We start from the raw sequence: 57671 nt of genomic DNA, 5'->3' as shown, positions 1-57671 counted from the left end.
ACTGCTTCGCCCTCATCGGTTCTGGTGATTGTGACCTGGGCCATTCCTCCAACCATTCTCTTGGTGATGCCGGGACCTTCCGAGGAAGTCCAGCTTACGAAGTTACCGAGAGAGTAGTATACCAGCATATCGCCGTCGCCGTGATTATTGCTGTAGCCGGGGACATCGTCCTCGATAAATTCCACCGGTTCGATGACGTGGGGGTGAGCTCCCAGTATAAGATCTGCGCCTCCTTCTCTGAAAACTAACGTCCATTTCTGCTGGCTCTTATCGGTCTCAAGATTGTATTCCGTTCCCCAATGGGGGCAAACGATGGTAAAATCAGCATTCTCTTCAGCATAGGCAAGGTCCTGCCTTACCTTTTCCTCTTCCAGGAGATCTACGGCAAAGGGCATGCTCTGAGGCATCGGAAGTCCGTTGGTTCCGTAGGTATAATTAAGGATCGCGATCCTGATACCGTTTTTCTCAACAATATCAACTCGTTCTTTATCTTCTTCGGTCTCATTTATTCCCAGAACCAGTATTTCGGGGTGATTGTTCTTCCAGTATTCGATAGTGTTCATAAGGCCCTGCTTGCCCTTGTCGAGAGCATGATTGGTGCCGTGAAGAACTACGTCAAAGCCTGCGTTTACCAGCGCATCTCCTATATCAACAGGAGCATTGAAACAGGGATAACCGGATATGCCAAGTTCAACTCCGCCAAGGATAACCTCCTGATTGACTATCGCCAGATCGGCTGCGCTTATTTCATCCTTAACGTTTGCAAAGATAGGGTTAAAATCGTAATTGCCGTTTTCGTCTCTGCAGGCTTTCTCGATGGGCATATGAAGTAGTACATCGCCCACCATTACAACAGAAACACTATCCGGCTCCTCGGGTATCTCCTCAGAGGAAGCCTCTGCAGCTGATGCAGTGTCTTCTATAGAAGCAATATCTTCTTTACTTTGATTCTCCTCAGAAATGGTTTCGAAGACCAAACCCGAATCCGTGGCTTCATCTGCTGCGTCATCGGCGCCAAGGGTAAGGATATCTTCATCTGAAGTGGTTTTTATGGAAAACACCATCAGAGCTGCGTACAGAACAAGTGTAATTAGCGCCAGGATGGCTATTGTATAGCTTACATGTCTTTTCATGATTTATTCCATTCATTTAACTTGATGTATTTTAATCTGCTAAAGTTTTATTTTTCACGAATAAGTATAACACAAGTACATTACTATATTTTTCTATATCCTACAAACAGTAAATTTACTCCTTGTCACTTTGCCGCGGTATAAATATAATGTATTAGAATATGAAAAAAGAAATAGGGAGGAATATCATGGCAGCAAGAACTGATATACACAAAGTATTGATCATTGGCTCGGGACCCATTGTCATCGGCCAGGCCTGCGAGTTCGACTACTCCGGAACACAGGCATGCAAGGCTCTCAGAAGTCTCGGATATGAAATCGTTTTGGTTAACTCCAATCCGGCCACCATCATGACCGATCCGGAGATGGCCGATAAGACCTATATTGAGCCACTTAACGTGGAATGTGTCACCTCTGTTATTGAAAAAGAAAGACCGGATGCTCTTCTTCCAAATCTTGGCGGACAGTCCGGACTTAATCTCTGTTCTGAGCTATATAAAGCAGGTATCCTCGATAAATATAACGTAAAAGTAATCGGTGTTCAGGTTGACGCCATTGAGCGCGGCGAAGACAGAACCGAATTTAAGAAGACAATGGACATGCTGGGTATTGAGATGGCTCGTTCCAAGGCTTGCTACAGCATTGAAGAAGCTCTTGCAGAAGCGGATGAGCTGGGTTATCCCGTTGTACTTCGTCCTGCCTACACCATGGGCGGCGCCGGCGGCGGACTTGTTTACAACAAGGAAGAACTTCAGACAGTATGCGCCCGCGGTCTCCAGGCTTCCATTATTCATCAGGTTCTTGTTGAGGAGTCTATCCTTGGCTGGGAAGAGCTTGAGCTGGAGGTTGTTCGTGACAAGGACAACAACATGATAACCGTATGCTTTATCGAAAACGTTGATCCTGTAGGTGTTCATACAGGTGATTCCTTCTGTACAGCGCCTATGCTCACCATCGAAGAGGAACTTCAGAAAGAACTCCAGCGTCAGGCCTACAAGATTGTTGAGCACATCGGCGTAATCGGCGGCACCAATGTTCAGTTTGCTCATGATCCTAAGAGTGGTCGAATTATCGTTATTGAGATCAATCCACGTACCTCCCGTTCATCTGCCCTTGCAAGTAAGGCAACAGGCTTCCCCATCGCCCTTGTTTCCGCCAAACTTGCCACAGGACTTACTTTGGCTGAACTTCCGGATTCCAAGTTCGGAACTCTTGATAAATACGTACCTAACGGCGACTATGTAGTAGTTAAGTTTGCACGCTGGGCTTTCGAGAAATTCAGAGGCGTAGAGGACAAGCTTGGAACTCAGATGCGTGCCGTCGGCGAAGTTATGAGTATCGGCAAGAACTTCAGAGAGGCTTTCCAGAAGGCCATCAGATCCCTTGAGAAGGACCGCTACGGCCTTGGCTGTATCGAGAAATTCGAGAAGATGCCCAAGGAAGAACTTCTTCGTATGCTCAAAAATGCTTCTTCCGAGCGCTACTTCCTTATGTATGAAGCTATGAAAAAAGGCGTCACCGTCGAGGAATTATACGATATCACCAAGGTTAAGCACTACTTCTTAAATGAGATGAAGGCTCTTGTGGAGGAGGAGATGGATCTGGCAAGACAGAGCATGGGCCATGTTCCCTCCGGGGATGCCCTGATTGCAGCTAAGAAAGACGGCTTTTCCGATAAATATCTTGCTAAGCTTCTGGATGTATCAGAGGATGACATAAGACAGGCACGAGAGGCTGCAGGCCTTATAGAGAATTGGGATGGCGTTCACGTATACGGCACCGACGGAAGTGCTTACTACTATTCAACTTATCAGGAAAAAGAGAGATTGGAGAATCCTCTTACTCTTTCAGAGGGTAGTGATAACAAGAAGATAATGATCCTTGGCGGCGGTCCCAACCGTATCGGACAGGGTATTGAGTTCGATTACTGCTGTGTACATGCAGCCCTTGCTCTTAAGAAGCTGGGCTTTGAGACAATTATTGTTAACTGTAACCCCGAGACTGTATCTACAGACTACGACACCTCAGACAAGCTCTATTTCGAGCCCCTTACTCTTGAGGATGTTCTTCAGATCTACAGAAAAGAGAAGCCCCTTGGCGTTATCGCCCAGTTCGGCGGACAGACTCCTCTTAATCTGGCAGCCAAGCTCAAGGAAGAGGGCGTCAACATTCTCGGTACAACTCCTGAAGTTATCGATCTTGCTGAGGACAGAGATCAGTTCCGCCTCATGATGGAGAAACTGGGAATCCCTATGGCAGAGGCCGGAATGGCTTCTGATGTAGAGGGAGCCAAGGAGATTGCTGCTAGGATTGGCTATCCTGTTATGGTTCGTCCTTCCTTCGTTCTTGGCGGAAGAGGAATGGAGATAGTAAGGGATGAGGAGAGCATGGAGGGTTATATGAAGGCCGCAGTAGGTGTTACTCCCGACAGACCTATCCTTATCGACAGATTCCTTCACAACGCACTTGAGTGTGAGGCAGATGCCATCAGCGACGGTAAAGAGGCTTTTGTTCCCGCTGTTATGGAGCACATTGAGCTTGCGGGAATTCACTCCGGAGACTCAGCCTGCATCATTCCTTCCAAGCACATCTCTGAGAAGCACTTAAGGATCATCGAGGATTATACCAAGAAGATCGCCGTTGAGATGAACGTTGTGGGACTTATGAATATGCAGTATGCCATTGAGGATGATACAGTATATGTGCTTGAGGCCAACCCTCGCGCATCCCGTACCGTGCCCCTTGTTTCCAAGGTCTGCGGCATCAAGATGGTTCCTCTCGCAACCGATATAATTACTGCTTCCCTCACAGGAAGACCATCACCTGTACCTGCTCTTTTAACAGAGAAAAAAGATGCTGAGCCAGCGTACTACGGTGTAAAAGAGGCGGTGTTCCCCTTCAATATGTTCCCTGAGGTTGATCCTGTTCTGGGACCTGAGATGCGTTCCACAGGTGAGGTTCTGGGACTTGCCAAGACTCCCGGTGAAGCCTTCTTCAAGGCTGAGGAAGCTACAGGTACAGCTCTTCCTACTAAGGGGGCAGTACTTATTTCCTTAAACAGCGAGGACAAGCCAGAGGCAGCAGAACTGGCAAGAAGCTTTGCTGATGAGGATTTCAAGATCTATGCCACCGGCAAGACCTTTGAAAATATTGTTGAGGCAGGAATACCTGCTGTAAGGATAATGAAGAACTACGAGGGCGGAAGACCTGACGTAGAGGATGTAATTAAGAACGGTGAGGTTGATCTTATCATCAACACTCCTATTGGACGCGGCGCTGAGCATGATGACGGATACCTGCGAAGAGCAGCCATCAAGGCACGCATACCTTACATCACCACAGTTGCGGCAGCCAAGGCAGCAGCTGAAGGTATTCACGAAGTAAGGGAAAAAGGCTGCGGAAATATCCGCTCACTTCAGGAATACCACGGATAATTTTTTAGAAATAAGAGGCGTTATATTTTGAAATACAGTACGATTATTTTCGATATGGACGGAACACTTTTGGATACCATAGAGGATATTACAGATTCCCTGAATTATGTAATGGAAAGGAATGGCCTTAATTCTTTTTCCATAGACCGGGTCAAGCATATGGTTGGAAGCGGTTCTGCGGTCCTTATCGAGAGAGCTCTTGAGGGCGGAAGGGAGAATCCTGATTTTGACAGGATTCTCTCTGAATACTCAGAGTATTACGAGGCCCACTGCAATATTAAGACAGGGCCATATCATCATATCCCCGAACTTTTGCAGGCACTTAAGAACAAGGGCTATAAGCTTGCCATAGTATCCAACAAACCAATGGCTGCTGTGGAGGAGCTGAGGAAGGCTTATTTTGACGACTTCGTTGAAGTTGCCATCGGCGTAACGGATAAGCTCAGAAGAAAGCCCTATCCCGATGAGTGTCTTTTTGCCATGGAGGAGCTTCATAGCAGCAAGGAGGAATGTATCTATGTTGGAGATTCCGAAATAGATCATCAGACAGCGGTGAACACAGGGCTTAAGTGCATCTCCTGTCTCTGGGGCTTTAGAACAAAGCAGGAGCTTCTGGATGCAGGCGCGGGAGATAATTATTTTGTAAATGATCCCTTGGAGATACTTGATATTATCTGCTAAAATGTTAGAAATATGTATGTCGGGTAAGGGTCAGGGGATAGCAAAATGCAGTCTAAAAAAATAAGTAATATTCTATACAGATGGCTCAATGACCTTAGCATAAGGAACAAGCTGATCCTGGTATACGCGATATGTATGTTCATACCGCTTATTCTCACGGACAGTGTTGTATTCGGACTTCTGGAATACTATGAACAAAGAGAAGAGGAATACCGCATGAGAAGTGCGGCGGATTCCGTGCGATACCTGGTAAACAGCTCCTTTGACGAAGCGGTCACAGCCATCAACAAGATATATCTGGATGAGGATGTTTATAAGTTTCTGGATCAGACCTTTGAATCGGACTACGATTTTTATGAAAAAAGATTCAGATTCAACGAGAAGAAAATCAAGCCCCTTGACGGCGGCAGAGAATCGGTTCTTAGCAGTATCATTCTCTGCAGTGATAATGCAGGGATAGTCAACGGCGGTAACTTCTACAACCTCAAGGATATCAAATACATCAGCTGGGAAGATCTTCAGGCGTCGAAGAGCTCTATAGTAGTCTTTTTTTACTATCCTAAGGATGAGATCAACAACAGTTCCCAAAAAAAGAAAGTTGCCGTAATCAGAATGCTGGATAACTACTCATGGTATCACAGAAACATGATGGTTTATGTGGACCTGGATTTCAGCGTGCTTCAGCGCAAGATGAAGGCTATGACCTTCGAATATTCCATATATCTGTGCGAGGGGGACAGGATTCTTTTGTCCAGCCCTTTGCAGAAGAGTATCAACATGGACTATGAAACTCTGGGGGATGATGTTAACATAGGCCTTGAAGTTCCCTGGAACGTATACGGAAGGAATCTTCGCATCATCGTTTCTGGCAATGAGAGTAACTTTAAGAAGATTTTCAAGGATCATGCAGTTATTATCATATTGCTGATCATGCTGAATCTCCTGGCGCCTATTGTTGTGATAAGATTCATGAACAAATCCTTTGCCATGAGGCTCTACAGGATTTCCAGAGCCTTTGATGAAGCGGATATAGATAACAATCAGGGAATCAATGAGGAAAATGCGGGCAACGATGAGATCGGCCTACTCATAAGAGGGTACAATCGCATGGTTGAAAGGCAGAGTACTCTTATCAGAACCAACTATACCGCCAGACTTGAACGACAGGAGATGGAGCTTGCCAGGCAGACGGCGGAATTGTCGGCCCTTCACTCCCAGATCAATCCTCACTTTTTGTTTAACATGCTGGAGAACATCAGGATGAGGAGTGTCATCAAGAGTGAAAAAGAGACAGCTTCAATGATAGAGAAGTTGGCAACTCTGATAAGACAGAATGTCAGCTGGTCCACCGATGACTCCACCATAGAAGATGAGATCAGCTTCATTAAGTCGTATCTGGAGCTTCAAAAGTACCGTTTTGGAGAAAAACTCAAGTTTGAGATAAGTGTCAGAGATGATTGCAAAGACTTCCTTGTGCCCAAACTTACACTGGTAACCTTTGTTGAGAATGCCTGCATACACGGCATGGAAGGCAAAACCGCCGCCTGCTATATTTATGTAAGAGTATACAGGAACGAAGAATCCCTTGTCATGGAGATTGAGGACACCGGCAGCGGAATGCTGGATGAAGAAGTCATGTATCTGAATGACAAGATGAATAATTGCACTTTGGAAGACGTCAAGAAGGGCTCCCATGTGGGTATGCTCAATGCGTGTCTTAGACTTCGCATGAGCACCGACCTTACGGCGCGCTTTGGCCTTGAAAGTGAGAAAGGCGTTGGAACCTACATAACCATTACGGTTCCTGCGGACAGGCTTAAGAAGTACGATGATAAAAGTGATGTTGGTAGATGATGAGCCTTTTATTCTTGAAGGCATGTCGGTTCTCATTGACTGGGAACAATATGGGTGTTTGATAGCAGCAAAGGCTTCAAACGGAGAGGAAGCGCTGGAGTATCTTAAGCAGGGAGACATAGACCTTGTGATAACGGACATCAAAATGCCGGTAATGACAGGGCTTGAACTCTTGCAGACCGCCCGGGAGGAGGGACTTTCCTCAGCCTATTTTGTGATCCTTAGCGGCTATAATGATTTTCAATATGCTCAGACGGCTCTCAGGTACGAGGCCCTTGATTATCTGCTTAAGCCCGTCAGTGCCAACAGTCTTACAGAAGTCATAGATAAGGTTAAGAGTAAAAAGAGTGTTACCCAGGGGAGTGAACTTGCGGGATATGAGAATACCGCTGATGCAGAATCCTCCACGGTTTTGTTTAAGGATGAGCTTGACGGTATTGTTTCAGGTATCGAACATAACGACAAGGATGTGATAAATAGGAACATCGATGTGCTTTTTTCCAAGATTGGAGGCGAAGGCGCTGTTTTATCAGAACAGGCCATAAGCGTCAACAAGAATTATCTTGTATTCAGACTTCTTCATCTTGCGGTGGAGTTGGATGAGAGTATCAATCAGGAGGTTGTAATGATGTACATCTCGGACAATATCCTGACAAATGGTACCCACACAGGAACCATGCTTCACGTCAAGCAGTTTGCTCTTGAATATGCCGGTTATCTTATGAGCCTTCGCAGCAATGTATCCAAGGGAGTTCTTAAGGATATAGAAAAGGAGCTTAGTAAAAGCTTCGCACAGAATATTACTCTCAAGGATTTTGCCGCCAAATATTATGTGAACAGCTCCTACCTGGGGCAGCTCTTCCGCAAGCAGTACGGTATGTCCTTCAGGGAATATCTTAATGCTGTGAGGATCAATCATGCGGCATCAATGCTGCTTAAGTCCGATGAGAAGATAGGCCGTATTGCAGAGGAAGTGGGCTATCATGACACAGACTATTTTATCAATAAATTTATTGCGATTAAGGGCTGCACACCCTCAAAATACAGGAAGAATGGAAATAGTCATACAGATTAATAAAATGGCAGGACAAATCACTAGAATTTGTCCTGTTTTTCTTTAGAATTTGTAGGGTGAAAAGAATATATCACTGTATTAGACTAATTATCAGATTATAAACCCTTTCAAAGGGCAAATTAAAAGGGAGGATTACAATGAAGAAAAAAGTAGCATCATTATTACTGAGCGCTGCAATGATGGCATCAATTCTTGCCGGATGTGGCGACACAGAATCAGCACCTGCTGGCGGCGACACAACACCCGCTGCAACTCAGACTGACAACGGTTCAGCTGATACCGGAAGTGCTTCAGCTGACACAGCAACTCCGGGTGAGGTAACAGATTTCACAATGTTCATCACTATGCCCGGTTCCGAGATCAATGATGACAACGAGATTGCCCAGATGATCGCTGACAAGTATGGGGTAAGAGTAAAAGAGACATGGCTTACAGGTCAGACAGCATCTGAGGCAACAGGTACACTTATCGCCGGCGGCGAGTATCCTGACTTCATCGATTCCGATGAAATGAATCTGCTTATCGACGCAGACGCACTTATTCCACTTGATGATTACATCGACCAGTATCCTGAGTTCAAGGAGAAATGGTTCACTCCCGAAGAGTGGGAGAAATTCCGTCAGCCCGACGGACACATCTACTGGATCAATCCTTTCGGAAACACAAAGGGTGAGTCCAAGCAGACAACACACAACGACGAAGCTTTCTGGATCCAGGTAAGAGTTCTTGAGTGGGCTAATTATCCTAAGATCGAGACACTTGATCAGTACTTCCAGCTCCTTGAGGATTACATCGCTGCTAATCCTACAATGGACGACGGCACAGAGAACATTGCTTACACAATCCTCTGCGAAGACTGGAGATATTTCTGCCTTGAGAACGCAGGTCAGTTCCTTGCAGGATATCCTAACGACGGTTCTGTAATAGTTGACAAGTCCACAATGACAATCAAGGACTACAACACATCAGACGACACAATCGCTTACTTCAAGAAGCTCAACGAAGAGTACAACAAGGGCTTCGTTGATCCTGAGTCCTTCACACAGACCTACGACGAGTATATCGCTAAGCTTTCAACAGGCCGCGTACTTGGTATGGTTGACCAGTGGTGGGATTTCGCTAACAACGTAAATGACTCCTTCAAGCAGACAGGTCTTGATGCTAAGGGCTGTAACTATGTACCTCTTGGACTTACAACAACAGCCGGCATGGACAACAGATGGCATACATATGATGACACAGTTAACCAGGCTTCAGGTATCGCTATCACAACAGATTGTAAGGATCCTGACAAGGCATTCAAGTTCATCGTTGACTGCGCTATGGATCAGGAACTTCATGATCTCAGATTCTGGGGCGTTAAGGGCGTTGACTACGATGTAGATGAGAACGGATTATACTATCGTACTGATGAGCAGAGAATGAACTGGGCAGATACTTCTTACCAGGCTTCTCACAGATGTGTATATTCATACTTCCCTCAGTGGAACGGAACATCTGATGACGGAATCAACGCTAACAAACCTGAAGAGCAGCCTTCAGAGTTCATGGTCGATATGGCAGCTCCTCTTAAGGCATGCTTCGATGCTTACGGAGTAACAACATATCCTCAGATGATCAATTCAGTAGTTGAGACTAACGGACCTTGGTTCCCTATGTACTCATACTCCAACAACTTCACAACTGAGACACCCGGTGGTGTAGCTTGGGCTAAGATGGGTGAGTGCAAGCACGAGTGGCTTCCTAAGGTTGTTATGGCTAAGGACTTCGAGCAGGGCTGGGCTGAGTACATGGATGCATACAATGCATGCAAGCCTGAGGACTTCATCGGCGAGATGCAGGAGATTCTTGATACATTTAAGTAATCACTTAGCTAGGTTCTGTCGAGCTTAGTGTACCAGATAGGAATAAAGAACAAGAAAAGGCAGCAACTGCGCCAACAGACAATGTTGCTGCCCTTTTTTTGAAAAAATCGAATTGGTTCTTCTAGAAAAGAGTAATAGGAGTGGAGTTTATGGCCCGGAATAAAACACGCAAAAAAATGGATATGAAGGCCACACTTAAGGAGATGAAGCGCCAGAGCTTTCTCATGGTTGTGACCCTTGCCGTAGTTGTGTACGGTATCATATTCTATTACTGGCCTTTGACAGGCTGGATCATGGCTTTTCAGAATTTTAAACCCAAGAAGGGAATCCTTGGTTCCGCCTTTGTTGGATTGGACAAGTTTAAGTTCCTGTTTGGAGATCAGACCTTCATTAAGGTCATCAGAAACACCTTCGCAATGGGTGTTATCAACCTTGTTACCACCACGATAATGGCAGTTCTTTTTGCGATTATCTTAAATGAGGTCAGAAGGGCATGGATCAAGAAGCCCATTCAGACCATTTCATACCTTCCGCATTTCCTTTCATGGATCGTTGTTACCAGTATTTTGCACGTTTCATTATCCGCAACCGGTATTGTCAACGACCTGCTTCTGAGATTCGGATTCATTAATCAGGCAATCAACTTTTTTGCACATCCCGGATACTTCTGGCCTATAGTTGCATTTGCCAACTGCTGGAAGGAGACAGGATGGAATGCAATAATCTATCTGGCAGCCATCACTGCTATCGATCCTGCTCTGTATGAAGCAGCTTCCATCGATGGCGCCGACAGATTACAGAAGATCAGATATATTACTTTCCCGGGTATCAAACCTACCTTCATGATCCTTCTTCTTATGAATGTTGGTAACGTATTAAATGCCGGATTCGAAGTGCAGTATCTGTTAGGTAACGGACTTGTACAGTCTGTATCCCAGACTATCGATATCTACGTACTGAAATGGGGTATTTCACAGAATGACTACTCCCTCGGTACTGCCGCCGGTTTGTTTAAGAGTGCTGTAAGTATTGCGATCATCGTTATTGCTAACTCTATTGCCAAGAGATACAGCGAGCAGAGATTATTCTAAGGAGGGCGTAAGACGATGAATGAGAAAGAGTACACAGTAAGAAGACCGGTCAGCGATGTCATATTTGAGATATTCGTTGTACTGTTCCTGACAATATTCGTAATAGTTACACTTTACCCTGTTATCAATACCGTAGCCCTGTCATTTAATGATGGTATCGATGCGGTAAGAGGCGGAATTTATTTATGGCCCCGTAAGTTCTCCATGAAGAACTATCAGACAGTATTTGCGATGCAGAATATCTGGGTAGGTGCCAGAGTCACAGTTTTAAGAACAATCGTGGCTACCTTCACTTCACTTTTTGCAAATGCGCTGCTTGCATTTGTTGTAAGCCGTAAGAGATTCCTGTTTAAATCCCAGCTGTCACTTTTCTGGGTTATTACAATGTATGTTAACGGCGGAATGATTCCTATTTTCCTTCTCTACAAGAACTTAGGACTTACAGGAACATTCCACGTATACTGGGTTCCCGGTATGATCAGTGCATTTAACATGCTGGTTATGAGAACCTATATGGAAGGCATTCCCGAGAGTTTGGAAGAATCAGCTCAGCTCGACGGCGCCGGATACTGGACAATCTTCAAAGATATTATTTCTCCTTTGAGTAAGCCTGTTTACGCAACAGTTGCATTGTTCATCGCCGTTTGGCAGTGGAACTCATGGTTTGATGCAATGCTGTACAACCGTATGAAGACTGAGTACACAACACTTCAGTACGAGCTCATGAAGCTGCTTTCATCTGTAATGCAGCAGAGCGGTAGTGCAGACAGCGCCAAGAACAGCGCCAACACCATCACGCCTATCACAATTCGTGCCGCTGTAACGGTTGCTACAATGCTTCCTATCATTTTGCTGTATCCCTTCCTCCAGAGATACTTCGTTACAGGCCTTACCATCGGTGGTGTCAAGGAATAATAGCCTATGAGATGGCAAACGAAAAAAAGTTTATAAATTTTTGTTGACGTTTGCCGGATACTTTGATATTATAATCAAGTCGCCACGAGAGATCGAGGCGACGGTTCGCGGAAGTGTCGGAATTGGCAGACGAGCAAGACTAAGGATCTTGTGATGCTTACATCGTGTGGGTTCAAGTCCCATCTTCCGCACGCAGAAAAAGAAAAAGCCTAAGGCATAAAGCCTTGGGCTTTTTTCTTTTTCCACATGGGGAGAGTCCTCTCACCCATGTGGGTACTGGGATTCTCACTAGGCTCGAAAAAACCTCACCAAGTGTTCACCCATGGCTCGCACTAAGCTCGAAAAGACCTCGCTAAGTGCTCTGCTCAAAGTCCCATCTAGGCTAAAGATTTCCATGACATGTTCTTTCAAAAAAATGTTTCGTGCAGAAGATGGGATGACACGGGGCGGTTCTTTTGTATCTCAAATGGGGTATAATATGTATGTTGAATCAGCGAAAAGGAAGAGCTTAAGATATTAACATATGAATAGGAGGGTTAACATGGGATCGGTTTCTAAGGTGTATTTTACAAGAAACATCACACCGGAGCAGGTGGTAAAAATGTATGACATTCTTGGGAAAAAACTTGAAGGCAAGATTGCGGTGAAGGTACATTCCGGAGAAGAAGGCAATCAGAACTATCTTAAGCCTGAGTTTTGGAAGCCAATGGTTGAGCATGTAGGCGGAACCGTTGTAGAGTGCAACACAGCCTATGATGGTGAGAGAAACAGCACTGACAAGCATGTTAAGCTCATTAAAAAGCATGGCTGGAATGAATATTTTGTAGTGGACCTGATGGACGCAGAAGGGCCTGACGTTGAGCTGCCGATATCCCATGCTGATCATTTGAAGAGTGATCTTGTAGGGAAAAACCTTATGAACTATGATTCAATGCTTGTCCTTTCACATTTTAAGGGACATCCTATGGGCGGATATGGCGGAGCTCTTAAACAGCTCTCAATCGGATGCGCTTCCACGGCGGGAAAGGTCAATATTCATTCTGCAGGAAAATATGTTAAGGCAGAAGAACAGGGCGTGGTATGGGAAGATCTTCCTCCACAGGATGCTTTTCTTGAATCAATGGCAGAAGCTGCATCGGCTGTAGTGGACCACTTCCATGGAAATATGGTATTCATCAATGTTATGAAGAATCTGTCGGTAGATTGTGATTGCTGTGCTATTGCAGAAGATCCCTGCATGGCTGATGTGGGAATTCTTGCATCCACGGATCCCATTGCAATAGACAGAGCATGTATGGATCTTATCTATAAATCTGAGGATCCGGGAAAAGACCATTTCCTTGAAAGAGTACAGACAAGGAATGGCGAGCATACCATTGATGCAGCTGCCAAGATGGGCTTTGGCGTAAAGGAATATGAACTTATAACTATTTAAGCCCCTGCGCTGTTATAATGCCTAAGGCCGTAGTTCCAGAGCAGATATGCCGCGATACCGGTAATCACAGCAATTAGTGGTGATAGATAAGCATATTCCGGGTGGGGCAAACTTTTTCCTAGAAGGCTTGCCACAGGATAATAGCCGGTAAAGGCATAGGGGATGATGAAGGTAAGAAGGAATCCGATTCCTTTGCCATAAATAGTGACAGGATAGTCCGTATAATTTTTTAACCCATGATTGTTATTGGTGAGGAGAGATACTATCTCCTCACTTTTTACTGCCCAAAAGCTGACAGCGCCGGTAAAAATTGTGATGGCAGAAAATATCACAAAGGAAGAGAGAATGTTTATTGCATAGTACAAGACAGTATAGACAGTCCATTCAATGGCTAGCGACCTCATACTGTAGATCCAGAAAAACACGGACAAAACCAGGCGGGGTATGAAGGTATACTGGAACTGCTGCAGCACCATATACAGCATGGGGCCTATGGGCCTTGTGAGATAGAGGTCAAATTTGCCGGTGCGGATCAGCTGGCCCATATCCTTCATGGGACTCCAGAAAAAGAAGCAGCTAAGGCTGTAGGTCAGCCAGCTGGTGGTAAACATGAATAGGACTTCATTCTGCGTCCATCCAGCGATATTGTCGAAATTATGGAATATGACCATAAATCCCGCGAAGTACACACCTATCTGGATCGTGTTGGCGATTAGTTCAAAAACGAGAGAAAAGTGATAAGCCAGCTTCCCTTTCATATATATGATCACAAAATGTCTGTACATTTTAAGCAGATACATGATTCAGCCTCCCTGAACTACAAGTTTATTTTTTCCTACTATCCAAACAGCTTCCGATACCGGAAACAAAACAGCAAGCCAAATAAGCTGAATGAGTATATTTTCGCAGATACTCTCATAAGACATTGGGGTGGTAATGAGGGTGACCGGTATTCCATATATTGCCCGGAAGGGAAGAAACATGTTTATCACGGTGAGAACCCGCGGGAACATTGCAGCAGGAATCCAGGACCCGGACAGGAGCTTGTAAATCGCTGCCAGTAGCATGTTCAGCGGCCAGGTGACGATCAGCCAGAAGGCCATCTGACCAATTATCAGGGAATATAAAAACTGGATCAGATAGGCCAGAATTATGGACAGAAATCCGTACAGCAGCTGCTCCCGGCAGATAAGCTCTCCATGGTAAAAGATGGAAATCAATATCCCAAGCGGCAGAGTATAGATCATAATTCTTGCAATGCTCGTTCCGATATGTTTGGCGAATATCATTGATCTATAGCCAAGCGGACGTATCAGCTGATTCGCCACATCCCCGGACTGAATCTGGTTATTGATCCATGCTATAACATCACATTCCATAAATGTGGATATTACGGTGGCCACAATGATATACCTTATGGTTTCATCCTGGCTTAAAGGGATATTTTTGCCTGTATTGGAGGAAAAAAGCCCGGTCCACAGAGCATACTGCATATACAGATAAACAATCTTAGCGAGAAAATTCGCCCATACAGAGTTCAGATACGCTGTATGTTCTTTTATTCCGATTATTGCCAGATCAGCATATTTTCGCATTTCCTTCTTCTCCTGCCAGATAGATTTTTTTGATAATCTCTTCCAGATCTGTGGTCCGGTAAATACTCTTTAGCTTTGGGAGAGTACCGTCATAAATAAGAGAACCCTTGTCGATAATGATCATCTTCTCACACAGGGATTCGATATCTGAAACATCATGTGTGGTCAGAATGATGGTGGTGTGCCTTTCTTCGTTTGTCTTTTTGATAAACTGCCTTATTCGCTCTTTTGACAGCACATCGATTCCGATGGTGGGCTCATCCAAAAAGAGAATATCAGGGTTGTAGATAAGCGATGCCGCCAGGTCAGCTTTCATGCGCTGGCCCAGGCTTAGGAGCCTTGGGGGCTGATTTATGAACTCATCCAGCCCAAGAATCTCAGTAAAAACAGCCATGTTTTCTTTATAAACGTCATTTGGAACACGGTACATGTCCCTAAAGAGTTTCAGGGAATCAATGACCGGAATATCCCAGCACAGAACGCTTTTTTGCCCAAAGACTACACCGGTTTTCATCATGATCTCTTTCCGGTTCTTTTTGAAATTCAATCCGTCTATGGAAACAGAGCCGTTATCAGGCACAAGAATTCCTGTCATCATCTTTATGGTGGTGGACTTGCCTGCCCCGTTAGGGCCGATGAAGCCTATGATTTCTCCGTCGGGAATGGTAAAAGAGATATTGTCCACAGCGAGCTTTTTTTGCCCGTGCTTTAGTCTGTAGATTTTTGTCAGGTTATTAACCTCTATGCTCATAGCCTGTTCCTCCTTGCCACAAGTGTGACAGTGCATATATAACTTGCTTTTATGTGTTCTTAAATGTACAATAGCATCAAACGATATATCAGTAAAATCGAAATAACAGATTGTAACCATCAAAAATATTGATATATATAAGAGGGCGATATGAATAACACACAGCTTGAGACCTTTTTGAAAATTGTTGAGACCGGGAGCTTTACAGCTACCGCAAATATGCTGGGATATGCCCAGTCAACCGTGACGACGCAGATCAAGCTCCTGGAAGATGAGTTTGGATGCCTTCTTTTCGAGAGACTTGGTAAGTCCCTTGTTCTGACTACCGAGGGAGAGAAGCTCATAGCCTATGCGGAGCAGATGTTGCAGCTTCAGAGGCAGATGCTGCTGGAGGTATCAGCTGCGGAGATTCCTTCCGGCATTATTAAGATTGGTGTTTCGGAGTCGCTATGCTACAAGCATTTTCCGGAGAACCTTATGGAATACAAGAAAAAATATCCCGGAATGGACATACGGATCCAGTTCATAGATCATGATACTTTCCCCGGACTTTTAAAGAATGGAGCGCTGGATCTGGTATACACCTTAAACCCGCTTATAGAGAATCCTGAGCTCAAACTGATCCACAAGAAGAAAGAGTCCCTTGCCTTTTTTGCAAGACCGGATCATCCAATTGCTAAAATGAAGAAGGTAAAAGAGGAGGATCTTGCTAACGTTCCCCTTCTTATCACATCCCATACCTGTAGCTTCAGACGTATGCTTCTTGATGACTTCTCAAGGCATGGCGTAACACCTAAGATCGAGCTTGAGACCAGCAGCAAGGAAATCCTCAAGGCCTTTGCCATGAACGGTCTTGGAATCGCCTTTATGCCTGCCATGACAGCAGAGGTTGAAATACATGAAAAGAAGCTTAAGAAGATTGACTGGGCAGGCGATGACTTTCCAATCTATTCTCAAGTTTTTGTCCACAAGGATAAACATCAGAACAGAGCGATAGAAGAACTGGTGGGATTGATTGTGAAAGGCTAGGAGTTATCAGTGAATTCCTGATTGCCTTTGGTGACCTATGTGGTACAATCATAGTATCAAAGCGACTTCAAGGGGCATACTCTATGGAAATTCTTGTAAACATCAAACAGCTTGGTAAAAGAAAAAGCAAGATCAATCAGCAGCAATTTCATATCGAAAATAAACCGGACACTGTAGCAGACCTGATCAGGGAATGTGTCAGTACCTGTGTAAAAGAATATAATGACCGCTTCGAAAAAGGAGATAACCCGCAGCCATTGTCACAGCAGCAGATCGACGATATGAGCGAGATCGGCAAGATTGCCTTTGGAATTAATTATGGGGAGAAAAAGGCAGACAGGGATAAGGCAATAGAGGATGCACTCCTTGCCTACGAGGACGGTCTTTTTCGTATCTTCATCGGAGAGGAAGATGCGGGGGATAAGGATAGCAAAGTGAATATTGAAGAAGGAACGGAGGTCACATTTATCCGCCTGGTAATGCTTGCGGGCAGAATGTGGTGAAAAAAGGTTAAAGGGAAGGTTATAGAAAATGGATTTTCGAAAAAAGTCAGATGACAAAATAAAAGTTTTACCGGAGGAGCTCAGGGGCTTTGTCTGTTCCTGTGACTATAACAAAGAAAAGTCACCTCTGTTTTTTAAGTTTGTAGACCATATTTCTCAGGGCAAAGCCCCTTCTGAGTTTATCAAAAGTAGCGCATCAGGCCTTTTCGGCGAGTTTATAAATCCACAGTTTGAAAAGCATGTTTATTATACTCTGGACCACCTGCATGAGTGGATATATCAGCATGGCATGGGAAGAAGATCCCTTAGGACCAGAGATCCGTATATTATTGCTGAGAATTCCATTGAGAAACTCAAGGAGTTCGGCACAGACAATTTTGTGGACTGCGATATCTGTGAGTATATCAAAAAGGACCTTCCGGAGGCTGAAAAGCATTACAGAAGCTATGATAATTACGTTTCCAGAGGCTGTGTCACGGATATCATGACAGCAGAGATTGATTTCGGGAACGATGAGCTTATAGGTCTTATCAAGGATTCTATCAATGGCGAAAATGATATTCCATTTGAAAGAAGCTTCATCTACGCAATTGTAAGGAGCCATGATCAGGGACTGTATGAAGAGCTGGGAAAACTTCTTAAGGCCGCCGGTCTTCAGGAGGGACTTCGCCAGGCAATCTGCGAGACCATGGACGAGGGAACTGCAGAAGCATTTCTTTATCTTAACAAGATCATCGTTGATAACAATTTCATCAGATTTTCTTCGGTGAAAAGAGCTTTCGCGGTATGGCTCTGCTTCTGGAACTATGACAATCCCAAGATTGACCGAATAAGCAATAAGATGGCGGACTATGTCTATGACTGCATTTCGGATGAAAAAAAGCGTGAAGAATACCTTGCCTCAGAAGACTCCATGAAGATGCATATCGCGCTGTGGGCCATAGGATTCTATGAGGTTCGGGACCTTATTGCCAGGATCCGTGATATTTCTGCCAATGGTTCCAAGCATCAGATAATGACTGCAGCCTACACTATGGGTATTCTTGGTAACAGCAGACTTTACCATATGGCAAGTAAGCCTGTGGTGGAAGCGCATCACGATGATATAGATATCATGGTGGGATGTTTTAAGCCTTTTTTCATGGCCAGGTCAAGTTATTACGGCAAATGGGATGAGGGCGGTATCGCTGATTATTTTGAGGATGAAGACGAGGCTGTAAGATTCTATGGATACATGAGGGAGCTGTATAACCTTATTCCGGGAAAAGGAATAACCTGCGATCCCTATATATTCGAATGGAACAAGGACTCCCTTGCAAAGGGTGATGTTACTATCAAGATGGCATATATTGCCAAGAAGCTCGGGAACAATGAAATGCTCGATGAGATCTGCGAAATGCTTAAGGAGGCAGATCCCTACTGTAGACTGTGGGTCATCAGAGATGTACTTAACAAACCTGCTACAACAATGCAGTTTGATACTCTTGTGGCTGCTCTTGCTGATAAATCAGATTCTGTACGTTTTCAAGCTTATAAAATAGTTGCGGAAAATACGCAGAAACTAGCTCCGGCGCATTATCTTCAGATGGAGTCTCTCCTCAGATATAAGGCTGCGGATGCAAGGGAAAACCTGATAAAGCTTTTGATGGGCAGAGGCGACGCAGATATAGAGGCCACTGTGGCAAGGCTTTTATCCGATAAAAAAGAAGAGAAGAGAACAGCAGCTTTGGATATGGTAATGACCCTTTCCAAGGATGAAACCAAAAAAGTTCTCTATGAAAAATGCCTTAAGCACGCATCAAATATAAAGGATCCTTCCTCATCAGAGAAGATCCTTCTGGCAAACTTCATTCCGGAGATGTCCGATACACATGACGAAAATAGTGCGGAAGAGATTCTTTACACAGAAGAAGATTTCTATGAACCGGAGGAACTTGATGCAAATCTTTTCCAAGAGCATGTGAAAGTATTCATGGATTATTTTCCCGACTCGGAACTTGAGAGCTTTTTGAAAAGAGGAACAGCAGGAAAAGGCCTTATCGGTAAAATTGTTGATGCTGTCCGAGGCAAAAAGGAATGTTCATCGTATCTGCAGGCTTGTAAGGACCTTGAGAATCTTGGCGAGTTTATAAAGCTTCATGAAAAGGATGAATATACCGACAGAACCGGAGAGAAGCAGATTATTGGCTGCGATTCCAGAATCTTTGGGATTCTTGATAAGGATTACAATCTGGTCGTACCACTGATGGAACTCTGGGAACAGTATTTTGCAGAGCATATACCGGATAAGAGGCGTATTCTCAGAATGTATGTAATGACTGCGGATTATCTTTTCAGGAGTATAACCAATTTTTATTCCACAGAGGCTGTGGACAAGCTGTACGGACAAGGCTTTTCCAATAAGCCCGATTGTATCTATGCAGAGCACAGTAAGAGAATACTCGAAGCAATCATTAAAGAATATGTAACCATGGAGGAGTTTCAGAGTCTTGCCATAGCGCTGGCCTGGTTCTTTGTTAAGGGTAATTCCATAGATCCACAGTTTATCAGGAGTATAACTACAGCCAGCCATTACACTGAGGGTATTTCAGATGTCAGGATTAACCGACTTCTTTCCAAAATCGACCGTATGGATGATAAGACTTTGCAACTGACATTCCCGCTTTTTACAAGGCTGTATTATATTCACAGGGAGTTTAAGCCAAAGATCAGGTCTTTGGATGATAAAGCTTCGGGAAACAGATTCAATAACAGAGGAAAATATCCTTCGTATATGGTCATTGAACCGAAGCTTGCAATTTATGCAGCGTATAAAGGGATTATTACGCGGCAGCAGATGTACAAAATTCTTTTTGAAGATGATCTGGGTGCTGCCCTCAGGTTCCTGTCGTCAGCCATTACGATTATTCGGGAGAAGGACAGGCTCGTTTCCACAAGGGCTAGGGACTACTGGAAGAAGACCATTGGTAAAATACTGGAGCAGCATGGTGAAGAGGGATATCTGCAGCTTATAGATGAAGCTTACGATAAGGTTTTGGGAAAAGTACTGCCTGTGGAGCTAAGACGCGGCGACACCATGACAGAATATTCCAAAGCTGTAAGCAATATTTCAAGAATATACGGTGCGGAGAATTTTGTGGCAATTCTATCTGCTCTTGGTAAAGATAAGTTTGAGCGTTATGAGTTCTGTTCCACAGAGACTAAGAAGGGAGCGTTATCCCATCTGCTGGCAGTCTGCGTTCCCGGGCCCGATGATAATGCAGACAGGCTTAAGGTACTGCTTGCGGGTACGGATATTGCTGAAAAGAGACTTGTTGAGGCCTCTGTTTATTCTCCCGAGTGGCTTGAAATAGTAGAGGAATACCTTGGGTGGAAGGGTTATATCTCTACCTGCTATTACTTCATGGCCCATATGAAAAGTGATGAATATGGCCGTGACGCAGATCCTAAGAAGGATGCCATAATAGCAAGATATACACCTCTTACCTCTGAGGAATTAAGCGACGGAGCCTTCGATATTGAGTGGTTCAGAAGCGCCTTCGAGGAGCTGGGAGAAGAGCATTTTAACCTTGTTTATGATGCCGCTAAGTATATCTGCGACGGAGCAAGACATGCCCGAGCCCGCAAATACGCTGATGCTGCTCTTGGAAGATATACCCCTGATGAACTTAAGGAGATAGTAGCTGATAAGAGAAACAAAGACTTCCTGATGGCATATCCCCTTATTCCACTTAAGAGTGAGGACGACATCTGCGAAAGATATCAGTACCTTCAGCAGTTCCTTAAGGAGAGTAAGAGCTTTGGCGCCCAGAGGATTGTCAGCGAGGGCAAGGCAGTTGCCATGGCAATGCAGAATCTTGCAAACAATGCAGGCTTCAGTGATGTTACAAGACTTACCCTTAGGATGGAAACGAAGGTTATGGAAGACTCCAGGGAGGTCTTCGAGGATATAGAGGTTGAGGGCGTTCTCTTAAGACTGAGCGTTGATGAATTTGGTAAGACAGAGGTTGTTGTAAACAAGGATGGCAAAACACTTAAGTCTATTCCTGCCAAGATAAAGAAGAACGACAAAGTTAAGGCACTGTTGGAGACTAAAAAGAGTTTCACAGAGCAGTATCGCAGAACCAGGTTAATGTTTGAGCAGGCTATGGAAGAGGGAACAACCTTCACTGCCAAAGAACTTACTCTTTTAGAGGACAATCCAATAGTATCCCCTATCGTAAAAACACTTCTTTTTATTGAAGAAGGAAGCGGCAGATTGGGCTTCATCAATGGCGGTAAACTCTCAGATCATGAGGGGAAAGAGATAAGTCTTAAGGAAGAGGCAGAGCTTAAGGTTGTTCATCCATATCATATTTATAAGGATGGTCATTGGAGTGAGTATCAGAAGCTCCTGTTTGATAATAAGACAGTTCAGCCCTTCAAGCAGATTTTCAGAGAGCTGTACATCAAGACCTCAGAAGAACTTGAGATGGAAGATACCAGAAGGTATTCAGGCAATCAGATCCAGCCTAAGAAGACTCTTGCCTGCCTCAAGGGACGCCGCTGGGTGGCAGATATAGACTTCGGCATTCAGAAGGTTTATTACAAAGAGAATATCATCGCCACAATATGCTCTGGCAGACTGGTTCTCCCCTGCGGATATAGAAGCGCCGACTGTTGAATGGGTTTCTTTTATGGACAGAAAGACCTGGGAGCCCATAAGGATTAAGGATATCCCCGACATTATCTTTTCTGAGGTAATGAGAGATGTGGATCTTGCAGTCAGTGTTGCTCATGCAGGCGGCGTTGATCCTGAAACAAGCCATTCTACAATTGAGATGAGAGCAGCACTTGTAGAGTTTACACTTCCGCTGTTTAAGCTTACGAATGTAACCATTGAAAAAAATCACGCTCACATTCAGGGAAAATATGGTAACTACTCGGTGCATCTCGGAAGCGGTGTGGTTCATAAAATGGGTGGTAGTATGATAAATATTTTACCGGTACATTCTCAGCACAGGGGCAAAATGTTCCTTCCTTTTGCCGATGAGGATCCAAAGACTTCAGAGATAATAACAAAAATCCTGTTTTTGGCGGAAGATGGCAAAATTAAGGATCCGTCTATACTTGAGCAAATTAGATAAGGCAAGAATTATCATTGAATAACGGTCACAAATGTGTTATAGTACGTGTGAATTTCTACGCAGTTACATTATATGTGGCTTACTAGTATTATCGGTAGGTCGTTTTTTTATCCTAAGTACTGAAATTTTATTCTTGAAAAAGAGGGGTAATTATGAACGAAAATTTTGATGCTACAAGTAAGGATAATGTTACTACAAAGGAAGATGCAGATGTATTAACTGAATTAAGGGATCTGACCAGGAAGAAGCTTAGGCTTCAATATATATCCACCGCATGCATAGGGGGTATGCTCGCGGTATTGATTATATCAGTACTTGTTATGGTGCCAAGAGTCAGCACAACACTTGCTCATATTAATAATGTTGCCGCCAAGGCGGAGGAATCACTTGCCAAGGCGCAGGAGTCCATTGAACAGATTAACGATATGACTAAGAGCATGGAACAGGCCAGCAGTAACCTTAACAAGCTCGTCGATGAGAATGGGGAATCATTGGGAGCGGCCATCAAATCCATGACTGAAGTCGATTATGAAGGACTCAATCAGGCAATCAAGGACCTGCAGGATGCAATTGGTCCCATGGCAAATTTTATGAACAGGTTTAGATAATTATATATATCTACATTTTCTTTTGGGGAGAAAAATAAAGTTTTGTGGGAGGAGTTCTCAAGACATGAAGAATTATGTAGTTAGAAGATTGTTGGTGGGAGCATTGGCTTTGACCACTTTTTTCTCCACCTTTGAGTCGGCTGTAGTGTTTACAGTTGACGGAGAAACCGCTATTGCAGCCGAGTATCAGAGTGATGACTCAGACTGCTCATTAAAAGACATTTCTTTTGCAGAGAAATCAGACTCTGCATCTGAAGGTTCGGCTCCTGAGGCGTCTGAAGACGCATCTGCTGAAAGTTCACAGGATAACAATACACAGGTATCCGCAGAATCTTCATCAGAAAGTTCTGCAGAGGCTTCATCAGAGAGCTCCTCAGAGAGCTCATCAGAGGGTCCCGAAGAGAGCCCTTCAGAGGCATCAACGGAGAGCTCTGTAGAAGTATCGCCCAAAGCTCCCGAAGAGCCGGGGAATGCTTCATCAGAGAGCACTTCTATAGAACCTGCCGCTGAGGAATCCTCTGCCGCAGCATCTTCTGCAGAAGATGCCGCAGATGAGGCTTCATCTGAATCATCAGAGGACGCATCTTCATCTTCCTCTTCTGAGGAGACACCTTCTGAGAATAAGCCTTCAGAAGAATATCATGCAGCCAACGATCTCAATAATCCTGAATTTGGAATAGTTGATAACTTTGAGCTTCCGGATGAAATCGGGGATATCAATGAGGAGATCACACTTTCCTTTGATTTCCATGTATTCGATGCCGAGGCTATTCCTGATGGTATATTTACATATACACTTCCGGATGAACTTGATTTTTCCGGTATTCTTGGCAAGGAAATTGAGGTAAGGGATGGTGATGTGCTGATTGGTAAGGCAGTGTTTACCGATCCTCATGTCATTACTTTTATAATCGATAAGAAGTATCTTGAGAATAAGCCCAATGGAATAAACGGCAGTGTAAAACTTGAGTGCAAGATAGCAGATGCCGGCAATCACGGTGATGAACCCATCAGAATTGAGTTCCCGGGTGAGCAGGTTAAGGTTATCACAGTGAAGAAACCTGTTATCACAGCTACCAAGGCTCCTGTGGTTATCAGTTCAGGAGAAGCGAGCTTCGAGGTTGTTTTTGATGTATCAGCAGATACAGATGATTTCACCATCACTGATGTTCTTGGAGAGAACCTTGAGTTTGTACCAGGCTCCTGGACCTTTAAAACATCGAATTACGGCAAAGTTCCGGCTACCTTCAGTCTTGCTGACAGTCATACTCTTAACGTTAATGTCGGAAAAATAAAAAAAGGCAAATATGTTCTTTTCTATAGAGTCAAGGCAACCAAGCTTCAGGACGCTGTTGCAACCGATGCTATTGAAAAAGGCTATGGAAATACTGCTACGTGGCAGTGGAAGGGCTGCACCGGTGAGCATGAAGTTATCAGTTATGCAACCTGCTCAATCAAACACGACTGGTTAAGAAAGAATCGTATCGGTGCGATTTCCGCAGACGGAGTAGCAGGCTGGTACGTCTATATTAACAACGGAAGCCGCCAGGAGATGGCCGGCAAAAAATTAGTGGATATCCTTGATAGCAGAATGGAATTCTCATCAATGTCCGTTGAAGTTGAATACTCTCTTGATGGTAAGATCTGGAGACATTATGACTATGCTACAGACATCAGCAAGGACGGTGATAACTGGAAGCTTCAGTACACATTCCCGGATGATGCACCTGCTTATGGTTACAGACTCAAATATTATACTAAGATAACTAATCTTCCTACTGACACAATTGTGTATAGCAACAGTGTATATCTGTATGATGGTGACACACTTTTGGATGAAGCTACTGAGAAGAATGGATATTATCATGTAGGTAAATTTGATTCCCGCATTGAGAAGAATGTCCTTGAAAGAGATAACGCGACAGGTATCGTTACCTGGATCTCAGAATTTACCGTAAACGGTGAAAGAGCTAATTATCCTATCACCATTAAGGACAATATTGCTCCTGCAGTAGCTGAGTTTGCGGGTAAGAAGATCGGAGTTAAGATGCTTGAGGGCATCGAGCTTGTTAAGGTGAATGAGGACAATACAACAACTCCCATCACCAAATTTAAGGTTACCTATGGTGAGTCATCCTTTACTCTTACCGTAGATAAGCTTGTGCCCGGCAGCTACAGATTGTACTACAAGACACAGCACTATTACGGATCTGAGGGCGACCTTTCATTCCCTCAGGGAAGTACAATTGATATTATCAACCATACAGAACTTATCATCGATGGCAGAAAGGTCCAGGATGATGCATCTTATCCCATCACAACAGAGGGACTTCCTCTTATGAAGGAAGCTCTTAAGGGATATTCTGAGAATGGACGTTACATTATTCCATGGAAGGTCTATATCAACAAGAATGAGCTGGGACAGACCAATGGAGATATTGAGAGCGGTGCCAAGGCCACAGTAACCGAGATACTTCCTGACAAGCTCCGGTACCTTGCCGGATCTACTGTTATTACCAAGGCCGACGGAACAACATTTGGTGTTGAACCTGTAGCAGAGAAATCTGCCGAGCTTGGTGATGTTCTTAAGTGGAACTTCACTTGGGAGAAGGCCGGAGATAACTACTATGTACTTGAGTTCAAGTCCTATGTAAAGGATGAGTATCTGAGCGAAATCAAGAAGATGGCTCAGGACGATGGTACAGCCACAGTATCTTTTGATAATAATGTTATTGCAACCGTAGGCGGCAGCATCGGTGGAACCAATGCCAGCGCTGTTGAGGAGTTCAAGTTCCTTAAGAAGACTGCGGGATTTGACGAGAATACTCAGCAGATCGAATATGAGATCGTGGTTAACAGAGAGGCTGTTGATCTCAAGGCCGACAGTGATACTCTTGTTCTCGGAGATACACTTAAGAACGGCTTCTTCGTGGAAGACAGTCTTAAGGTATACTACTACGGAACAGAGACAAAGGTTGATCTTGGTGAGAACGGCGTTGGAGTATCCTATGACCGCAAGACCTTCAAGATAACTGTTCCTGACAGCACCGCACTTCTTGTAAAATATGCTGTTAAGGCAGATACGGATTACGGCACTGATATTGGTGATTCCAAGGTTGAGGTAGAGGTTTCAAATACAGCGACACTCTACGGCGATATTGAGAACTCCTCCAAGGTCGATAAGCAGTACGCTGTAAAAGATGTTCAGGCTAAAATCACCAGCAGTAAGGGCAGCGTCAAGGTTGTTAAGGTCGATGCAGATGAACCTTCCAAGGGTCTTGATGGATGTAAGATCGGCCTGTACAGAGTTGATCTTAAGACCGGTGAGAGCAGCCTTGTGGTAGAGAAGACCACTGATGATATTGACTATAGCGTAGTATTTGATGTAGACGGCAAATACAACTCACTTATTTTTGATACACTGTACTATTATCAGGAAATTGAAGCTCCCACGGGATACATAGGTGATTACACCAAGCATTATTTTGTCTTCAAGGCAACCAAGTTTGACAAGGTAGATTCTCAGATAAGAGCATTCCTGACTGAGGAAGAATATGATAAGCTTGAGATTATCGTGGTTGATAAGAACAATGTTTATCATGAATTCAACTTTACGAACAAGAAGAAAACGGAGCCCGGGCCTGATCCCACACCGGATCCCAATCCTACACCGGATCCTGAGCCCAAGCCGGATCCTAAGCCCGATCCACAGCCTACACCCGCTCCTAAGCCCACACCTACACCCAAGCCAAATCCGGAACCTGCACCGGAACCGACTACGGAGACTGAGCCTACACAGGGCGTGGTTGTAACCACATCTGAGAGCAGCGTTATTCCTGATCTTCCTGAGGTCCTCGGAGCCTACAGAGATGACCTTGATCTTCCGGAAGTTCTGGGAGCAAGAAGAGGAGAGACCTCAGACAGAGATATGACATCCTCTTACATTATTTTGCTGATGGCGCTTGTGGTACTTGCCGGTACTTTGACTAAAGTGTTTAAAGAGACTAGAATTAGAAAGAAATCATAATTTTAGCATTTATGCTTTGGAAGGGGGACAACATGGACAGAAAGCAGGCAGAAGATAAGATTAAGGAACTTGCTAAGGAAGTAACAGAGGCGGCAGAACCGGTTATCAGAGACTTAAAGACCAAGGCCGAGCCTGTTTATGGTGAAGTTAAGACCAAGGCTGAGCCTGTGATCAAGAAGGTTAAAGAGACAGCGGCTCCCGCTGCGGAGGTAGTCAGGAAGAGATCACAGAAGGCCACTAAGGTTGCCAAGGCAGTAGGACAGGATATCACTCTTCGAGCTGCCAAGCACAGATGCAAGGAAGAGGTTTTTGTTCAGTACAACAGTCATGAACTTAGGACCACAGATATTATTGAGAAGGCTAAGAAGGATTTCGTCAGCCGTGGCCACAACATCACGGATATTAAGGAGATTCAGGTTTACATCAAGCCTTCGGACAATGCGGCTTATTATGTTGTAAACCACAGCGAAACAGGCAGGGTTGGATTTTAATGGCAATTGAGTTAAGTACTTTTTTTAATCTGATGCATTATGAATACGGAGAAGCCTTCTTTGGCAGCTACAAGGGAATGAGATACAGACTGGCAAGAGAGCCTCTTGAGAATGTCAAATTCGTTCCCGTGGACCAGAGAGGACCGGCATCACTTCTTGCGACGGTATGGCCGGAGCCCTATTCCTATGCACAGACAGATAAGGCTCTTATGACCTCTGAGGAATTCGAGGTTTCACAGGAGGGACTTGAACAGGCAGTGGCCTGGTTCAATCAGCAATATGAAGAGAGGATCGCCCTTTGGAGCAATCCGGAACAAATTGTTTAAAATTTTTTGAAAAATAAAAAGGATTTTGAAATCCCACGTCGAATAATTAAGATGTGGGATTTCTTTTTTTAACATTGGACAAAAAAGGATGAGCTAAATTGAAAATTCGCGAACAACTTGAAGAACGAGAGATCAGAATCTTAAGTAAACATGCTACTCTCAGCATGAATTCCAAAGGTAGGGAAAGAGAAGAGAAGCCTTGTGACATCAGGCCTTGTTTTCAGCGCGACAGGGACAGGATACTTTATTCCAAGTCCTTCAGACGCCTCAAGGACAAGACCCAGGTCTTCCTGTCTCCTGACGGTGATCATTACAGAACCAGAATGACCCATACCCTTGAGGTATCACAGAATGCCAGAACCATAGCCAAGGCTCTGATGCTCAATGAGGACCTGGCTGAGGCAATTGCACTGGGCCATGACCTGGGACATACCCCTTTTGGACACGCAGGCGAGAGAGCGCTTAATGATGTCAATCCGGGAGGCTTTAGGCACAACGAGCAGAGTCTTCGCATTGTGGAGAAGCTGGAGAACTACGGAATCGGTCTTAATCTGACCTGGGAAGTAAGAGATGGCATTCTTAATCACGAGATGAACTTAACACCGGGGACCCTTGAGGGCAAGGTGGTAAGGCTATCCGATAAGATTGCATATATGCATCACGACATGGATGATGCCATAAGAGGTGGGATCCTCAGTGAAGAGGACGTGCCTGCGGACCTTCGCAGGGTAATAGGTGAGTCCAAGAGAGAATGGCTTGATACCTTTATCCATGACATAATTTCCAACAGCATGGAAAAGGACAACATTCAGATGTCGGATGAGATCTATGATGCATTTCATAAGCTCAGGAAGTTTATGTTTGAAAGAGTATATACCAACCCGATTGCCAAGAGTCAGGAAGGCAAGGTTGAAGATATGATCAAGACTTTGTACAGCTACTATCTTGACCATATAGACAAGATTCCCGAGTATCTCAAGAAGATGATGGATGAAGGGGAATCCAAAGAGAGAGCTGTCTGCGATTATGTCAGCTCCATGACTGACAGATATGCGGTTGCGGTTTTTGAAGAAATATATGTGCCTCGTTCCTGGGGCGTTTTGTAGTAGTTTTTGGGGATGAAAAGAGGAGAGTCAGTTGCGTTATTCTGAGGAAATATTGGAAGAAGTGCGCTCCCGGAATGATATTGTGGATGTCATAGGTCAATATGTCCATCTGCAAAAGAAGGGAGCAAATTATTTCGGACTGTGTCCGTTTCATAATGAAAAATCCGGTTCTTTCTCTGTTTCGGGCCACAAGCAGATGTATTACTGCTTCGGCTGCGGAGCCGGCGGAAATGTCATTTCTTTTTTGATGAAATATGACAATCTGACCTTTCAGGAAGCAGTAAAGCAGTTGGCGGACAGAGCCGGCATCAAGCTTCCGGAGGAGGATGACTCCCCCGCGGCCAAGGCTATGCGGGACAAGCGTCAGATACTCCTTGATATCAACAAGGAGGCTGCCAAGTATTACTATTATCAGCTCCGAGGCAGAACCGGTGAGAAGGGGCTTGAGTATTTCAGAAAGAGAGAGCTGACGGATGAGACCCTTCAGCATTTTGGACTGGGCTACGCCAATGTTACCAGCGATGATCTGGTGAAGCATTTGCGGGGCCTTGGCTACAAGGACAGTCAGATAATAGAAGCAGGTCTTGCGTCCCACGACGATAAGTTCGGGACTCATGATAAATTTTGGAACAGAGTTATGTTTCCGATTCAGGATGCTTCCAACAAGGTCATCGGCTTTGGCGGAAGAGTAATGGGAGATGGCAAGCCCAAGTACCTGAATTCACCGGAGACGATGATCTTTGACAAGAGCCGAAATCTCTTCGGCCTTAATTATGCCAAGAACTCCAGAGCAGGTTACATGATAATCTGTGAGGGTTACATGGATGTTATAGCCATGCATCAGGCTGGCTTTAACATGGCGGTGGCTTCCCTTGGAACAGCTTTTACCACGGGGCAGGCCATGCTGCTTAAAAGATATACAGATGAAGTCATCCTATCCTACGACAGCGATGAAGCCGGTACCAAGGCAGCGCTAAGGGGAATAGGAATCCTTAAGGAAGTGGGAATCAAGGGCAAGGTCCTTAACCTGCAGCCCCACAAGGATCCCGATGAATTCATCAAAAACGAAGGCAGGGAAGCCTTCGAGGAGAGGATCAAGAATGCCGAGAATCCATTTTTCTTCGAAGTAAGGATATTGGAGAGAGCGCATGACATGTCCGATCCGGATTCCAAGACCTCTTTTTACAAAGAGATAGCTCAGAAGCTATGCGAATTCGAAGAGGCTCTGGAGAGAGAAAATTACATACAGGCGGTGGCCGCAAGGTACAACATTCCGGTGGATGACCTGCGGCGCATGGTTACCGGATTTGCAAACCGTGGCGGAATAGTAAGGCCTGCAGAGAGACCCAAAACAGGCATTCAGAAGAAGATGACTCCCGAGGACGGTGCAAAGAAGAACCAAAGACTCCTTCTTACGTGGCTTACGGATGAGCCGGGTCTTTACCCCAAGGTGATAAAGTACGTGTCACCCGAAGATTTTTCGGATGATCTGTACAGGAGAGTAGCCGGGGAATTATTTGAAGGACTAAAGAGCGGTGGATTCTCCCCCGCGGCAATACTGGATCATTTCCGGGATGAAACGGAACACGCCCAGGTGGCGGAGATGTTTAATACCAACCTGGTGGACATCGAGACCAGGGATCAGAGGAAGAAGGCCTTCCACGATATCATCTACGGCGTCAAGCTGGCAGGATACGAGAGGCAGAAAAAAGAGCTAAAACCTGACGATCCCCAATATCTCATCAAGACCATCCAGGGGAAAAAGGATCTGGAAAAACTCTCACATACGGAAATATCACCGGACGACTAATTTACACAAAAATAATTAGAAAAGGAAAGATAAAAAATGGCAAAGAAAGAAACTGTAAGCAAGGATACCGAGAAAGCAATAAAGTCAGCTGCCAAGACTACCAAGTCTGCCGCAGCGAAAACAACAAAAGAAGATACAAAGGCTAAGAAGACCTCCAAGAAGGCAGCAGAAGCCGAGGAAGAGGTTAAAGAGACCAAGACAAGGAAGACCTCCAAGAAGGCAGCAGAGGCTGAGGAAGAGGTTAAGGAGCCTAAGGCTAAGAAGACCTCCAAGAAGGCAGCAGAGGCCGAGGAAGAGGTTAAGGAGCCTAAGGCTAAGAAGGCCTCCAAGAAGGCAGCAGAGGTTGAGGAAGAGGTTAAGGAGCCCAAGACCAGAAAGACCTCCAAGAAGGCAGCAAAGGCAGAGTCTGAGGATGCTCCCAAGGTATCAGCAGACGGAGAGCTTGACGAAGCCACAAGAGAAGTATTCACCCAGAGAATCAAGGATATACTTCTTCTTGCAAAGAAAAAGAAAAACGTACTTGAGTACGCAGAGATAAATGATTTCTTCACTGATCTTAATCTCAATGAAGAACAGCTTGATAACGTACTTGAGGTTCTTGAGAACTCCGGAATCGATGTTCTCAAGGTATCCGAGAGTGACGATGATGATGTTATTCCCGATGACGACGATATGCTCATTTCCGATGAGGATGAAGTTGATATGGAGAATATCGACCTCTCTGTTCCCGATGGAATCAGCATTGAGGATCCTGTAAGAATGTACCTCAAGGAGATCGGTAAGGTTCCTCTTCTTACAGCTGAGCAGGAAATTGACCTTGCCAAGGCTATGGAAGCCGGAATCGATGCCGAGAAGGAGATCGAGGAAGATAAGGGCAAGAACAAGATGACAGAGGCCAGAAGAAAAGAGCTGGATGCTATCATCTATGAAGGTAACGAAGCCAAGAAGCGTCTTGCAGAAGCTAACCTTCGTCTTGTTGTAAGTATTGCAAAGAGATATGTTGGCCGTGGAATGCTGTTCCTGGATCTTATCCAGGAGGGTAACCTTGGTCTTATCAAGGCTGTAGAGAAGTTTGATTTCCGTAAGGGCTTCAAGTTCTCAACCTATGCTACATGGTGGATCAGACAGGCTATCACAAGAGCCATCGCCGACCAGGCCAGAACCATCCGTATTCCTGTACACATGGTTGAGACCATCAACAAGCTCATCAGAGTCAGCCGTCAGCTCCTTCAGGAACTGGGCCGTGAGCCGCTTCCCGAGGAAGTTGCCAAGGAGATGAACATGCCTGTTGAGCGTGTACGCGAGATCCTCAAGATTTCCCAGGAGCCTGTATCCCTTGAGACACCTATCGGTGAGGAGGAAGACAGCCATCTTGGTGATTTCATCCAGGACGACAACGTGCCTGTACCTGCCGACGCAGCTGCATTCACACTTCTTAAGGAGCAGCTTGTGGAGGTTCTCGGAACTTTGACAGAGCGTGAGCAGAAGGTTCTCCGTCTTCGTTTTGGTCTTGATGACGGCAGAGCAAGAACCCTTGAAGAGGTAGGAAAAGAGTTCAACGTAACCCGTGAGCGTATCCGTCAGATCGAGGCCAAGGCTCTCAGAAAGCTTCGTCATCCCAGCCGCAGCCGCAAGCTTAAGGATTATCTTGACTGATGAATATTGAAGGAAAAATGTCGCAAAGGCTGATAACCATTGCGGAGATGTTAAGAGGGGAACACCCGGTGGCCACAGCAGCTGATGTAGGCTGTGACCACGGATATGTTTCCATATATCTTGTTCAGAACAATATAGCAGATAAAGCCATTGCAATGGATGTGAGAAAGGGCCCCTTGTCAGGAGCTCTTTCAAATATTAAGGACTATGGTTATGAAGACAGGATAACTACGAGACTATCTGATGGTCTTAAGGAGCTTGGTGAAGGGGAAGCAGATGCTCTTGTTATTGCAGGAATGGGAGGAGGCCTTATGGTCAGAATCCTAAGTGACTGTGACATCAATAAGCTTGGCATTAAGAAGGCTGTTTTGCAGCCCCAGTCAGAGCTCTGTGAATTCAGGCGCTATATCAGAGGCAAGGGCTATTCAATAGTCCGGGAGCAGGTTGTCCTTGAGGATGGAAAATATTATTTTCCCATGGAGATTGATTTTACCGATGGCTCCAAGGACAGATCGGCAGAGTGTGTGGCAGAGCTTATGGAGAAGACAGGGTGCGATAAAGAGTGCGCCGAGAGCCTCTGTGACCGCTTCGGAGAGTCCAATATTCTTCGCAAAGACGCTCTTTTAAGAGATTTCGTAAGTCATGGAACGACTGTAAACGAATCTATTCTGAAGAGCCTTTCCAGGGAAGAACATCCGGAGAGATATGAACAGGTGGCTTCAGAAAACGAAGAGAACGGAAGGCTTCTTTTTTATCTGAATAATTAAAGAATCAGGAGGCAAATATATGCCTATAGTTACAATTAACGGGGTTTCAAAAGAATACGACAAGGGAACATCCTTTGAGACTATTGCAAAGGAATATCAGAAGGACTTTCCCTGCAAGATTGCGGCCGTTATATTTAACGGCAAGATAAGAGAGCTGTTTAAGGCTGTTAAAAAGGACGGCGAGCTCTCTTTTGTCACCTTTGCGGACAGCATCGGCTATGAGACCATGAGAAGGACTGCGGTGATGATACTGATCAAGGCGGTTCGTGATGTGGCGGGCGTCGGCAGCAATGTTAAGATCAAGGTGGAGTTTACTATCGGCAACGGATATTACTGCACAGTGGTTGGCGTGCCTGTAACCGATGAGTTTGCCGCCAAGGTCACAGAGAGATATCAGGAGCTGGTTGACGCGGATATTCAGATCACCAAGAAGGTATATCCCCTTGATGATGCCATAGAGATCTTCAGAAATCAGGGCATGGATGACAAGGTGGCACTTCTGAAATACCGCAGAAGTTCTGAAATCAACGTCTACAGAATTGATGATCTCTATGATTATTTCTTTGGCTATATGCTGCCCAGAACCTCTTATATCGAGAAGTTCAGGGTGGATAAGTATCACGACGGCCTGATGCTGACGCTCCCCACAAAAAAGAATCCGGGTGAGCTGGTGGTATCAGAGCCCAGAGAAAAGCTCTTTAATACCATGATGCTGGCCAGTGACTGGGGCAGCATGATGGGAATATCAAACGTGGGCGATCTTAACAACATGGTCTGCTCCGGCAGGATCAATGAGATGATGCTGGTGCAGGAAGCGCTGCAGGAGAGCAAGATCGCAGACATCGCCAGGAAGATATTCCAGAGAGTTGACGTCAAATTCGTTATGATTGCAGGTCCCAGCTCCTCCGGCAAAACAAGTTTTGCCAACAGATTGTCAATTCAGCTTCGTACCTACGGACTGGTGCCGCATCCCATAAGCCTTGACAACTACTTTGTAAACAGAGAGGATACACCTCTAAGCGAAGACGGCAGTTATAATTTCGAATGTCTTGAGGCTCTTGATGTTGAGCGTTTTAATCAGGATATGACAAGGCTCCTTAAAGGCGAGAGAGTTGAAATGCCCGAGTTTAACTTTGTTACCGGCAAAAGGGAGATGAACGGAGAGTTCATGCAGCTTGGCAAAAATGATGTGCTGGTGATCGAGGGAATTCACGGACTTAATGAAAAGATGAGTTATTCACTTCCAAGTGAGTCCAAGTTTAAGATCTATATCAGTGCTCTTACAACCTTGAGTATTGACGATCATAACAGAATACCTACAACAGACGGCAGACTCCTTAGAAGAATCGTAAGGGATGCCAGAACAAGAGGCGCTTCCGCCAAGAAGACCATCAGCATGTGGGGCTCAGTAAGAGCCGGCGAGGAGGCCAATATCTTCCCCTTCCAGGAAGGCGCGGACGAGATGTTTAACTCAGCTCAGATCTACGAGCTGGCAGTTATCAAGCCCTTCGCAGAGCCTCTTTTGTTCAACATCGGTAAGGATGAACCGGAGTATTATGAGGCCAAGAGACTTCTTAAGTTCCTTGACTATTTCGTCAGTGTAGACAGTTCCATGCTTCCCAAGAACTCCATCTGCAGAGAGTTCGTCGGAGGAAGCTGCTTCAAAGTCTGATAATTTACTATAGTAAAGTGACAGGCACTTTGTTCCACTAAAGTGCCTGTCACTTTTTTTTACTAAAGTCTGCAACATTTTGGCTCTTCTCTTTGTATATATAGTAGGAAGGCAATTTATGTTATACTGTCTAAGGAGTGCGGACTTATTGGTTAAGGTTCGCGGGATATGGAAAAAGAGTTGAGGACAGTAAACATGGTTATGACTAAAAATGGCGAATATATGCCATATGGCGGCCTTCTGTGGGAACTTCCCGGATTACTTGGGAGTGCTGTAGGGAAAATAAGGAAGCTTGCTTTATCTTTATTTGCTGCGCCAGCTAAGGTGGACAGGCCTGTGGCAGGGGCGACGGCAGCGGAGAGAGCAGGATTACTTATTGATAGATATGGCAACAATATTCTCAGAATGGCTTATTCCTATCTGCATAATATGAGCGACGCAGAGGATATTCTGCAGGATACTTTGATCCAGTTTATCAAGAACGATCCGGCCTTCGATAGCAGCGAGCATGAGAAGGCATGGCTTCTTCGTGTGGCAGCCAATCTCAGTAAGAACAAGATCCAGTACAACAAGCTTAGAGAAACCGACGAGCTGGCTGAGGAACTGACAGGAGAGGAACAGGACGACCTTGCCTTCGTATGGGATGCGGTAAAAGAGCTCCCGGAGAACTACAGGGAAGTTGTTCATCTTTTTTACCAGGAGGGCTATGCTACTAAGGAGATAGCTGAGATTCTTGGCAAAAATGAGTCAACAGTGCGTTCGGATCTTCGAAGGGGAAGAGAGAAATTAAAAGAAATTCTGAAGGAGGCGTATGACTTTGAGTAAATATAATGAAGTTATGGATAAAGTCAAAGTTACTGACGATATGAAAAAGCGCATCCTTCAAAACATTGAGGATACGAACTTTGATGACGTTAAGACTTTTGAATCGGTTCCCAAAAAAGAAAAAAAGGAAAACAAGATAATAAGTTTTGTAAGGACCTACGGCGCAGTTGCCGCTATGTTCGCAGTGGTACTGGTGGGTGCTTACGCAGTATTTGGCAACATGTCCGGCAGGAAATCCATGGAATCAGCTACGTCCGAAGCACCTGCTGCAACCTATGAAATGGCTGAGGAGACAACAGAAGCAGCTTATGCGGATGAAGAAGCAGCTACAGATGAGGCAGCTCCGATCATGGGAGCTCAGGGAGGTGATGCTGTGAATTCAGCGCCAATGATGGAACCATCTGCTATGCCAGCTCCCGCTGCTCCGTCCAAGAATGATAAGACTAAAGACACTGCCAAAAATGAGTCAGTTGAAACAGAGCAGGATGAAATGGAAGTTCCGAGCATGGTGACGGAATTTGCATCCGCCAAGGAATTGTCCGCTGAAGCAGGTGGAACAATAACCGATATCGACAGCCTTCTTAATGCGTCAACCGAGAATCATTACCTTCTGTATGACAGCGGTATGATGGAGATCAATTATTATATTGACGGAGGAAATGTATATTACAGAGTGGCCTCCGAGGAAGCTGCTTCCGAGTATGTAAACGGCAATATCGCAGGTGATTTTATTGATTATTCGACCAAGACCGTAAGAACCATAAACGGAGTGGAGGTTACCCTTCAGGGTACGGAAACTGCCTTCAATGCCGCAGGCTGGGAAAAAGATGGAGTGCACTACTGCCTTCTTCATGAAAAAGGCCTTGATGACAGCGCTATGACAGAGCTTCTTATTGAAATACTCGGTAAGTGATTTTTTCGTTGACTTTTAAGTGTATCAGAATATAATACTTATGAGCAGGATGGATGATCGCTGCCATGCAAACGAAAGGGCATGGGAGAGGAAAGTCCGGGCTTCGCAGGGCAGGATGCCAGATAACGTCTGGTGGAGGTGACTCCCAGGATAGTGCAACAGAGATATACCGCGTACTAAATGAGGCGGGCGACCATGACAAGATGGGACATATTCATGCTTGCATGAAATATGTCACAGATTGGAAGGGGCATGCGGCGAATGCCGCGTAACGAGGAATGCTTGCATTCCGAGTGACCGCCGTACTACCTCATGTGCGTAAGGGTGGAAAGGCAGTGTAAGAGACTACCGTGCTGGTGGTAACATCAGTAGCCATGTAAACCCCATCCGAAGCAAGACCGAACAGAAAGCTATGAGCCGGCCCGGTTCGCTTTCAGGTGGGTCGCTTGAGGCTGTCGGCGACGGCAGTCCTAGATAGATGATCATTCACGACATAACCCGGCTTACAGTTCTGCTCATATAGTTTAAAAAGGCGGTCTTCTGCGGCTTATATATGCGCCCAATCCTCCGATGATGGGAAAAATAATCAAATCGGATTGGTCACATATATAAGCCGCAGAGGACCGCCTTTTTCTATATAAGCTGCGCAATCTTTTTGGTGGCTCTTTTGGGTAGACAAAACCGGAGCGAGTGGGTAAAATGTAAGAAATATGAAAGCACTTACATTGTGTCAAGATTTGCAAGATTTTGATGCAAAAATGAACTGACAAAGAAAAAAATATACTATATGATACAAGAGTCAATGATAAAAGAGCCTGATAAAGGGCTATATTTATAAAACTATTTACCGGTTTTGCCGGAGAAGGTGGAGGAAAAATGGAACTTAGAACTGCATGTTCACCTAAGGACGAGAAGTATTACGACACCAAGAGACTGAGAGAGGAATTCCTTATCGATGATCTTTTTCAGCCTGATACCATCAAGCTTGTTTACAGCCATATCGACAGAATCATCACAGGTTCAGCTGTGCCTGTAAAAGAGGAGCTTAAGCTTACAGCAGGAGATGAGCTTCGTGCTGAGTACTTCCTGCAGAGACGTGAGATGGGTGTTATCAATATCGGCGGCGCCGGTGTAATCACCATCGACGGCAAGAAATATGACGTTGACTACAAGCAGGGAATGTACATCGGAATGGGGGCAAAGGATGTTTCTTTTGCCAGCGCAGATGCGTCCAAGCCTGCTAAATTCTATATCAACAGTGCACCTGCACACAAGACTTATCCTACAGTTCTCATTAAGAGAGAAGGAACTCCTTCAGAGGACGTTGTCATCATCAAGGATGAGAACAAGAAGGAACTTGGAAGTCTTGAGGGTGCCAATCACAGAGTTATCAACAAGTACATACTTCCCGGTCAGGTTGAGACCTGCCAGCTGGAGATGGGTATGACAGAGCTTAAGCCCGGCAGCGTATGGAACACAATGCCTTGTCACACACATGACCGCAGAATGGAAGTATATCTTTACTTCGATATTCCCGAGGATGCAATGGTAATGCACTTCATGGGAGAACCTCAGGAAACAAGACATATCATCATGAGAAACGAGCAGGCTGTAATAAGCCCCAGCTGGTCAATTCACTCAGGCTGCGGCACACAGGCCTACACCTTCATCTGGGGAATGGTTGGAGAGAACCAGGACTTCGATGATATGGATGACTGCGCAATGCAGGATTTAATGTAAAACTAATAACACCAAATATATTTAGGAGGGATTTACAATGGGAGACTTTTTAAAGAATTTTTCACTTGAAGGAAAAGTAGCATGGATCACAGGCGCTTCTTACGGCCTTGGACTTGCTTATGCAGTAGCTTTCGCAGAGAGCGGAGCTAAGATCGTTTTCAACGATATCAATCAGGACCTTGTTGATAAGGGACTTGCTGAGTACGCTAAGCGCGGCATCGAAGTTTACGGCGCAGTTTGCGACGTAACAAATGAGGAGCAGGTTCAGAAGTTCGTTGCTGACGTTAAGGAGAAGGTTGGTTCAATCGACATCCTCGTTAACAACGCTGGTATCATCAAGAGAATTCCTATGCACGAGATGACTCTTAAGGAGTGGAACCAGGTTATCGACGTAGACCTTACAGGTCCTTTCGTATGCGCTAAGGCAGTTCTTCCTGACATGATGGAGAAGAGATCAGGAAAGATCATCAACGCCTGCTCAATGATGTCTGAGTTCGGACGTGAGACAGTATCTGCTTACGCAGCTGCTAAGGGCGGACTTAAGATGCTTACAAGAAACATCTGCTCTGAGTATGGTCAGTACAACATCCAGTGCAACGCTATCGGACCCGGCTACATCGCAACACCTCAGACAGCTCCTCTTCGTAAGAGGCAGGAAGATGGATCAATGCATCCTTTTGACAGATTCATCCGTTCCAAGACACCCGCTCAGAGATGGGGCAAGACAGAGGACCTTATGGGACTTGCTGTATTCCTTGCATCACCTGCATCTGATTTCATCAACGGTCAGGTAGTTTACATCGATGGCGGTATCTCAGCTTACATCGGACAGGATCCTTCTAACCTTGATCCTGCTAAGATGGAGTTCGTAGACGAGGAAGACGCACAGTAATCTTGATTAACAATGTCTCAAGTTCAATGTGCAATTGTGCTTGCACAGAATTGCACATTTGAATTTGAGATATGCCCACCAATGAGGGAAAAAGACATACGAATGAATATGAGTATGTCGATTTCCGAATGGATGGAGCGATTACGAGAACGAAGTGGAGTAATCGCGGTGTTAATCAATATGAATAGATTAATTAAGATAAAGAAAGGCAATAAAAATGGATAAGATTTGCGAAGAGTTATACAAAATCGGTATTGTTCCCGTAATCGCTATTGACGATGCTAAGGACGCAGTACCTCTTGCTGAGGCACTTATAAAGGGAGGACTTCCCGCTGCTGAGGTTACCTTCCGTACAGCAGCTGCTGAGGAGGCAATCAGACTTATCTCTGAGAAGTTCCCTGAGATGATCGTTGGTGCAGGTACAGTTCTCAATGCTGAGCAGGCAGACAGAGCTAAGGCTGCAGGTGCTAAGTTCATCGTTAGCCCCGGTTTCAACAGATCAAACGTTGAGTACATTCAGTCAATCGGAGTACCGGTTGTTCCCGGAACAGCAACTCCCGGTGAAGTAGAGCAGGCTATCGAGCTTGGTCTTGACTGTGTTAAGTTCTTCCCTGCTGAGCAGAACGGCGGTATCGCCAAGATCAAGGCTATGGCAGCACCTTACACAAAGATGCACTTCATGCCTACAGGCGGTATCAACAAGAACAACCTTAATGATTACCTTTCATTCAATAAGGTATTCTGCTGCGGCGGTAGCTGGATGGTTAAGAAGGATCTTATCGCTGCAGGTAAGTTCGATGAGATCGAGGCTATGACAAGAGATGCAGTTAATGCAATGCTTGGCTTCACAATGAAGCACGTTGGAATCAACCAGCCTGATGAGGCTTCTGCAGTTGCTACAGCTGAGAAGTTCGACAATCTCTTTGGCTTTACCAAGAAGGTTGGTAACTCTTCAGTATTCGCAGGTTCAGTAGTTGAGGTTATGAAGTCTCAGGGACGTGGAACATGCGGACACATCGCAATCGGAACCAACAACGTAGACAGAGCTGTTTACCACCTTGGCAAGCAGGGCGTTAAGTTCGATGAGAGCTCATTTGCATATGATGCAGAGGGCCACCTTAAGGTTGCTTACCTTGCAGATGACTTCGGCGGATTCGCAGTACATCTTGTAAAAAACTAAGTTAAACTGATTTTTTTAAAAGAAAAGAGGATATAAATCATGTCAAAGAAAGTTGTTACATTTGGTGAGATCATGCTTCGTCTTCAGCCTGATAACTATTTAAGATTCGTTCAGGTTGATCATCTTGAGGCTACATTCGGCGGCGGTGAGGCTAACGTTTCAGTTTCACTTGCTAACTATGGCCTTGATTCAGTATACGTTACAAAGCTTCCTAAGCACGAGATCGGACAGGCAGCTGTTAACTCTCTTAGAAAGTACGGCGTTGACACCTCCAAGATCACAAGAGGCGGCGACAGAGTAGGTATCTACTACAACGAGAAGGGTGCTTCACAGAGAGGCTCAAAGTGCATCTATGACAGAGCACATTCAGCAATCGCTGAGGCTGTTCCTTCAGATTTCGACTGGGATGATATCTTCCAGGGTGCAGAGTGGTTCCACTTCACAGGCATCACTCCCGCTGTAAGTGATTCTCTCGCAGCTATCACTCTTGAGGCTTGTAAGAAGGCTAAGGAGCACGGTCTTACAGTATCCTGCGACCTTAACTACAGAGGAAAGCTCTGGAGCAAGGAGAAGGCAGGCAAGGTTATGGCTGAGCTTTGCCAGTATGTTGATGTATGTATCGCTAACGAGGAGGATGCTAATGATGTATTCGGTATCGCAGCTTCTTCAACAGACGTTACAACAGGTAAGCTTAACAGAGAGGGCTACATCGAGGTAGCTCAGAAGCTTACAGAGAGATTTGGCTTCAAGAAGGTTGCTATCACACTTCGTGAGTCTATCTCAGCTAATGACAACAACTGGAGCGCAATGCTCTACACAGATGGTCAGGCTTACTTCTCAAAGAAGTATGCACTTCACATCGTTGACCGTGTAGGCGGCGGTGATTCCTTCGGCGGTGGACTTATCTACAGCTGCGTAAACTGCTTCGATCCTCAGGCTACAATCGAGTTTGCTGTAGCAGCATCTGCTCTTAAGCACTCAATCGAAGGCGACTTCAACCTTGTAACCGTTGATGAGGTTAACAAGCTTGCAGGCGGCGACGGATCAGGTCGTATTCAGCGATAATCGCTTATTGAGTTTTTCGAATTTATAATGAGACCATACTTCTTTAACCGAGGAGTATGGTCTTTTTTTATGCAGCTGTGTTTGGTTTATCAAAATATAATAATTGCAAACATGATAATTTTAGAAGCCGGATAGTATAATGTACTTGTAGTATTATGCGGTAATATGCACAGAATTGGCAATTGGTGACGGAATGAAGATTAGCAAAGCTCTCGATACATTTTTTCTGTATTGTGTAGTGATCATTATCCTTATAACTGCATATTTTGCTGAAAAAGTATCTTCGGAGAACAGAGTGGATTCCACGGTGGAGGATGAGATAAGCCTTACCGGCGCAAGACTCTCCGATGAGCTCTATGGAAGTGTGCGCAAAACCGGTGAATGGAGAAGATTCGGAAGTACCAGCAGCCAGTTCGAATTCGTGATAAAGAACCTGGGAAGTGAGGCTATTACCAATTGGAGATTGTATCTTGAGGTTCCTGAGGATACAACCATAGACAGCAGCTGGAACATAGAATTGTCCAAGGACAGCAGGAACAATCTTTTGCTGTTTACTCCCCAGAATGCAAATATTACTATTAAGCCCGGAGATAATCTGGAATTCGGAGCAGTGGTGAGATCAAAAAAAACGATCGATCCCTCAGTACTTCATATAATAGGTTATAAAGCCGCCGGGAGAAATAATATCATCAAGAATTTAATCCTGTTTATGATACTGGTGTGGCTTGTGGCCTTCGTAGGCTACCTTGTTACAAGGTTCAATCTCCGAAACTATCGTGAGAGGCAGAAGAACGACGTAAGGATCATTCTCCAGTCTATGAATACTTTCATAAGCTTTATTGATGCCAAAGACCCCTATACCCGAGGCCATTCCAGGAGAGTAGCCATGTACGCAGCGGAGATCGCCAAGCGAATGGAATTGTCTGAGGATGAGGTTCAGAATATCTATTACGGTGGACTTCTTCATGATGCCGGCAAAATAAGTATTCCCGATGCTGTGCTCAATAAACCCGGCAAGCTTACAGACGAGGAGAGAAAGACTATACAGAGTCACACGGTGGCAGGTGGCAAGATGCTCAAGCAGCTCTCCTCCATAAAGGGGATTCGTGAGATCGCTCTGTACCATCATGAGAGATATGACGGAAAAGGCTATCCTGAGGGACTTAAGGGAGATAAGATCCCGATATATGCAAGGATTGTCGGAGTTGCGGATTCCTATGACGCCATGTCAAGCAACAGAGTATACAGAAGGCATCTTAACAAAGATGAGATAATTGAAGAGATACAGCAGGGCTCCGGAACTCAGTTTGACCCGGATATAGTTAAATACATGGTGGATATGATAAATGACGGATATGTAAACGTTGTTAAGATGGAAACAGCAGAAAATGAAGACGGGACCAATGACATTCATATCCATGAAGAAGATCTGCCGGGTGTATATATGGGATTCTGATAAAATCCTGTTGACATAGCCGTAAATATCACATATGATTGAATTGAAATCGGTTTCAGACAGTCCCCAAGACTCGGAGTATTTATGGAAAAAGTTAGACTGAACACCGGTAAGACAATTACAATCTATGATATAGCCAAGGAGGCCGGAGTCTCGGCTTCTACAGTTTCCCGTGTCCTTACTGGCAGTGCTTCGGTGCGCCAGGAGAAGAAGCAGAGGATACAGGAGATTATCGATAAGTATAATTTCAAGCCCAATGCACTTGCCAAGGGGCTTTCCGATACTGCCACCAATACCATTGGTATCATCGCAGCGGATGTCAGAAACCCTTATTATTCGGCGCTATTCGTGGCCTGCGAACTGGCGGCTGAGAAGGCAGGCTATAACGTGGCTCTGGCTAATTCCCTTAATGAAAAAGAAAAAGAGATCAAAATGCTTGACTTCTATCTTCAGCAGAAGATGGATGCCATCATTCTTATGGGCGGAAGAGTAGACGACCTTATTACCGATGACGCTTATGCCGAGAAGGTCAGGAATGTCTGCAAGACTACACCTGTCATAGTTACCGGCAAGCTTGATAAGGCGCCTGTTCACTGCGTAACTATTGATGAGGCAGAGGGAATGAACCTGGTAATGCAGCATCTCATCAATCTGGGGCATGAGAAGATTGCGCTGGTGGGCGGTGAGATGAAGGTTGCATCAACCTATTATAAGTATCAGCGCTATCAGGAGAATCTCAAAAAGTACGGTATAGAAGTACGTGGCGAATACGTTGTAAACGGCAGCTACGACCCGGATGCGGGCTATATGGCCACCAACAGGATCCTGGATATGCAGGACAAGCCCACTGCTATCATAGCCATCAATGACTTTGCAGCCAGTGGAGCTCTTAGGAGCATAAGAGAACATCATCTTCATGTTCCCAAGGATATTTCGGTAATAAGCTTCGACAACACCTACATCACCGATCTTACGGTACCCAAGCTTACCAGCATTGATTACAATTATGAGGACTACGGCGAGAAGCTGATAAATACAGCGATTGCGGTCTCCAAGGGGGAGAAGGTGGATGATATGCAGATGGTTACACCAAGTCTTGTCCTCAGGGATAGCACCGGTTCCTGCAAGAAATGATTTCTACGAAAACAAAAGTTTCTGAAACGGATTTCAAACTTTGAATCGTATCTTTGTATACAATATACAGCAATATAAACAAAAATGAGAGGAAACAGACAGATATGTTTCCTCTTTTTTGTTGTAAATGTACAAAATTGCAATCGGTTTCAAAAATGAGGTTGACGTATTGTTGTGATTAATGATTAAATTAAAATATGAAATCGGTTGCAAATAGTAAAGTTGCACAATAACGGGGACTGTGTGAGATTTCTGCAATCGTCAGTAAGTGGGAGGCTCTAATGGGTAAAAAGACTAATTCATCTTCTACTACAGGAATAAAAAAGCGCGGAGTGCTGGAGACTTTGTGGAGATACAGAGTGCTGGAGCTGATGTGCCTTCCTGCAGTAATCTTTTTCTTTATGTTCAGCTACATGCCGATGCCCGGTATCTGGGTTGCATTCGTTAAGTACAACTACAGAGACGGAATATTTGGAAGTAAATTTGTGGGACTTAAGAATTTCGAGTTCCTGGCTGAATCAGGTAAGCTTTTTGATCTTACCAAGAACACAATCCTGTACAACATAGCATTTATCATCCTGGGTAATTTCTTGGCGATCCTTGTTGCTATTCTTCTTAATGAGATGCAGAGCAAGATGTTCAAGAAGGTTTCCCAGACAATGATGTTCCTGCCTTACTTCATTTCTCAGGTTCTTGTAGGTATTCTTGTTTACAACCTTTTAAACTATGACTACGGTTTTGTTAACGAGATCCTTGCATCAATGGGAAGAGAGAAGTGGGGGCCTTATTCGGATCCATCGGCCTGGCCGGTTATCCTGGTAATCGTTCATCTCTGGCAGCAGACAGGTTACAACTCAGTTGTATACTTCGCAGCCATCTGCGGAATCGATGCTGAGATCATAGAGGCAGCCAAGGTTGACGGTGCCAATGCTTTCCAGAAGATCAGATACATCATTCTTCCCGGACTTAAGCCTACAATAGTTATCCTTCTTCTTTTCGCTCTCGGCGGAATCGTAAAAGGTAACTTCGGTCTGTTCTACAACATCATCGGTACCAACTCTCTTCTGTATCCTACAACGGATATCATTGAGACTTATGTATACCGTGCGACTATAACGGACTTCAATTTCTCAACTGCTTCGGCCGTTGGTCTGTATCAGTCAATTATCGGATTTGTAATGGTTATGCTGGTCAACTTCATTGTTAAGAAGATTGATCCTGACTATTCATTATTCTAAAGAAGGGAGGTCGGAAAAATGTCTAAGAACAATCAGCCGATTGAAATGACAGGCGTAAAAGTTAAGCTTGGCGTTTCGGATATTATCATCAGAGCTTTTGGATATATACTGATCACCTTTTATGCACTTGCATGTATATTTCCTTTTTTGATCATTATCGGTACATCTTTTACAAGTGAAACAATAATAAGAGCTGAGGGTGTACAGCTTATTCCCAAGGAATTCACCACCAAGTCCTATGAAATGGTTATGAGGGGCGGAATGATCTGGAAGAGCTACGGTCTTACCATTACCCTTACTCTTTGCGGAACAATAGTCGGACTTCTTGTCATCGCCATGACAGGTTACGCCCTTCAGAGAAAGGATTTCCCATTAAGAAATGTGATCTCCTTCTACATCTACTTTACATCACTGTTCTCAGCCGGACTTGCTCCTTACTACCTGCTGATGACACAGACCTATAAGCTCAACGACAGCTACCTGGCAGTATTTTTCCCTCTGCTGATGTCGCCCTGGCTTATCATCCTGATGAAGAACTTTGTTAAGGCTATCCCTCATGAGATCACCGAATCCGGTAAGATAGACGGAGCGGGAGATATGGTTATCTTCACAAGACTCATTCTTCCGATGCTTAAGCCGGCACTTGCTACAATCGGACTTTTCCTTGCACTGGGATATTGGAATGAGTGGTATCAGTCATCACTGTTCCTTAGCTCCAGAATCGCAGTTAAGCCTCTTCAGTTCCAGCTGTACAAGGTAGTTAACGAGGTTCAGTCCCTTAAGAATTCAATCGCGGGACAGTACATCACACTTACCGATGTGCCCACTGAGTCTCTTAAGATGGCAACAGCGGTTATGGCTACAGGTCCTATCGTATTCCTGTATCCTTTCGTTCAGAAGTACTTCATTGGCGGTATCACCGTAGGTGCGGTAAAGGGCTGATGTGGTGAGTTACTAATTGTAAATGCAACTCCGGAGCGGAGTTCAGATATTTTTCTTATAAAAAGGAGGATTCAAATGAAGAAAAAGTTATTAGCAACATTACTTAGCGCCAGCATGGTAATGGGTATTGCAGCTTGCGGTTCATCAGACGGCGGTGCAACTACACCTGCAAGCACTGACACTGCTAACACAGAAACACAGACACAGACAACAACAGACACAACAACTGCAGATGCAGGATCACAGGAAACAGCATCAGCAATTGACACTTCTGAGCACGTAGTTATCACATATATGACAACCGGTGGTGCTCCAGAAGGAAACATGACAGATGAGATGCTCAGCCAGCTCAATGCCATCCTTACAGAGAAGGTTAATGCTGAGCTTGAGATCTACTACATCGACTGGACAGATTATCTTTCCAACTACAACCTGACACTTGCACGTATGGATGGCACAGTAGACCTTGTTGGTACAGCTTCTGACTGGCTGGATGCATGGCCTAATGCCAAGAACGGTGCTTTCCTTGAGCTCTCTGAGGATATGCTCAAGACCTATGCACCCAAGACTTGGGAGAGCGTATCACCTGAGCACTGGGATCTCTGCAAATATGATGGCAACATCTACCTTATGCCTGAGGACAATTATGCACAGTGGACCAACCACGGCTTCGCATATCGTCTTGACTGGGCTAAAGAGGCAGGACTTGCTGACGGCGTTAAGAGCTGGGAAGACCTTACAACATACTTCAAGTATGTAAAAGAGACATATCCTGATGTTATTCCTTGGGATTCAGACGGCACACAGTATGGCCAGATGGTAAGCGGATGGATCGTATCACATTCTAACTATGTACCGATCGACGGTATCAATTCAGGCGCTATGTGGGGCGGCAAGAAGGATGACCTTTACACAGTATATTCACCTTTCATGACAGATACAGACTCTCTTGTAGAGTATGCTAAGATGATGAAGGAGTGGGATGAGATCGGCGTTTGGAAGACAGACGTTCTCAACAACACAGCTTCTGATAACAGAGAAGATTACAAGATCGGACGTGTAGCAGCTGAGCAGCATCACACACAGACTTGGACAGACCTTTGCTCACACAAGGACGGATACACAATCTATGACGATCCTAACGCAGAGACAGGCTTCTTCTACTTCGGTGAAGAGACAGGCAACATCGTAGCTCTTTCAATCACTCACGGTGCAATGGCAGTTTCAGCTGCTTCCAAGAACCCTGAGAGAGCACTTATGGTTTATGACCTTCTCAGAAACGACCCTGAGTGCTACAGACTTATCAACTACGGTGTAGAAGGCGTTTCTTACGAGATCGATGAGAACGGCATGAGAAAGAACCCTGAAGGCTATGACGGAAACACAGACGGCATCACAACCAACTTCTGGTGGGGACGTAACGATGACCTTGAGCTCAAGGATTCAACTCTTAACTGGGATGCAATCAACAAGCTCTATGCTGAGTATGACAAGATCAAGATCGACTATCCTTACGGACAGTTCGTTCCTAACGTAGATGATATTCAGTCCAAGATTGAGAACATCAACGACATTCATACAACATACATGAAGCAGATCTCCTTCGGTAAGTACCAGGGATCAGCTGAGGACATCGTTGCTGAGTACCAGGCAGCTCTTGAGAAAGCCGGAATCGCAGATGTAACAGCAGAGCTTCAGAGACAGTTCGACGAGCTTTATAAGTAATACTCACTTAGCGAGTTAACATTAAACCATTAAAAGGGAATACTGTGTTATCTTTGGCAGTATTCCCTTTTCTTAAAACAGAAGGAAACTGATTTTGTTATAATGGTTTTTACATGTATATAAATGTTTTTGGATGAGAGCACTTATATATGTGTAAAAAGCGATTATGAAAAAGTATTATAGGAGGAATTATGGGAAAATTTGAGATCAAGGATACGTTTTATCTAAACGGAGAGCCATTTAAGGTAATATCCGGTTCATTCCATTATTTCAGGACTGTACCTGAATATTGGAAGGACAGACTATCAAAGCTTAAAGCTCTTGGATGCAACACAGTTGAGACCTATATTCCCTGGAATCTGACAGAGCCTAAAAAGGGTGAGTTTAACTTCGAGGGCTTCTGCGATATTGAGAAATTCATACAGACCGCCACTGAGCTGGGCTTGTATATCATCATCAGACCTTCGCCCTACATCTGCGCAGAGTGGGAGTTCGGCGGACTTCCTGCGTGGCTTTTAAAGGACAGAAATATGCGCCTTCGTGTCAGCTACAAGCCTTTCCTTGACGCTGTGGAGGACTATTACAAGGTTCTTATGCCCAGGATCACCAAATATCAGATCGACAACGGCGGAAATATTATCCTGATGCAGATCGAGAATGAGTACGGATACTATGCCAATGACCATGAGTACATGAAGTTCATGCATGATCTGATGGTCAAGTACGGCGTTACAGTTCCTCTTATCACTTCCGACGGACCATATCATGAGAGCTACAGAGGTGGTTATGCTGAGGGCGCTCATCCCACAGGGAACTTTGGCTCCAAGACAGAAGAGCGTTTTGACGTGATAAAAGAGTATACAAACGGCGGACCACTTATGTGCGCCGAGTTCTGGGTCGGCTGGTTCGATCATTGGGGCAACGGCGGTCATATGAGAGGTAACCTCGTTCAGAGCACAGAGGATCTTGATAAGATGCTGGAGCTTGGAAATGTCAGCATTTATATGTTCCAGGGCGGAACCAACTTTGGCTTCATGAACGGCTCCAACTACTACAATGAACTTACTCCCGATGTCACCAGCTATGACTACGACGGAATCCTTTCTGAGGACGGACAGATCACCGAGAAGTACAGAAAGTACAAGGAAGTCATCTCCAAATATGTGGATATTCCCGAAGTAGAGCTTGAGAATAATATTCAGAGACAGAGCTATGGAACCCTTACCTGCAAGGATAAAGTAAGTCTCTTCTCTGTTTTGGATGACCTCAGTACCCCTGTCCATCTTCCTTACACAGTGAACATGGAGGAGCTGGATCAGAGCTACGGCTATATCCTGTACAGATCAAGACTTCATTCAGAGGCAGGAATTGCCAAGCTTAAACTCTGGGAGACAGCAGACAGAGCCAATGTCTTTGTTGAAGAAAAGCCCCTTATCACCCTCTATGACCACGAGCTTGATAATGAGCATGACATACCTATGGAAAAGTTCCTTGCCTGCAGTCAGCCCGCTCAGATGTTGGCCGGCAAGTTCATGATGGAACATGGCCTTACTCCCGAGACTGCAGCTGCAGCAATCGGAGAAGCCGGTCTTTCCACAGGCACATTACAGGGACTTAACGAGAAGTTCGATATTCTTGTAGAAAATATGGGAAGAGTTAACTTCGGTCCCCGCATGGAGACCCAGAGAAAGGGCATCGGTCGCTGCGTTCAGATCAACGGCCATATCCACAACGATTGGGATATCTACACACTTCCTTTGGACAATGTGGACAAGGTGGACTTTGCAAAGGATTATGCTGAGGGAACTCCTGCCTTTTATCGCTTTACCTTTGATGTTACGAAGAAGGGAGATACCTTCCTTGACTTTGAGGGCTGGGGCAAGGGAGTAGCCTTTATCAATGGCTTTAACCTTGGAAGATTCTGGGAGATCGGCCCTCAGAAGAGGCTCTATATTCCTGCACCTCTTCTTAAGGACGGAGAAAACGAGATCATCATCTTTGAGACCGACGGCAAAGTCAGAGACACCATAGAACTCAAGGATGAGCCGGATATCGGATAATCCGTAATCTGATCAGTATTAGATAAGTTTACCGTAGAGATGACCGTTATATTCGCCAAAGTAGGTTTCTTCGATCTTACGCATGAAAACGGTTATCTCTCCATCTTCAAAATATAACTGGAAGCGAAGACTTCCTACACATTCACCTATCAAATGGACTCTTATGCAGAGCACGTTATCCCTTGTAAAAAGGGCGCCGGCTGTATAGTCTGTGTTGTAACGGGAGAAGGTTCCCGTGCACATTCTGTCAAGGCCAAAGCTGATTATGTGCTTTGTATCGGAGTCCTTTTCTGTTAGCGTCATGCGGGATTCTCCCGTCGTCTTAATATCAAGCAAAAGCTCTGCAAAAATGCTGCCCTCACCAAGAAGTTCATACTTTCTTTGACCATAGTATTCCCTGCCTGTAACGGCTGTGTTGCTAATGGGAAGCCTGGGGAGACCTATTGCAAGATTCTTTTTATATTCTTCCAGTTCCGGGCATGCTCCTGATTCTATGGGAGTATCCTGAATATTTGGAAGAAGCTCTTCATAGATGGCGTCATAGATCAGCTGATTGCCTCCCTGCATTCCCTGGGTATCTGCAGTGGTCATTATTAGAAGATTCTTATCGGGGATTGAGATTCCTAGCTGGCCGCCCATTCCGTAGAGCACGAAGCCGCCTTTTTCATTCTGCCATATCTGCATTCCGTACCCCATGGATTCGCTGGGAAGCGGACCGGTCATGAGAGTATCTGACAGGTTGGAGGTGGCTTTTTCAATAAGAGCGGGAGATATCAGAGTTCTGACCTTGCCATCGGAGCAGGTTATGGTCCCTTTTTTATCAAGTATATAGAGAACCTTCAGAACATCCATGGGAGTTGCCATAAGACCGCTTCCGCCGATGGAAACACCGAAGGGGTCTTTTACCATGTAAGAATTGTCGCTGAAGTCCACGAATTTCAGCATCTTCTCCTTGAGAAAGGACAGCAGGTCAGTTCCTGTTAGCTTCTCGACGAGAGCGCAGAGTACATGGGCTGCTGAGGTATCATAATGGAACACTGTTCCCGGTTTGTGGGTGGGAGGTACGGTAAAAAAGCTCTCGACCCAGTCAGACTTCATATCCACCTTATAGGTGGTGGAAGCGTGGCAGGTTCGCATCATCAGCATATTTTCGATGGTGGTCTGTTTTATCCAGGGATGAGTTTTTTCATTTGTATACTCGGGGAAGAACTTTACTATTGAGTCTGACAAAGAGACTTTTCCTTCATCAATAAGAAGAAAGATGGATAGAGCGGTGAAACTCTTACTTATGGAGAACATTCTGTGAAGAGTATCTGCTCTGTAGGGAGCATAATACCCTTCGAAGATAAGCCTGTCCTTTCGCAGGACAAGAAAAGAATGCATCGGAACATCCTTTTTATCTAGTCTTTTTAATGTATTTAAAATAGCCTGTGAGGGAACCCCCACTTCTTCCGGTCTGCAACGATCAAATGAGAACATAGTATGCCACCTTTTTTGATTTTTCTTTTTTTATAATTCTCTCATTTCATAGGTGATCTTGCAAAGGGAACTTATTTTTAATGAGTTGAACATGTTGGAAGTTCTGTGCTATAATTTATTGCTAGTGAATAAAGTTATGTGAGGTTCCTATGTCTACAATTATCCAGAACAATCAGGTTTTTAATAACGAAGTCCCTTTCTGCAGGGTTTACAGCCTTGAGAGCAAGAAGCAGCTTGAGGAGAGATTCCTTGCCCACCGCATTTCATATTTTATCGAGTGGCAGGACAAGTCAATTCTTCAGAGGATTTTTGATAGGAAGGGCAACAAGATTGTCTGCACCTTCAGGATCAACAAAGGGGAGATACTTCGTGCCAGAGAGTTGGCTCAGGGCATCGAGGGAATCAAGTTCAAGGATTACGGAATCATCAAGGATGACCGCATTCGCAGAAGAAGCGAGGCTGTCAAGGAAGAGGATACCGGTCTTGATGTGCCTGATGAGCTTAAGTTTGAGAATGATCTGAAGAGAAACAATTCAGACGAAGATTGATTGAGAATCGATATGGTAGGGGATGCAGATGGCTCCCCTACTTTTTTTAGCATTAGTATTGGAGAAGAGATGGAAGATAAGAAGAAACAGAGTACAGCAAAAAACAGAAAAAACGATACGGATAAAAGAGCCTTTGAAAAAAGGGAGAAAAAGCCGGTAAACGGATCTGACTTCAAAGTTTCAAGTCGCTGCCCCGTATTTAAAAAGTGCGGCGCCTGTCAGATGATAAATACTCCTTATGACAAGCAGCTTAGGCAAAAGCATGCCCATGTAGCAGAGCTACTCGAGCCCTATTGTAAGGTTGCCTCCTTCGTCGGAATGGACAAGCCGGAGCACTACAGGTGTAAGGTTCACGCTGTTTTTACCCATGACAGAAAAGGTAATCCCGTATCCGGTATATACAGCGAGGGAAGCCATGATGTGGTGCCTGTGGACAATTGCCTTTTGGAGGATCAGAAGGCCGATGCCATCATCGCTTCCATCAGAGGGATGCTTAAGTCCTTCAAGATCAAGACCTATGACGAGGACAATGGCTATGGACTTCTTCGCCACGTTCTTATCAGAATCGGAAAAAATACCGGGGAGATCATGGTGGTTCTTGTTACAGTATCACCGATTTTCCCTTCCAAGAATAACTTTGTGAAGGCCCTTCGCAAAGAGCATCCTGAGATCACCACCATTGTCCTTAACGTCAACGACAAGCAGACCAGCATGGTACTTGGCGACAAGGAGAAGCCTCTCTACGGCCCCGGATTTATCTATGACACCTGCTGTGGTATGAAGTTCAAGATAAGCCCCAAGTCCTTCTATCAGGTTAACCCTGTTCAGCAGGAGGTTCTGTATAACACTGCAATCGAGATGGCAGAACTAACCGGAAATGAGACAGCCCTCGACTGCTACAGCGGTGTTGGCACCATCGGAATCATCGCAAGTCCTCATGTTAAAGAGGTTATTTCCGTGGAGCTTAACACGGACGCTGTCAAGGATGCCAAGATCAATGCCAAGATCAACGATGTGAATAACATCACCTTCTATGAGAATGACGCCACCAAGTTCATGCAGCAGATGGCGACTTCAGGAGATAAGGTTGACCTGGTGTTCATGGATCCTCCAAGAGCCGGTTCAACACCGGAGTTCATCACTTCTTTGAAGGTCCTGGGCCCTAAGAAGGTTGTTTATATTTCCTGCAGTCCCGATTCTCTGGCAAGAGATCTGGAGCTCCTTAAAAAGAGCGGTTATAAAGCACAAAAGGCGGTTCCTGTGGACATGTTCCCTTTTACCAGATCTATTGAGACTGTGGTTCTTCTTACCAAGGATACAGAGGAAGAAAAGAGCGCAAAGAAGGCTAACGGCGGTACCAAGAAGATCGTGAAAGATTCCGGAAAGTCTGCATCTTCCGGGGGACAGGCCGGGGCGAAGACGCCTGCAGCTCCTAAGGTTGCGCCACCTCCAAAGGTTCCTGAGAAGGGCAAGGCCACAGATGCGGACATAATCGCATGGGTTAATGAAGTGTTTGAAATAACCGTGACGGCAGCAGATATTTCCAATGTTAGAAGTAAAAAAGGCACAGGCAGCAGCGATAAGGACATGGCAGTAAATACCGCACTGAAGCACTTTAAAATGCTGTAAACAGAGCAGGGAGGAGTAATGAAAAAATGATAAGAGCACTACTTACCATGGATGATATTTCCAGCAGAAATACACCGGCAATTGTTGATTATCTTAAGGAGAAGAAGATCCCGATCCTCATGTTCGCCTGGGGAGAGAATATTGAGAGGTATCAAGAGGAGGCTCTTTATGTCCTTAAGAACGGAATCATTCTAGGTAATCACAGCTATACCCACCCGAATTTCTCTGAGATTTCTTTTGAAGAAGGGGTAAAAGAGATCGAGAAGTGCGAGAAGGTTCTTGATGATCTGTACAAAGAGGCAGGAGTAGAGCGTCTGTACAGGCCTTTCCGTTTCCCCTACGGAAATAAGGGCGGCGCTAACAAGGAGCTGTATCAGAAATATCTGGCGGAACACGGATTTCATAAAGTCGACGACAGGGATATCACCTACCCCTGGTGGAAGGAAAGCGGCCTTGATAAGGATATAGATACGCTGTGGACCTTCGATTTTGCTGAGTATAACATCAGGCAGGGGAGCGGCTTTACGATTGATAACGTCTATGGCAGGATGACAGACCAAAATCCCGCTTCAGGTGCGGTATTGTTTGCACCGGGCGGTAATCATATTCTGCTCATCCATGCTCACGATGAGACAGAAGAGCTGGTGCCTGAATATTACAGACACATTTTGGATAAGTGCCTTGAAAAAGGAGTCACATTTGTGGCGCCTGAGTTTATAGAGAATTGAGAGATTATTTTTTGAATTGCGAACGCATGAGAGATTATCGGTCTTGGACCGGGCTTTCATGCGTTTTTGTTATGGATTATACTTATTTTGGGACAAATGAAGACGTTATATAGTATTATTAATATATGGGATTAAAACCCATCACAGGAATACTATAAGGAGATGGCTATGCTTCATAATATCGGCGAAAATACTAATTATTTGTCACAGACTATTATCTACCTATTGGCAGTCATAGGTTGCTGGAAGATATTTGTAAAGTGCGGGGTTAAGCCATTCTGGGCAATCATTCCCTTTGCAAGAGAATATCATCTTGGGCTCTGCGCCGACAGGGAAGAGGATGGGCGCAGATATGCAATTCTGTCGGTTATTACAAATGTCATAGGGGGCTTCTCAGGACTGTTTAAGACAGACGATATAAGAGTGACAGCGACGTTACTGATCCTGTTGCTGATATTTATCATACCTACCATGATCTATGAGTTCAGAGTATACATGGGGCTTATCGCCATGTTCGGCAGGTCCAAAAAGTGGATACTTCTCTTCGTATTTTTTGAAGCTCCCACCATTTTTGCCTGGGGAATGCTTAAGCGATTTGTGCCCAAGAGGAAGGTTACGGACTACGCCGGTCTTACCGAGGCCAAGACTCTTGACGAGGACGTGAGCCATGACGATGACGGCCTTACCGTCAATATTAATGAGAGAACAGCTATAGATTTCTTCAAGAGAAAAGTCCTTCTTAAGGACATCCATATGTCAATTCCCAAGGGCCACATGGTACTTCTCCTTGGCGGCTCCGGAGCCGGCAAAACCACGTATCTTAATGCTGTCACAGGCTATGAGAAGGCCAACGCCAGCATCAAGCTTGGAAACGACGATGTTTACAAGGACTATTCCAAAATGCTCTACGACATAGGCTTTGTTCCCCAGCAGGATCTCATGCGCGGAAATGATACCGTTGCCCTTACCTTATCCGATGCTGCTACCCTGCGCCTTCCTTCCAGCGTTCATCTTTTTGACAGAATGAAACGTGTGAATGAAGTTCTCGAGCAGTTCGGTCTTACCGCTGTTAAAAATAATCTGGTGGAGAAACTATCCGGCGGACAGAGGAAAAGACTGTCGATCGCCATGGAGTTTATTTCCGACCCCTCACTTTTTATCCTTGATGAGCCGGATTCGGGCCTTGACGGAGTTGTGGCAAGAGGGCTTTTTGAGAAGCTAAGAGCCATAGCTGACGAAGGCAAGATTGTAATAGTTATTACCCATACCCCCGACAGAGTAATAGATCTTTTTGATGATGTGATAGTGCTTGCCAAGGATGCTAAGAGAACAGGGCGTCTTGCCTGGTACGGACCGGTAAAAGAGGCATATGAGTTCTTTGGCAAGTCTACAATGGAGGAGATCCTTCTTTCAATTAATCAGAAGGAAGAAGGCGGAGAGGGCAGAGCCGACGAATTTGTCGAAAAGTTTGCCGATTACATGAAGGAAAGGGTGGGGTGATAAGATGAGTACTGAAAATATGGCAAGCACCAAAAAAGTTAAGCATCCCGGCCGCTTTTCACAGACCTTTATCTATCTGGGCAAGCTATTTAGAATGTTCCTGTTCCAGAATGACTGGAAGGTACTGCCCATGGCAGCGATTATCTCAGGCCTGGTGGCCTTTGTAGTTGGCGGGAACCTGTATAAGACCATGGAAGGAACCATGACCGGTGCCTTTGCCCTGGCCTGCGTATGTATCTGGAACGGATTTTTTAACTCCATTCAGGTGATATGCCGTGAAAGACCCATTGTAAAAAGAGAACACAGATCAGGACTTCATGTCAGCTCCTATGTGGCAGCCCATATGATCTACCAGGCCTTTCTCTGTGCTGCCCAGGCAGCAATAACTCTTTTCGTCTGCATTAACCTTAAGGTGACGATTCCGGGTGAGAGTCTGATAACGAGGTGGCCCGTCGTGGATATTGGAATTACGCTGTTTCTTGTGACCTACTGTGCTGATATGTTGGCGCTTTTAGTATCCTCAATTGCCAGAACTACCACAGCAGCTATGACGGTTATGCCGTTTTTGCTGATTGTGCAGCTCCTTTTCTCGGGAGGATTTTTTAACCTTCCCCAGCAGGCTATGCCCCTTACCAACCTGACCGCCACCAAATGGGGCCTGACAGCTCTGTGCATCCAAGGGGATTACAATTCCCTGCCCATGGTCAGCATCTGGAACAGTGCAGTTAAGCTGAAAAACGTGGAGGTGGAAGGAGAAAAACCCTTATTGGAAGTGCTCAGTTATATTGAAGAAAACAACCGGCGCGACGAACTTCTTATGATGTCCGCGCAGCAGAATCAGAAGCCGGAATACACTTTCGATAAATCGCTTCTCATTGAATGCTGGATATGGCTGGCGTTCTGGACTATTGTATATATTGTTGTAGCAGTAGTGCTACTTGAATTTATTGATAAAGATAAGAGATAAAATATGAAAAACGGCCCTTTGCGGATATATCTGCAGAGGGCCATATTTTATGAAAAAATTATAAGTTTTTCTGCAGACCTTTTTTAGACTAAGTTAATTAGACATTAGGCTTGGCATCCGTGATAATGGAGTTAAAGATTCAATTAATTATGGATTATTGAAAGATTATTTCAGTAATGCATGTCGCTATCGGCTTTCACTCGAATTTAAGATAAGGAGGATGGAAGATGAGAGGACTTTTGAAAAAAATATCAGCAATAACTCTGGCGACTCTGATCGCATTTGACACGCCGCTGTGTTCCCTGGCCTATGACGAAGCTCAGTGGGAGGCTGAGGAAGCCGGGGGAGTCTCCTCCTATGATTATTTTGGAGATTCTGAAGGCAGTACAGATCCGGACATCTGGGGGTATGACTATGACACAGATGTTTCCGACGACGTGATTTCCGACGACGTGATTTCCGACGACGTGATTTCCGACGACGTGATTTCCGTTGGCATCGATGATTTCCTGATTGAACAGGAAGCGGATATGGCAGAGGAGGATGCATCTGAATCTGAGGATGCTGATACATCCGGTGAAGTGGAAGAAGCTCCGGATGTAATAGTTGAGGAAGAGGAGGCAGAAGTTACCGATGCAATCTCCGACAATGATGCAGAAATGGTTGTTACAGGGGATGATCTCGGCAATCTGAAGGCTTA

Annotated in this window: 44 protein-coding genes, 1 tRNA gene and 1 other RNA gene (1 of these 46 running past the window's edge); 41 read left to right on the top strand and 5 right to left on the bottom strand. The window is 45.0% G+C overall.

Annotation, left to right across the window (positions count from 1 at the left end):
* Nucleotides 1–1133 carry the 5' portion of a CapA family protein gene (locus G588_RS0107770; protein WP_022778182.1) on the bottom strand. 193 nt of this gene lie to the left of the window's left edge, so only the first 1133 of its 1326 coding nucleotides appear in the window; it begins with the start codon at nucleotides 1131–1133; its stop codon lies beyond the left edge, outside the window.
* 188 nt (nucleotides 1134–1321) lie between these two features.
* Here G588_RS0107770 and carB point away from each other — a divergent pair, with 188 nt between their 5' ends.
* From carB to G588_RS0107725, 9 genes are all read left to right on the top strand, one after another.
* Nucleotides 1322–4567 (top strand): carbamoyl-phosphate synthase large subunit, encoded by a 3246-nt coding sequence (gene carB, locus G588_RS0107765; RefSeq protein ID WP_022778181.1) that lies wholly within the window; start codon nucleotides 1322–1324, stop codon nucleotides 4565–4567.
* Between the two features lie 27 nt (nucleotides 4568–4594).
* On the top strand, nucleotides 4595–5248 hold the full coding sequence (locus tag G588_RS0107760; protein ID WP_022778180.1) for an HAD family hydrolase: 654 nt from the start codon (nucleotides 4595–4597) through the stop codon (nucleotides 5246–5248).
* 45 nt (nucleotides 5249–5293) lie between these two features.
* A complete protein-coding gene (locus G588_RS0107755) occupies nucleotides 5294–7102 on the top strand; it encodes a sensor histidine kinase (protein ID WP_022778179.1) in 1809 nt (602 codons plus the stop codon).
* Entirely contained in the window at nucleotides 7077–8177 is a 1101-nt protein-coding gene (locus tag G588_RS21445; protein WP_022778178.1) for a response regulator transcription factor, read from the top strand. The genes G588_RS0107755 and G588_RS21445 overlap by 26 nt, the downstream gene beginning before the upstream one ends.
* 137 nt (nucleotides 8178–8314) lie before the next feature.
* Nucleotides 8315–10042, top strand: coding sequence for an extracellular solute-binding protein (locus G588_RS0107745; RefSeq protein ID WP_022778177.1), 1728 nt, complete (start codon nucleotides 8315–8317; stop codon nucleotides 10040–10042).
* A gap of 149 nt (nucleotides 10043–10191) precedes the next feature.
* The gene (locus G588_RS0107740; RefSeq protein ID WP_022778176.1) at nucleotides 10192–11133 is read left to right on the top strand and encodes an ABC transporter permease; all 942 of its coding nucleotides are present in this window, start codon (nucleotides 10192–10194) and stop codon (nucleotides 11131–11133) included.
* Nucleotides 11134–11148: 15 nt separating this feature from the next.
* Nucleotides 11149–12048 carry a carbohydrate ABC transporter permease gene (locus tag G588_RS0107735; protein WP_022778175.1) on the top strand — a complete coding sequence of 300 codons (900 nt, stop codon included), beginning with the start codon at nucleotides 11149–11151 and terminating at the stop codon, nucleotides 12046–12048.
* Between the two features lie 107 nt (nucleotides 12049–12155).
* Nucleotides 12156–12239: transfer RNA gene (locus tag G588_RS0107730), tRNA-Leu, on the top strand.
* A 350-nt stretch (nucleotides 12240–12589) separates the two neighbouring features.
* Complete coding sequence (locus G588_RS0107725; RefSeq protein ID WP_022778174.1) at nucleotides 12590–13483, top strand: DUF362 domain-containing protein; 894 nt, start codon at nucleotides 12590–12592, stop codon at nucleotides 13481–13483.
* On the opposite strand, the gene G588_RS0107720 is transcribed toward G588_RS0107725, so the two are convergent.
* The 3 genes from G588_RS0107720 to G588_RS19590 are packed head-to-tail and all read right to left on the bottom strand — an operon-like array spanning nucleotide 13480 to nucleotide 15829.
* Nucleotides 13480–14283, bottom strand: a complete 804-nt coding sequence (locus G588_RS0107720; RefSeq protein ID WP_022778173.1) for an ABC transporter permease — start codon at nucleotides 14281–14283, stop codon at nucleotides 13480–13482. The two genes, G588_RS0107725 and G588_RS0107720, sit on opposite strands and share 4 nt — an antisense overlap.
* A 3-nt stretch (nucleotides 14284–14286) precedes the next feature.
* On the bottom strand, nucleotides 14287–15078 hold the full coding sequence (locus tag G588_RS0107715) for an ABC transporter permease (RefSeq protein WP_022778172.1): 792 nt from the start codon (nucleotides 15076–15078) through the stop codon (nucleotides 14287–14289).
* Nucleotides 15062–15829, bottom strand: coding sequence for an ABC transporter ATP-binding protein (locus G588_RS19590; protein ID WP_022778171.1), 768 nt, complete (start codon nucleotides 15827–15829; stop codon nucleotides 15062–15064). The genes G588_RS0107715 and G588_RS19590 overlap by 17 nt, the downstream gene beginning before the upstream one ends.
* A gap of 150 nt (nucleotides 15830–15979) precedes the next feature.
* Between G588_RS19590 and G588_RS0107705 the strand changes: the two genes are divergently transcribed.
* The 26 genes from G588_RS0107705 to G588_RS0107575 all read left to right on the top strand — a co-directional run bounded on the left by G588_RS0107705 (nucleotide 15980) and on the right by G588_RS0107575 (nucleotide 50120).
* Nucleotides 15980–16858 carry a LysR family transcriptional regulator gene (locus tag G588_RS0107705; RefSeq protein WP_022778170.1) on the top strand — a complete coding sequence of 293 codons (879 nt, stop codon included), beginning with the start codon at nucleotides 15980–15982 and terminating at the stop codon, nucleotides 16856–16858.
* A gap of 83 nt (nucleotides 16859–16941) precedes the next feature.
* Entirely contained in the window at nucleotides 16942–17361 is a 420-nt protein-coding gene (locus G588_RS0107700) for a hypothetical protein (protein WP_022778169.1), read from the top strand.
* A gap of 28 nt (nucleotides 17362–17389) precedes the next feature.
* The gene (locus G588_RS21440) at nucleotides 17390–22024 is read left to right on the top strand and encodes a DUF4132 domain-containing protein (protein WP_022778168.1); all 4635 of its coding nucleotides are present in this window, start codon (nucleotides 17390–17392) and stop codon (nucleotides 22022–22024) included.
* A gap of 13 nt (nucleotides 22025–22037) precedes the next feature.
* Nucleotides 22038–22487 carry a DUF7737 domain-containing protein gene (locus G588_RS21435; protein WP_022778167.1) on the top strand — a complete coding sequence of 150 codons (450 nt, stop codon included), beginning with the start codon at nucleotides 22038–22040 and terminating at the stop codon, nucleotides 22485–22487.
* Nucleotides 22488–22639: 152 nt separating this feature from the next.
* Nucleotides 22640–23095: a hypothetical protein gene (locus tag G588_RS0107685; RefSeq protein ID WP_022778166.1), complete on the top strand. Its 456-nt coding sequence runs from the start codon at nucleotides 22640–22642 to the stop codon at nucleotides 23093–23095.
* Nucleotides 23096–23159: 64 nt separating this feature from the next.
* Entirely contained in the window at nucleotides 23160–27122 is a 3963-nt protein-coding gene (locus G588_RS23265) for a hypothetical protein (RefSeq protein ID WP_022778165.1), read from the top strand.
* 32 nt (nucleotides 27123–27154) lie between these two features.
* A complete protein-coding gene (locus G588_RS21430; RefSeq protein WP_022778164.1) occupies nucleotides 27155–27613 on the top strand; it encodes a DUF6465 family protein in 459 nt (152 codons plus the stop codon).
* Entirely contained in the window at nucleotides 27613–27939 is a 327-nt protein-coding gene (locus G588_RS19570; RefSeq protein ID WP_022778163.1) for a hypothetical protein, read from the top strand. The genes G588_RS21430 and G588_RS19570 overlap by 1 nt, the downstream gene beginning before the upstream one ends.
* A gap of 98 nt (nucleotides 27940–28037) precedes the next feature.
* Nucleotides 28038–29045: a deoxyguanosinetriphosphate triphosphohydrolase gene (locus G588_RS0107665; protein ID WP_022778162.1), complete on the top strand. Its 1008-nt coding sequence runs from the start codon at nucleotides 28038–28040 to the stop codon at nucleotides 29043–29045.
* Nucleotides 29046–29076: 31 nt separating this feature from the next.
* A complete protein-coding gene (gene dnaG / locus G588_RS0107660; protein ID WP_022778161.1) occupies nucleotides 29077–30855 on the top strand; it encodes a DNA primase in 1779 nt (592 codons plus the stop codon).
* A gap of 477 nt (nucleotides 30856–31332) precedes the next feature.
* The gene (gene rpoD / locus G588_RS0107655) at nucleotides 31333–32511 is read left to right on the top strand and encodes an RNA polymerase sigma factor RpoD (protein ID WP_026668657.1); all 1179 of its coding nucleotides are present in this window, start codon (nucleotides 31333–31335) and stop codon (nucleotides 32509–32511) included.
* Entirely contained in the window at nucleotides 32511–33278 is a 768-nt protein-coding gene (locus tag G588_RS19565; protein WP_022778159.1) for a class I SAM-dependent methyltransferase, read from the top strand. The genes rpoD and G588_RS19565 overlap by 1 nt, the downstream gene beginning before the upstream one ends.
* Nucleotides 33279–33297: 19 nt before the next feature.
* The gene (locus G588_RS0107645) at nucleotides 33298–34950 is read left to right on the top strand and encodes a nucleoside kinase (RefSeq protein WP_022778158.1); all 1653 of its coding nucleotides are present in this window, start codon (nucleotides 33298–33300) and stop codon (nucleotides 34948–34950) included.
* Between the two features lie 168 nt (nucleotides 34951–35118).
* Nucleotides 35119–35775, top strand: a complete 657-nt coding sequence (locus G588_RS0107640; protein WP_242830347.1) for an RNA polymerase sigma factor — start codon at nucleotides 35119–35121, stop codon at nucleotides 35773–35775.
* Entirely contained in the window at nucleotides 35768–36688 is a 921-nt protein-coding gene (locus G588_RS0107635) for a hypothetical protein (RefSeq protein ID WP_022778156.1), read from the top strand. The genes G588_RS0107640 and G588_RS0107635 overlap by 8 nt, the downstream gene beginning before the upstream one ends.
* 41 nt (nucleotides 36689–36729) lie before the next feature.
* Nucleotides 36730–37210: RNase P RNA component class A (gene rnpB / locus G588_RS21470), an RNA gene on the top strand.
* Nucleotides 37211–37564: 354 nt separating this feature from the next.
* Nucleotides 37565–38428 carry a 5-dehydro-4-deoxy-D-glucuronate isomerase gene (kduI, locus tag G588_RS0107625; protein ID WP_022778155.1) on the top strand — a complete coding sequence of 288 codons (864 nt, stop codon included), beginning with the start codon at nucleotides 37565–37567 and terminating at the stop codon, nucleotides 38426–38428.
* A gap of 37 nt (nucleotides 38429–38465) precedes the next feature.
* Nucleotides 38466–39320, top strand: coding sequence for a gluconate 5-dehydrogenase (locus G588_RS0107620; protein ID WP_022778154.1), 855 nt, complete (start codon nucleotides 38466–38468; stop codon nucleotides 39318–39320).
* 217 nt (nucleotides 39321–39537) lie between these two features.
* The gene (locus G588_RS0107610) at nucleotides 39538–40500 is read left to right on the top strand and encodes a bifunctional 4-hydroxy-2-oxoglutarate aldolase/2-dehydro-3-deoxy-phosphogluconate aldolase (protein WP_022778152.1); all 963 of its coding nucleotides are present in this window, start codon (nucleotides 39538–39540) and stop codon (nucleotides 40498–40500) included.
* Nucleotides 40501–40539: 39 nt separating this feature from the next.
* Nucleotides 40540–41565 carry a sugar kinase gene (locus tag G588_RS0107605; protein ID WP_022778151.1) on the top strand — a complete coding sequence of 342 codons (1026 nt, stop codon included), beginning with the start codon at nucleotides 40540–40542 and terminating at the stop codon, nucleotides 41563–41565.
* Nucleotides 41566–41758: 193 nt separating this feature from the next.
* Entirely contained in the window at nucleotides 41759–43021 is a 1263-nt protein-coding gene (locus tag G588_RS21425; protein ID WP_022778150.1) for an HD domain-containing phosphohydrolase, read from the top strand.
* Between the two features lie 84 nt (nucleotides 43022–43105).
* Nucleotides 43106–44155, top strand: a complete 1050-nt coding sequence (locus tag G588_RS0107595; protein ID WP_022778149.1) for a LacI family DNA-binding transcriptional regulator — start codon at nucleotides 43106–43108, stop codon at nucleotides 44153–44155.
* Nucleotides 44156–44436: 281 nt separating this feature from the next.
* Nucleotides 44437–45393 (top strand): ABC transporter permease, encoded by a 957-nt coding sequence (locus tag G588_RS0107590; protein WP_022778148.1) that lies wholly within the window; start codon nucleotides 44437–44439, stop codon nucleotides 45391–45393.
* Between the two features lie 18 nt (nucleotides 45394–45411).
* Entirely contained in the window at nucleotides 45412–46335 is a 924-nt protein-coding gene (locus tag G588_RS0107585) for a carbohydrate ABC transporter permease (protein ID WP_022778147.1), read from the top strand.
* 75 nt (nucleotides 46336–46410) lie between these two features.
* Complete coding sequence (locus G588_RS0107580) at nucleotides 46411–48060, top strand: DUF3502 domain-containing protein (protein WP_022778146.1); 1650 nt, start codon at nucleotides 46411–46413, stop codon at nucleotides 48058–48060.
* 191 nt (nucleotides 48061–48251) lie between these two features.
* On the top strand, nucleotides 48252–50120 hold the full coding sequence (locus G588_RS0107575) for a glycoside hydrolase family 35 protein (RefSeq protein ID WP_022778145.1): 1869 nt from the start codon (nucleotides 48252–48254) through the stop codon (nucleotides 50118–50120).
* A gap of 18 nt (nucleotides 50121–50138) precedes the next feature.
* On the opposite strand, the gene G588_RS0107570 is transcribed toward G588_RS0107575, so the two are convergent.
* Nucleotides 50139–51599 (bottom strand): serine hydrolase domain-containing protein, encoded by a 1461-nt coding sequence (locus G588_RS0107570; RefSeq protein ID WP_022778144.1) that lies wholly within the window; start codon nucleotides 51597–51599, stop codon nucleotides 50139–50141.
* 149 nt (nucleotides 51600–51748) lie between these two features.
* Between G588_RS0107570 and G588_RS0107565 the strand changes: the two genes are divergently transcribed.
* The 6 genes from G588_RS0107565 to G588_RS19550 all read left to right on the top strand — a co-directional run.
* Nucleotides 51749–52147, top strand: a complete 399-nt coding sequence (locus G588_RS0107565; RefSeq protein WP_022778143.1) for a hypothetical protein — start codon at nucleotides 51749–51751, stop codon at nucleotides 52145–52147.
* A gap of 69 nt (nucleotides 52148–52216) precedes the next feature.
* On the top strand, nucleotides 52217–53776 hold the full coding sequence (gene rlmD / locus G588_RS19555; RefSeq protein WP_022778142.1) for a 23S rRNA (uracil(1939)-C(5))-methyltransferase RlmD: 1560 nt from the start codon (nucleotides 52217–52219) through the stop codon (nucleotides 53774–53776).
* A gap of 26 nt (nucleotides 53777–53802) precedes the next feature.
* Nucleotides 53803–54504, top strand: coding sequence for a polysaccharide deacetylase family protein (locus G588_RS0107555; protein ID WP_022778141.1), 702 nt, complete (start codon nucleotides 53803–53805; stop codon nucleotides 54502–54504).
* 168 nt (nucleotides 54505–54672) lie between these two features.
* The gene (locus G588_RS0107550; RefSeq protein WP_022778140.1) at nucleotides 54673–56004 is read left to right on the top strand and encodes an ATP-binding cassette domain-containing protein; all 1332 of its coding nucleotides are present in this window, start codon (nucleotides 54673–54675) and stop codon (nucleotides 56002–56004) included.
* 4 nt (nucleotides 56005–56008) lie between these two features.
* Entirely contained in the window at nucleotides 56009–56971 is a 963-nt protein-coding gene (locus G588_RS0107545; RefSeq protein ID WP_022778139.1) for an ABC transporter permease, read from the top strand.
* A 227-nt stretch (nucleotides 56972–57198) separates the two neighbouring features.
* Nucleotides 57199–57671, top strand: a 473-nt coding sequence (locus G588_RS19550) for a hypothetical protein (protein ID WP_035788084.1), incomplete at its 3' end; no start/stop codon positions are given.

The sequence above is a fragment of the Butyrivibrio sp. AE3009 genome, assembly GCF_000420845.1.
Taxonomy (GTDB): Bacteria; Bacillota; Clostridia; order Lachnospirales; family Lachnospiraceae; genus Butyrivibrio.
The sequence above is the reverse complement of the archived record's forward strand: the minus strand, read 5'-3'. Positions and strand labels throughout refer to the sequence as shown.

What these genes read in the sequence shown, in the direction of transcription:
- carB (WP_022778181.1), top strand. Translation starts at nt 1,322, where the DNA reads ATGGCAGCAAGAACTGATATACACAAAGTATTGATCATTGGCTCGGGA.
- G588_RS0107755 (WP_022778179.1), top strand. Translation starts at nt 5,294, where the DNA reads ATGCAGTCTAAAAAAATAAGTAATATTCTATACAGATGGCTCAATGAC.
- G588_RS21445 (WP_022778178.1), top strand. Translation starts at nt 7,077, where the DNA reads ATGATAAAAGTGATGTTGGTAGATGATGAGCCTTTTATTCTTGAAGGC.
- G588_RS0107745 (WP_022778177.1), top strand. Translation starts at nt 8,315, where the DNA reads ATGAAGAAAAAAGTAGCATCATTATTACTGAGCGCTGCAATGATGGCA.
- G588_RS0107740 (WP_022778176.1), top strand. Translation starts at nt 10,192, where the DNA reads ATGGCCCGGAATAAAACACGCAAAAAAATGGATATGAAGGCCACACTT.
- G588_RS0107735 (WP_022778175.1), top strand. Translation starts at nt 11,149, where the DNA reads ATGAATGAGAAAGAGTACACAGTAAGAAGACCGGTCAGCGATGTCATA.
- G588_RS0107725 (WP_022778174.1), top strand. Translation starts at nt 12,590, where the DNA reads ATGGGATCGGTTTCTAAGGTGTATTTTACAAGAAACATCACACCGGAG.
- G588_RS0107720 (WP_022778173.1), bottom strand. Translation starts at nt 14,283, where the DNA reads ATGTATCTGCTTAAAATGTACAGACATTTTGTGATCATATATATGAAA.
- G588_RS0107715 (WP_022778172.1), bottom strand. Translation starts at nt 15,078, where the DNA reads ATGCGAAAATATGCTGATCTGGCAATAATCGGAATAAAAGAACATACA.
- G588_RS19590 (WP_022778171.1), bottom strand. Translation starts at nt 15,829, where the DNA reads ATGAGCATAGAGGTTAATAACCTGACAAAAATCTACAGACTAAAGCAC.
- G588_RS0107705 (WP_022778170.1), top strand. Translation starts at nt 15,980, where the DNA reads ATGAATAACACACAGCTTGAGACCTTTTTGAAAATTGTTGAGACCGGG.
- G588_RS0107700 (WP_022778169.1), top strand. Translation starts at nt 16,942, where the DNA reads ATGGAAATTCTTGTAAACATCAAACAGCTTGGTAAAAGAAAAAGCAAG.
- G588_RS21440 (WP_022778168.1), top strand. Translation starts at nt 17,390, where the DNA reads ATGGATTTTCGAAAAAAGTCAGATGACAAAATAAAAGTTTTACCGGAG.
- G588_RS21435 (WP_022778167.1), top strand. Translation starts at nt 22,038, where the DNA reads ATGGACAGAAAGACCTGGGAGCCCATAAGGATTAAGGATATCCCCGAC.
- G588_RS0107685 (WP_022778166.1), top strand. Translation starts at nt 22,640, where the DNA reads ATGAACGAAAATTTTGATGCTACAAGTAAGGATAATGTTACTACAAAG.
- G588_RS23265 (WP_022778165.1), top strand. Translation starts at nt 23,160, where the DNA reads ATGAAGAATTATGTAGTTAGAAGATTGTTGGTGGGAGCATTGGCTTTG.
- G588_RS21430 (WP_022778164.1), top strand. Translation starts at nt 27,155, where the DNA reads ATGGACAGAAAGCAGGCAGAAGATAAGATTAAGGAACTTGCTAAGGAA.
- G588_RS19570 (WP_022778163.1), top strand. Translation starts at nt 27,613, where the DNA reads ATGGCAATTGAGTTAAGTACTTTTTTTAATCTGATGCATTATGAATAC.
- G588_RS19565 (WP_022778159.1), top strand. Translation starts at nt 32,511, where the DNA reads ATGAATATTGAAGGAAAAATGTCGCAAAGGCTGATAACCATTGCGGAG.
- G588_RS0107645 (WP_022778158.1), top strand. Translation starts at nt 33,298, where the DNA reads ATGCCTATAGTTACAATTAACGGGGTTTCAAAAGAATACGACAAGGGA.
- G588_RS0107640 (WP_242830347.1), top strand. Translation starts at nt 35,119, where the DNA reads ATGGAAAAAGAGTTGAGGACAGTAAACATGGTTATGACTAAAAATGGC.
- kduI (WP_022778155.1), top strand. Translation starts at nt 37,565, where the DNA reads ATGGAACTTAGAACTGCATGTTCACCTAAGGACGAGAAGTATTACGAC.
- G588_RS0107620 (WP_022778154.1), top strand. Translation starts at nt 38,466, where the DNA reads ATGGGAGACTTTTTAAAGAATTTTTCACTTGAAGGAAAAGTAGCATGG.
- G588_RS0107610 (WP_022778152.1), top strand. Translation starts at nt 39,538, where the DNA reads ATGGATAAGATTTGCGAAGAGTTATACAAAATCGGTATTGTTCCCGTA.
- G588_RS0107605 (WP_022778151.1), top strand. Translation starts at nt 40,540, where the DNA reads ATGTCAAAGAAAGTTGTTACATTTGGTGAGATCATGCTTCGTCTTCAG.
- G588_RS21425 (WP_022778150.1), top strand. Translation starts at nt 41,759, where the DNA reads ATGAAGATTAGCAAAGCTCTCGATACATTTTTTCTGTATTGTGTAGTG.
- G588_RS0107595 (WP_022778149.1), top strand. Translation starts at nt 43,106, where the DNA reads ATGGAAAAAGTTAGACTGAACACCGGTAAGACAATTACAATCTATGAT.
- G588_RS0107590 (WP_022778148.1), top strand. Translation starts at nt 44,437, where the DNA reads ATGGGTAAAAAGACTAATTCATCTTCTACTACAGGAATAAAAAAGCGC.
- G588_RS0107585 (WP_022778147.1), top strand. Translation starts at nt 45,412, where the DNA reads ATGTCTAAGAACAATCAGCCGATTGAAATGACAGGCGTAAAAGTTAAG.
- G588_RS0107580 (WP_022778146.1), top strand. Translation starts at nt 46,411, where the DNA reads ATGAAGAAAAAGTTATTAGCAACATTACTTAGCGCCAGCATGGTAATG.
- G588_RS0107575 (WP_022778145.1), top strand. Translation starts at nt 48,252, where the DNA reads ATGGGAAAATTTGAGATCAAGGATACGTTTTATCTAAACGGAGAGCCA.
- G588_RS0107570 (WP_022778144.1), bottom strand. Translation starts at nt 51,599, where the DNA reads ATGTTCTCATTTGATCGTTGCAGACCGGAAGAAGTGGGGGTTCCCTCA.
- G588_RS0107565 (WP_022778143.1), top strand. Translation starts at nt 51,749, where the DNA reads ATGTCTACAATTATCCAGAACAATCAGGTTTTTAATAACGAAGTCCCT.
- rlmD (WP_022778142.1), top strand. Translation starts at nt 52,217, where the DNA reads ATGGAAGATAAGAAGAAACAGAGTACAGCAAAAAACAGAAAAAACGAT.
- G588_RS0107555 (WP_022778141.1), top strand. Translation starts at nt 53,803, where the DNA reads ATGATAAGAGCACTACTTACCATGGATGATATTTCCAGCAGAAATACA.
- G588_RS0107550 (WP_022778140.1), top strand. Translation starts at nt 54,673, where the DNA reads ATGCTTCATAATATCGGCGAAAATACTAATTATTTGTCACAGACTATT.
- G588_RS0107545 (WP_022778139.1), top strand. Translation starts at nt 56,009, where the DNA reads ATGAGTACTGAAAATATGGCAAGCACCAAAAAAGTTAAGCATCCCGGC.